Raw genomic sequence first — 55,772 nt, 5'->3', positions numbered from 1 at the left:
GCTGCCATGACGTCCTCGTCCTTGGCGGCTGCCAGATCACCGACGCTTGGCCAGCGCCGGGTGAATGCCTCAAAGTAGCTTTTGACGGCGGCAACCGTAGTTTGCTGCAACATGATTTCCGACATCCAGACACGATAAGGGTCAGGCCAGACGCCTTTTTGCCGATCAGACGGTGCGACCCGCCACGGCAATGTGCGGGCATGTCGGTCATACCATTCCAGCAAGTCGGCAGCTTTTGGCTGGGTCACGTCTGACATTTCCTTGATCTGGGCGTGATGCGTGCGAATCCGGGCTGACGCGGCGCGTCGCTGCCACTAGAATAGACCGATCGAGAGAGATTCAAGTGATGACCAAGCACCGCAAGACGTCGACTTACGGATTTGCCCGCACCGCGAAACTGGTGCAGGGCCAAATTCGCAATGCGTCGGAAAGCCGAGGGTTTTCTCAATCGCGGGTGCTGACTCATTGGGATGAGATCGCCGGTCCCGAGATTGCTGCGATTTCGCGCCCGGTCGAGGTCAGCTATGGACGCGGCGGCATGGGCGCTACCCTGACAGTGCTGACCACAGGCGCGAATGCGCCGCTTCTGGAAATGCGCAAGGACGTGTTGCGGGAACGGATCAACGGCATTTACGGCTACAACGCGATTGCGCGCTTGCGGATCACCCAGACCGCGGCCACCGGTTTTTCCGAGGGCCGGGTCGACTTCCAGCACCGCAAACCGAAAGCCGGGCCGCGCGAGCCCGCGCCCGAAGTCCGGCAGCAGGCCAAAGTGACCGCGCGGCGCGTTTCAGACGAAGGTTTGCGCACGGCGCTTGAACGTCTTGGTGCAAACGTCATATCCAAAGAACAAAACAGGCGCTGACGCGCAGGCACGAAACAAAAGGAAGTATCCATGAAAGCGATTGTTCCCGCGGGCGTTCTGGCGCTCGTTCTGGCCGGCGGCGGCTACTGGTACATGACCCAGCAGAATGCAGCACCCGAACCTGAACCTGTTGCGCAATCCGAAGATGCAGCGCCTGCCGATGACGCCGCTTCCGACTTTGCCGGCGTTGTCGAAATGGTTCAGGGGAACCCGGACGCGACCGTTGAAGTGATCGAATACGCCTCTTTCACCTGCCCACACTGTGCGAGCTTTCACAGCACAGCCTACAAACAGTTGCGCAGTGATTACATCGACACCGGCAAAATCAAATTCGTCTACCGTGAAGTCTACTTTGACAAATACGGCATGTGGGGATCGTTGATTGCACGCTGCGCAGGCCCTGAGAAGTTCTTTGGCATTGTTGATTTGATCTACAAAGGCCAGAACGAATGGGCCCGCGCTGGCTCGGATGCCGCAATCGCGGATGAGCTGCGCAAGATCGGCCGTCTGGCCGGCATGAGCACGGAGCAGATGGATGCCTGCCTGGCTGACGGTGCCAAACTGGAGCAGCTTGTTGGCTGGTACCAGCAAAACGCAGAACGCGACGATATCAACTCGACCCCATCGTTCGTAATCAATGGTCAGAAGTATTCGAACATGAATTTCTCTGATTTCTCTGCCATTCTGGATGAGCAATTGGGCGGATGACCGCGGCGCCGCGCGGGCCACTTGAGGGGCTGAAAGTCATAGAATTGGCACGCATTCTGGCCGGCCCCTGGGCCGGTCAAACGCTTGCGGATCTGGGCGCTGATGTTCTCAAGATCGAGGCCGAAAGCGGCGATGACACTCGGCAATGGGGCCCGCCCTTTATCGAACGGGACGACGATAAGACCGCCTCCTATTTTCATTCGTGCAACCGTGGCAAGCGGTCAGAAGTCGTGAACATCGCGACCGCCGAAGGACAGGCGCGCATGCGCGCGTTGGTGGCGGACGCCGACATTCTGATCGAGAATTTCAAGGTCGGCGGCCTTGCCAAATACGGGCTCGACTATGCGTCGCTTTCCGAGCTCAATCCCGGATTGATCTATTGCTCGATCACCGGGTTCGGGCAGGACGGCCCCTATGCCCATCGGGCAGGGTATGACTACATCATCCAAGGTATGTCCGGCTTCATGTCGATCACCGGTGATCCGGACGGCCAACCACAGCGCGCAGGCGTTGCGGTGACCGATCTGTTCACGGGGCTTTATTCCGTCAGCGGCATTCTTGCGGCTTTGCACCAAAGGGGCCGCACAGGACGCGGACAGCACATTGACATGAGCCTGCTGGATTGTGCGGTTTCGGCCATGGCCAACCAGACGCTGAACTATCTTTCGACGGGCACGCCGCCGGGGCGAACCGGAAACTATCACCCCAATCTGACGCCTTATCAGGTCTTTGATTGCAGCGATGGGCATATCATTATCGCAACTGGCAATGATGCTCAGTACCAGCGGCTTTGTGCCCTTCTGGGACTGGATGATATGGCGCAGGACGCAGCCTTTCTGACCAATTCTGACCGGGTTCAGAACCGCGAAGAGATGATCGACCGGCTGATGCAGGCCACGCGCCTGCGGACCAAGGCTGATTTGCTGGCGGCCTGCGAAGGTGCGGGCGTTCCGGCCGGGCCGATCAACGATATGGCCGATGTGTTTGCCGATCCGCAGGTGGTTGCGCGCGGCTTGCAGATTGCGCCCCAAGGGGTGCCGGGCGTGCGCGCACCGTTCCGGTTCTCAGATGCTGAACTGGTTCTGGACAGGCCCGCGCCCAAGCTGGGCGAAGGCTGATCCGCGATGGGGCCCGTGCATAGTTAGTAGGGCATTGGGTGCGCTTTGTGCACCGCGTCCAGCGCTTCCATCAACTCGGGGCTCAGTTCCACATCCGCACCGTCCAGAATATGGGCCAGCTGTTCGGTGGTGGTCGCGCCGAAGATCGAAGACGCCACGAACGGACGTCGCGCTGACCAGGCCAGAGCCATGTGGACCGGATCCATATCAAAATCACTGGCAACCTTCAGGTAGGCGGCGACGGCGGGCAGGGCGCGGTCGCTCATACGTCCACCCAGCCCGGGACTGACATCCTGTCGTGATCCGCTTGGGACAGCGCCGCCTTGATATTTACCAGTCAACAAACCGGCAGCCAGCGGGGAAAACGGCAAGAGTCCAACCTCTTCGTGGATCATGAGTTCTGCCAGATCGGTGTCTGCCAGCCGGCACATCAGCGAATATTCGTTCTGGATGCTTTGAACGCGCGGCCCGCCCGTACGTTCGGCGGCGGCCAGCCACTGAGCGGTGCCCCATGCGCTTTCGTTGGATAGTCCGAAATGCCGAATGGTGCCTCTTTTGACTTCGGTTTGAAGCGCGTCGAGACATTCCTCGATGTTTTCGATCACCGCGGCCCTGTCAAAGCCCGATCCGCTTGGATCGTAACTCCAGTTCTTGCGGAACATGTAACTGCCGCGATTGGGCCAGTGGAACTGGTAGAGATCGATGGTGTCGGTTTGCAGTCTTTTTAGGGACTGTTCGATCGTGCCGGGAATGGTTGCGGCGCTGATTGGTGCACCGTCGCGGACGTGCTGCATACCTTCACCAGAGTGCTTGGTCGCCAGAATCCAGTCGTTTCTGCGACCGGTCTTGGCAAACCAGTTCCCCAGAACCCGTTCGCTGTCGCCAACGGTTTCAGCTGAAATCGGGTTTACCGGATACATTTCGGCAGTGTCGATAAAATTGATGCCGCCATCCAGAGCCATATCCATCTGGGTATGTGCGTCCGCTTCAGAGGTTTGGGTCCCGTAGGTCATGGTTCCGAGGCAGAGTTCCGATACCATCAACCCGGTGGTGCCCAGTTTGCGTTGTCTCATGTGTCTGCCCTTTGCTTGCGTATCTTGGGGCGACAATAGCGTCGCGGTGCGTGATGCCAAGAGGCGTTGGGCAAAACATGGCTTGAGAACAAAATAAGAACATGTATTCTTGACACATGCCTGTACATCACCCTCTTCTTGGCCGCCGCAGCCATCAGGTCGGCCCTTGTGTGACCCTGTGGAAACAGGCGCAGCTGGCCTATGGGCGCGCCCATGAACTGTGTGGCCGCGCCCGGCGTACACTGGCGTTGCAAGTGGCTGCTCAGGTTGCGCAAGGGGGCGGTCCGGTGCTGTGGATTGCGCCTGACTGGTGCAGTGATCCCTTGCATGGGCCGGGTATGATTGGCCTGCTGGCGCCGCAAGATGTCATCTTTGTCAGTCCCAAACGCGCCGAAGATCTGCTTTGGGCAACAGAAGAAGCCCTGCGGAGTGGGGCAGTTTCGGTTGTCGTGGCCGATCTGCCCGAACCGCCGCCACTGACCCCGGTACGCCGGTTGCATCTTGCGGCTGAAACGGGGGGCACCCTTAGCGGGCGTGCACCGCTGGCCTTGCTGTTGACACCGGGGCAGGGCGGCGCGCCGGGTGTGGAAACACGCTGGTCCCTAGAGCCTGCCCACCAGCCGGGGCGCGATCGTTGGCATCTGACACGATTGCGGGCGCGGATGGCGCCTCCATGCGAATGGTGGCTTGAGGAAAATGACCTGCACCCAATGAAGGCAGATGCACTGGCTGCTGAATAAGCCCGGCACAAGCCAAATTGCGTCCGAAAACGACAGTCGGCGTCGACTATGACCGGGACATCGGAAGGCGTGCGTGCTTAAACCGCTTCATGCGTATGATGCTATCTTTTGCGGCCCTTTTCCTATCGGTGATTTTGCTTCAGCTTTCTTCGGGTGGGGTTGGACCGCTGGATGCGCTGTCGGGCTTTGTCCTGAATTTCACGACAGCCCAAATCGGCCTGCTGGGTTCGGCGCATTTCCTTGGGTTTTTTGCGGGTTGCTGGTGGGCGCCGCGCCTGATGGGATCGGTTGGCCATTCAAGGGCGTTTGCTGCGTTCACCTCGTTGGGAACAATCGGTATTCTGGGGCATATTCTGATTGAGAACCCCTATGCTTGGGCTGCGCTTCGGGTGGCGCAGGGCCTGTGTATTGCCGGATGCTACACGGTGGTCGAAGCATGGTTGCAGGCAAAGGTCACAAATGAAACCAGAGGCCGCGCCATGGGGGCGTACCGTGTCGCAGACATGGGCGCATCGCTTGTGGCGCAGCTTATGATCTCGGTACTGGAGCCTGCGCATTATGCGTCTTACACGCTCTTGGCGCTTTTGTGCGCAGCCGCACTGTTGCCAATCACCCTGACGCAGGCACGCCAGCCCGAAACGCCGGCTGCCCCGCGTTTGCAGCCAGCGCTGGCTTGGGCACGATCCCCTCTGGCGGTGGCGGGCGTGCTGGTTGCGGCGCTGTCTTCGGCCAGTTTCAGAATGGTCGGGCCAGTCTATGGTGCAGGTGTCGGATTGCAGGCAGGACAGATTGCCCTGTTCCTGTCTGCCTTTGTTGCTGGCGGTGCCTTGTCGCAAATTCCGGTCGGCTGGCTGGCTGACAAATACGACCGGCGCTGGGTTTTGATCTGGCTGTCGATCGCCGCCATTGTGAGTTCCGTATACACGGCAACCGCAGCGCAAACCGAAACGGCAGGCATTATGCTGACTGCTGCGGTCTTTGGTCTGACGACATTCCCGATTTATTCGGTCGCGGCTGCGCATGCCCACGATTTTGCTGACAGTTCGGAACGTGTGGCCCTGTCAGCGGCCTTGATGTTCTGGTACGCGACTGGCGCCATCGCGGCGCCTTGGGTTGCTTCGGTTCTGATCAACCTCTACGGCCCGCCTGCTCTGTTTGCGATGATCGCTGTCGGGCATGTGATCTTGGTCGTATTTGGCGTGGTGCGTATGCAGACCAGAGACAGCGCGGCAGAACGCACACCCTACGTCTGGGCGCCCCGTACGTCCTTTACCATTGGCCGGTTGATGGGCCGCTTCCGCGATCACGGTGATCCACGCACCCCGCGCAAGCCACCATCAGACTGAGGGGCCAGCGCTGCGGATGAAAGCGCGTCGCGCAAGACCAGCGTAACAGTAACAAAGCTGACATAGAGCAACAGATACCACGATCCCATTTTGGCAAAGCTGACCATATCGAATTCGGATTGGCCTGCATAAAGCCATGTTCCGGTGTTGGTGCCGACATTTTCGGCGATCCACAAAAAGATGGATGTCAGGAACGCGGCCAGCGGCAATGGCATCCAATAGCGGCGTTCACCAATGTGAAACCAAACCCGCGTTCGGAGGAACAAGACCAGCGTGGCGGCCATGAGGATGTATCTGGAATCCCAGATGAAATGATGCGCAAAGAAATTGATGTAGATCGCAACAGCCAAAACCACGGTGGCCCAGAATGGCGGGTAGGGGGCAAAACGCATGTCGAAAATGCGGATCACCCGCGCCATGTAACTTCCGACGGCAGCGTACATGAAACCTGAAAACAGCGGCACACCCCACAGCTTTAACAAGGCAGGTTCAGGATAGGCCCAACTTCCTGCATTGACCTTGAAGAGCTCCATTGCGGTACCGGTCAGATGGAAAAGCAGGATGACTTTGGCTTCCTGCAGGGTTTCGAGGCGAAAAAACAAAAATGCGGCCTGTAGTCCCACCGCCCAGATCACCAATCCGTCGTATCGGGCAAGCGGCCATTTGTCCTGCCAGATCTGATCGGACACGATCAGGCCGATCAGCATCAAGAAGCCGAACAGGCAGGCCCACCCCTGTTTGAGTGTGAACATCACAAGTTCAGCGGCCCAAAGCGGAAGCCGCGCGCGCATCGCGTCGCCCAAACGGCGCTCGATGCTCTGGGTGGTCGTCGTCTGTTTCATGGCATCATATGTCAGGCTCCCTGACAGGTAATCCAGTCAGGAAATCCGGGTTTATGCCTATTTCAGATGGTCCACGATCATAAGGCGCTGCGCCAAAGTCTGGATCTCGCTCATCCAGTTCTGGATCAGTTTTGGGTCAGACGGTGCCGCCGTCACCCCGGCGGGGACAGCCCGGTTCATCACGGATTCAATGGCCAGCGAAACAGGGATCGAAACAAGCCGCGCCATGGCCGTGCCCCGTTCATCACCCCAGGCATCCATCACATAGCTTTGATGCCAGACGGGCACGCCATCTCGCTCTGCCTTGAATGACACACACAGCACAACGCGATCCGGCTCGCCTTCGTCATAGGCGTTTTCCAGCAAAAGCTGGTCTGCGATTTCCTGAAGTCTTTCGTCGCTGGCGCTGCCCGCTTCGGCAAAAATGTCGGCCCATGCATCGGCCCAACCGTTCAAGCGCAGGGTGCCTCGGACGAAGTCCTTGACTGGCCAAGCCGGATCAAACCCGTATTCCTCCATGAAAGGCAGGCTGTCCCGGTTCGGATAGACTTCGAAGGTCTCTGGCGGGTCAAGCGGTGCATCATAGCGCCCCAGCGCATCCCATGGCCGGTTGACGTTCAGTTCTGAAAAATGACGGATCGAACGAGAAGGTGAGCGCAGCGCCTTGAGGACACCGACAGGTGCCCAGCTGAATTTATAGCGGAAGGCATTGGGGATCTTGGGAACGCCGCCGCAATACGACGTAAAGCTGATTGCATTGCCAGCGTCGTAAGAGCCGTCGTCGCGATAAGCGGCCACCAGATGATGCGCCATCAGATGGTCGATGCCGGGATCGAGGCCCACTTCGTTCACCAAGCGGACATCGGCATTTTTGGCTGCGGTGTCCAGCGCCCTCATCTCAGGGGCGATATAGCTGGAGGAAACGAAGTCTGCGCCGTTTTCGATGGCCATTTCGGCCAGTGGAACATGCCAGTCGCCGGGTAGCATTGATACCACGACATCGCCGGGCTTTGTCGCCTCGCGCAGCGTGTCCATGTCAAAGGTTCGAATGTCTGAGGTCAGATCGCCAACGGCCTCGCGGGCTTTTGCTTCGGTCCGGTTCCAGACCACAACGGGGTGCCCCGCCTCGATTAGCCTGCGCAGGCCGGGGATCGAAGACAAACCTGTTCCGCACCAGTGAATAGCCATCAGTTCGCTCCTGCATTCAATTGAGAGACATGGGTTTCGAATATCTGGTGCGCACGGCCCCAAACGCCGGATTGAAGAGAACCCAGTGTCTTTAGATGGGGCAACAGTTGCCCCGCGAAATCTTCTGAGCTTTCAAGCGGCAACAATGACGGCAGGTTGTCGATTGCCATCACATCCAAGGGTGGCTGCTCATGGACCCGAATGACCGGTTCGGCCCATGTGGTCGCACGGTCATAAACCGGAACAGGGTTGTAGGCACTGTCCGGATCACAGGCGATGTCGCCGATCACTCGGAGGTTTCGGTGCGCTGATTCTGATCCTTTGGGGACAAACACGGGGCATCCCGGCTGGGCCAGAATGCAGTTAAAAAACAGTTCGTGCTGCAGGATTTCAGGAAAGGGGCCACCATGCGCCGTTTCCTGCATGTCCCAACCCGTCACAGAAACACCCATCTGGCGGCACAAATCGGCTGCGCCTGTACCAACGCGGCCCAGAGCCCCGATAACCAGAGCCGTGGGTGCGGCCTGTCCGGTTTTTTGCATCTCGTTCGATAACTGGGTGCACATGGCCTTGGCGTCGGGCCAGGTGCTCATTGCCGGACAGGTTTGGCCTTGCGTCTGCGCAGCCCAACCAAACAGCGAAACCGCAGCCCCCGCATAACCTGCCCAATACCCAAAAGCGGCGACGCGGCGCCCGCTTTCATCAACGAGATATTCCAGGTCATAGAGCGTTCCGCCGCCCTCACGAAAACGCGCCAACAACTTTTGGCCCGCCGATTGGCCTTTGTAGGCGTGGCCAAACATTATGTGCCGATGTCTGAGGGGCGATCCGTCGTCGGGCAGTTCCTTAAGGCCAAAGACTATCGCGTCCAAAGGCGCATCACGCCATGAACCTTCGGCTGCGATCTCAGCGCCCGCCGCTTTGAACCCGTCAATGCCAATGATGCGCGACGGGCTTTCTTCGACTGTCACCTGCAGGCCAGCATCGATCAACTGCGCGACACCCTGCGGTGTCACGCCGACCCGTTGTTCGTTGTCGCGGCACTCTGCGCGCACCCAAAGATGTGTCGTCGGCATCGTCATTGTGGCTCCCTCATCTCGCGCGAGGCTAGCGCGGGTTTGCCGGCAGTTAAAGATGGCTTCTTGCGTGCTGCCTTTCGGGGGTGTCCAGATGGGGCAGCGCGTTGAATTGCGTCAGGGCAAGGCCGGTGCTGAGCGGCTGAATGCGGTGCATCGAGGTGTTCTCGATGGCAAGGCACGCATGCGCCATGGCGCGAATATCCAGCCCCATCACAATGCGCATGGCCATTCCGATGAAACCGCCCGAAGTCACCACGAGCGCGCGTCCCTGACCGGCGGCGATCTCTTCAACAACCGCCCGCGTCCGCGCCTCAAAGGCGTCGAATGTCTCGGGTGTTCCTTCGATCCGTCCGTCCTTCCAATACCCGAACAGCGTCGGCAGATGTTCCACAAAACCTTCGCGGTCTGTCGGAACTGCGATGCCATGCTGCTGATGCATCAGGCTGGCCAATGTGAAGTATTCCAATTCGTTCAGTCGGGCATCGCGAACCGGGTCTGCGGCGCATTTGGCGTTTATGCCTTCGGCTGTTTCCACATGTCGCCGCAGCGTGCCGGAGTAAACGCGCGCAAAGACTTCGCCGCTATGATCAAGCCAGCCCCCGAGCCAACGGGCCTGTTGCCAGCCCAAATCGCTTAGCCGGTCATAGCTGTCTTCATCACGGGCAGATGAATTGGCCTGACCATGCCTGACGAAAGTGACGAATGACATACGCGATCCTCCTGCCCACGCTCATATACGGGACAAACGAGGATGAAAACGAGGCGCTTCGGAAAACGCCCCGATTGCTGTCAGCCTGCGTTCATACGCTCAACGTAGCTGCGCATTTCTTCGGCTTCCTGACGGGCTTCGCGCAGGCCTTCCATCGCGGCAGAGAGTTCCGCTTCGGTCTGGGCAAGCTGGTTTGTCAGTTCGGCTTCGCGTTGCTGCAGATAGGTGATCGCCTGATCGCGAGTTTCCTCGGCTTCGTGCAGTTCCTGACTCATACGTTCGAGCTGATCGACATCAGCCTGACTGATGCGCCGAAAACGATGAACCAACCAATGCGCGAACCAGCCCAGGCAGAACGCCACAAACAAGATGATTGCCGTGGCAAAGATGAATTCCGTTCTATTCATTGCCTGTCCCTTCTGCCGCGGCGTCTTCATCGGCGCCGGTTTGTTGTTCAACCTGTTCGAGGGTTGTTGTGACTTCTTCGATCGGATCGGGTTTCAGAAGCTTGAATTCGATCCGGCGGTTGGCCTCACGACCTTCTTCGCTGTCGTTGTCTGCAATTGGCTCTGCCTCGCCGAAACCGACGGCTGTGTATGCCTTTACCGGAACGAGCCGGCCGCGCAGTGCGTCCAAGACCGACTGGGCGCGCTGCTGGCTGAGCTGCTGGTTCATGCTTTCGCGGCCCTGACTGTCAGTGTGCCCGGCGATCTGAAGAGGGATGTCGCCGCACTTCTTGAGAAGCTCGGCCAGTTCGTCCAGAATATCCTTGGCCGATGCGTCCAGCGTTGCGGAACCGGGTTCAAAGGTGATCTTGCGGTCCCCGATGACTTCGGTGATCTGCGCTTCGCATTCTTCCGGCGTTGGCAGGCCCAGCGTTTCATCAAGCTTCTTCTCATAGGCAACGTTGATATCGAAGGTTGCCTCGTCTCCCAGTTTTTCACTGAGCAAGGCTGCGATCTCGGCAGGTGCCTCCTGCCGTCCGGATTTTCCCGAAATGGTGATCGTTTCTGCGGTTACGGTCACCGCGCCGTTGCCCAGCATCGACAAGGCCTCCAGCCCCGCCAGCGCCCGGACAGACCAGTCGCTTGGCAGGTCTTCATCAACACGCGCAGCAGTGTAGACATTGCCAGAGCCAAATGCGGCACGGGCAAAACTGTCAGCGGTCTGGCGCGACACTTCGCTGCCCAGTTTGCCGCGGATTTGCACGGCGCCTTCGGGTGAACGGGTGGCCGTGAATTCCGCAGGGCCATCTTCGCTGACTTCGGGCGGCTTGGGCAAAACGGCGTTCAGCGCGAAAACCTCGGGAAGCCCTGCTTCCAGCTCGCCAATGACCCGGTCAAAGATCGCTGGTGACGTGCCCTCAAGCGCGACCAGCTGAATGTCCGCGTTGTTGAAGGTCAAATCACCGCCGCCAAGTTCGGCCAGCTTGGAAATCGACAGTTCGGCCGCATCCGCCCATCTGCGCGATGGCACGCCCAGACCCAGCATACAGGTTGCCTTGCCTTCGAGGCCTGCCTGTGACGCGGCACGCAGAATACGGTCGCGGGTCTGTTCGGTGTCAGCGCTACAGCTGTCAAAGCGCGCGCCGCTTTCATCAATCACGAACCGAAGAGTATAGGGCGTGATGACCGGACGCGGGGCGGACACTTCAACCGCCAACACAAGATTGTCGGGCGCACGGCGCGCCAGAGATGTTTCGAGCCGCTGTTTTGCTTCCGGGCTGTCAGTCATAGCCTTGATTGCGACCCTGCCGGCCTCAACCGAAATTTTGGAACGGGGCAAATCGCTCAAGGCGGACGACGCATAGCTGAGCGCGCGTTCCCACCCTTCGGGCGCAGGGAAGTCCGCTGCCTCGAGCAGGTCGGATACTTCGCCGTCTCCTGCGAGATCATTGAAACGTTCAACCAGAGCTTCGCGATCAGAAGAGCTTGGGATCAGGCCGATCACGGAAATCCGGCTCTCGTTGCGCAGGATTTCCAAAGAAAACCGAGGTGGAGCAAGCCCTTCGCTTTCTTCGATAAGCATTTGATCGATCACACGGGCTGCATCGACAACACGACCAGCTGTGCTGAGTGCCTGAAACCGACGTGCTTCGTCTGGCGCGGTCCCGATCAGAAACACCTGAAGACCATTGGTATCGACCTCGGCCCATGTCAGACCTTCCCGGTCCAGCTCGTTTAGCACCTCGGACTCAGAGGCCGACTCGATCATCTGCACGGAAAAATACGCGGTAACCAGGCTGATGAGCCCTCCGCAAACAAAGGCTCCGGCTACAATAAAAAGTGCAGATAGGCGCATACAGCGGCTCTCTCATGGTTATGATGCCTGCCGACATAGTCGGGCTTTGACGTGGGTGCAATCAAGCGAAAAGCGCTGCGGCGAAAAACAGCACAGGAATCAGGCCTGCGTCGCGGTTGGATCGGAACAGTGAAAGCAGCCTGTCGGTGTCATCAAGTTTAAGGCGGCGCAGTTGCCAGAGCATATGCCAGCCCATGGCCCAAGGCCCGCACAACAAAACCACCATCTGCAAGATTTCGCCGTCTGGCGCGGCAGCAACGATAGCGATTCCCATGATGGCCACAGTCGCGACCAGGAACCGGGCCAACCACTTCGGAGTGTCTTTGTCGCCAAACAGGCGCGCGGTGCTTTTGACGCCGATCAGGGCGTCGTCCTCTTTGTCCTGATGGGCGTAGATCGTGTCGTAGAAGAGCGTCCAAGCCATGCCTGCCAGATAGAGGACCACCGCAGGCGCTTCGAGCCGCCCCGAATGTGCGGTCCACGCCAGCAGCGCACCCCAGTTGAAGGCGATCCCCAAGAAGGCCTGCGGCCACCATGTGAACCGTTTGGCAAAGGGATAGATCGCAACAGGAACCAAAGCGATTACACCGAGCGCAATCGCCATCGGCGGGAACGTGATCAGAATACAAAGCGAGATCAGGCATTGGATGGCGGCCCAGACCAGGGCCTGTTTGACAGTGACCTGACCGGAAGGAATGGGGCGCGACGCAGTGCGCGCAACGGATCCATCAAACTCGCGGTCGGTGATATCATTCCAGGTACACCCTGCGCCGCGCATCAAAAAAGCGCCAATGCCGCAGCCGACAAAAATCCACGCGTCAAACCAGCCGACCTGTCCGTTGTTGACCATGGACAGCAGCAAGCCCCACCAGCACGGGAGCAACAGCAGCCATGTCCCGATCGGACGGTCTGCGCGGCTCAGTCGAAGATAAGGTCGCGTCCATTCCGGGGCGAGCGTGTCGACCCAGTTGCCTTTGACGGCATCTGCCACCATTCCGGCCTCTTGCTCTGGCGTGTCATCGCGCTCGGTCATATGTAGGTATCCATGAAAGCAAAGGTCCGCCTCTATGTAGATCACCCTTTGGGTGAGGGACAACCGGTCCCGCTGACGCGGGAGCAGGCCCATTATCTTTTTGGCGTCATGCGTCTTGCCGTCGGGGATGCCGTTGCCTTGATCAATGGACGCGATGGTGAATGGCAGGCTGATATTGCCGAGGCCGCCAAAAAGGGCGGAGTGTTGCTATGCACGTTTCAAAGCGCAGCTTTGCAAATGCCGCCCGATATCTGGCTGTGTTTTGCGCCGATCAAAAAGGCGCGCACAGACTTTGTCATTGAAAAAGCGGTGGAACTGGGCGCGCGGCGCATCTTGCCTGTGCAAACGCAGTACACAAATGCAGGGCAGGGACGCCGTGATCGAATGCAAGCCCATGCGACCGAAGCGGCTGAACAGTGCGGCGCAACCTATGTGCCCACCGTTGATCCGATTGTACCGCTTGCACAACTCCTGTCCGGATGGAACCCGGATCGCACACTGATCTTTTGTGACGAGGCTGAGGCCGGATCTGTTGATGCCAGCCGTCTTTACCCACCGGCCCCGGCTGCTCTGCTCATTGGTCCGGAAGGCGGGTTTTCCCCCAGCGAACGCGATCAGTTGCGGTCTTGCCCGTTCACAAAAACCATTGGGCTTGGGCCGCGGATCTTGAGGGCTGACACTGCTGCGGTATCGGCATTGACCCTTTGGCAGGCCGCGCAAGGGGATTGGATATGATCCGAAAAGCCACCGACGCTGACATTCCTGCGCTGAGCGCGTTCTTTGACGCGCACATCGAAAGTTCGATGTTTTTGCAGAGCAATCTTATGGCGCATGGGATCGGCAATACGGATCACCAACACGGAACCACCTATTTTCTGCGTGAAAACGGCGACGGCATCGCGGCGGTTCTGGGCGCAACAAATGGCGGGATGCTGATGTGCCAAATGCCTGGATTGACCAAGATTGAGGCAGAGGCCTGGGCCTATGCCCTTCAGGGTTTCACCTTGAACGGCATGACCGGCGACGCCGATCAGGTTGCACTGTTTCTTGACGCCTTGCCGCTTGACGGCGCGGATTGGCAAATAAACGCCGACCAGCCGCTGTTTTCATGTGAAATCGCCGCGTTGGATGCCTGTGACGCCCGAATTCGCGCTGTGACCGAGCAAGATGCTGCGTTGCTGAGCGAATGGATTCCCCAGTATTTGACTGACAGCGGTCTGGCTGTGGACCCGGTCGACCCCTCCGTCGTCACCGCGCATGTGAACGGGATCCTGTCCAAAGGAACATCCGTTGTCCTGCTCGATGGTCCTGACCCCGTGGCGCTGTCCGGCCTGAATGCGATGGCCGGGCGGGCTGTTCAGGTCGGCGGTGTCTTTGTGCCTCGTGAACGCAGAGGGCAGGGGTTTGCGGGCGCAGTCGTGGCCGGGCATTTGGCAAGTCTCGCCAGCCAGGGCTACGAAATGGCGATCCTGTTTGCGGCCTCAGATGTAGCTGCCAGCGCTTATAAAAGGATCGGGTTTCAGCCGATTGGTGCCTACCGGGTTGCGCTATTGTCCCAGCCTGTAACCTTGGGGGTTCCCGCATGATCCGACCCGAAGCACAGGCCCAGCTCGCGCGCTGGCGCGAGGCAATCATTGGCGCCGGTCTTATTCTGCTGGGCGCTTATTGGGCGTTTTTCACCGGTGGTGGATTGCTGCATTGGATTGGCTACGGGCTGATCGGTATTGGCGGCATTCTGGTCGTTGCCGGATTTCAAAGGGCGAGGTTTCGGTCCGGTCAGGCGGGGCCGGGCATGGTGCAGGTCGTCGAAGGGCGCATCACCTATTTTGGCCCGCTTACCGGCGGCGTCGCGGACATCAAGAGTCTGTCGGCGCTTACGCTGGATCCAACCGCGGAACCGCCCCATTGGCTTTTGCAACAACCGGGCCAGCCCGCTTTGGCCATACCGCTGGGCGCTGCCGGGGGCGATGCGTTGTTCGATGCTTTCGCGAGCCTTCCCGGGATCCGCACCGAATACATGCTGCGCCAGATGAGCCAACTGCCTGCTGGTCCCGTTGTGATTTGGCGCGCATCGGATGTGCACCAAAGCATAGGCAAGCCAACCCGGCTGCATTGACACCTGCGCCATTTGTCACCATGCCTTGGGCCAGTGGCACGACGCCTCAATCCTGTGACCTGACGGAGCAGCCCCATGTCCATACCTCAATCCGGCGGCGGGCCGATCGAACGGCACGAACAACTGGCTGAATACTTGGCTGAAGGCTGCAAACCGCGCCAAGACTGGCGCATTGGCACCGAGCACGAGAAATTCGGCTATTGCAAGGACACTCGGAAACCGCTGCCCTATGAGGGCGGGCGTTCGATTCTGGCCGTTCTGGAAGGCCTGCGTGATCGTCACGGCTGGGCGCCTGTCGAAGAGGCGGGCAAGCTGATCGGCCTTGAAAAGGACGGTGCCAATGTCAGTCTGGAACCCGGTGGCCAGCTGGAATTGTCCGGCGCGCCTCTCGAGACGATCCATCAGACCTGCGACGAAGTGAATGCGCATCTGGCGGATGTCAAAACCATCTCGGATGAAATCGGCGTTGGATGGATCGGGTTGGGGGCGGCTCCGATCTGGTCACACGAAGACATGCCGTTGATGCCCAAGGGCCGGTACAAGCTGATGGACGGCTACATGCAGAAAGTCGGCACGTCCGGCACCACCATGATGCGCCGCACCTGCACAGTTCAGGTCAACCTCGATTTTTCATCCGAGGCAGACATGGTTCAAAAGATGCGCGTGGCACTGGCCCTGCAGCCGGTGGCAACCGCTCTCTTTGCGAATTCACCCTTCTTTGAAGGCAAACCCAATGGCCACAAAAGCTGGCGCAGCCGGGTTTGGCGCCACCTTGATGATGCGCGCACCGGCATGTTGCCATTTGTATTTGACGAAGGGTTCGGTTTCGAGGCCTGGGTGCAATACGCGCTCGATGTTCCGATGTATTTTGTCTACCGTGATGGCCAGTACATCAACGCGCTGGGCATGTCTTTCCGTGATTTCCTCAAGGGCGAATTGCCCGCCTTGCCGGGCGAAACGCCCACCTTGTCAGACTGGGCCGATCATCTCACTACGGTCTTCCCGGAAGCACGGGTGAAAAAGTTCATCGAAATGCGTGGTGCCGACGGGGGGCCTTGGCGGCGGCTTTGTGCTTTGCCTGCATTTTGGGTTGGCCTGACTTATGACCAGTCCGCTCTGGATGCGGCTTGGGATCTGGTCCGGAACTGGGATGCCGAAACCCGCGAGGCGCTGCGGGTTGCAGCCTCGGTCGATGGCCTGCAGGCCGAGGTCAACGGCGTCCGGATGCATGACATTGCCCGCGAGGCGGTGGCGATAGCGGAATCCGGGCTCAAGGCGCGCGCCTGTCCGGGGGCCGGGGGGCTGGTTCCCGATGAAACGCATTTCCTGAACGCGCTCAAGGAAAGCCTTGAGACAGGTATGGTGCCGGCAGATGAATTGCTGGAGCAGTATCACGGCGATTGGGATGGAAACCTCGATCGCATCTACGCGGACTTCAGCTATTGATCGACTGGTTCGGAACCTGCGTCATTGGTTTCTTTGTGCCCGAAATATCCCGGGGTGTTTGAGGGGCAGAGCCCCTCAACCGTTCGTGCCGGTGTCCGCGGTTTGAAAAATCTGACCTAGGTCGTGAAAAAATGCTTTGATTTTTCACCGCGCCGTGGCAGCGTGAAATTCTAGCGAAAATTTTCACGAATCCATGACTGATCAAAGCCAGACATCCAAAACACTTGGGGCAGACCTTCGCGCTTTGCGACGCGCAAGAGGGCTGACGCTTCAGTATCTGGCCGATCAGCTTGGGCGATCGGTTGGCTGGCTCAGTCAGATCGAACGAGATTTGTCAGAGCCATCGATCAATGATCTGCGTGAAATTGCGATGCTGCTCGAAGTTCCGGTCTCGGCCCTGTTCGCGCATGCACCGGCACCCGCGTCCGAAGATGGCTACGTGGTTCGGGCGGGCGCGCATCGTGCCATCGGCTCAGGATCTGCGGGACTGGTCGAGGCGCTTTTGTCCCCGGACCTGACTGATGATTTCGAAATGGTGCATTCCACCTTCGCCCCAAATTCAAGGCTGGGCAAACTGGTGACGCGTCCGACTCAAGAGGTCGCTTTTCTGATTTCGGGCCAGCTCGACATGATCATCGGCGCACGGCGGTTCACGATTGGACCGGGTGACAGTTTTCGAATTCGCGGGGAGCCCTTTGAGTGGATCAACCCTTATGACACTCCTGCCGTGGCCATCTGGGTCATTGCGCCACCAGTATATTAAGGGCCGCACATGAGTTTTGAAGCTTGGATCATTTTTGCGACTTTCTGGGCCGTCTTTGTCACAACGCCCGGGCCTAACGCTGTGAACTGCATCCAGAATGGCATGGCTTTTGGCTTTGTGCGCAGTCTGGCCGGTGTCGCTGCAATCCTGACACAGGCAGCGCTGTTTCTGGCCCTTTCGGCGCTGGGCGTGACGGCCTTGATCGCCGCATCGCCCACGGCCTTTCTTGTGGCCAAACTGATCGGTGCGGGCGTGCTGATCTATCTCGGTGTTCGGGGCTGGATACGGGCAAAGCTGCCGATCAAGGCGGATGCTCAACCTTCGGCGCAGATCTATGCGCGCGCCTTTGCCATCGCCACGATCAATCCCAAGTCGGTTGCGGGCTATCTGGCGGCCTTTTCCCAGTTCGTTCAACCCGATGTGCCAATTGGCGAACAAATGTGGGCTATCGTGCCGACGGCGCTGGCTTTGACCGCGATCAGTTACTGCGGCTACACCGCGCTGGGTACGGTTTTGGGCCGTGCTGCGTTGTCCGCCATTGCCAACACCGTCATCAGACGGGTGCTGGCTGTCTGCTTCATTCTTTATGGATTGGCGCTGGGTGCCACCGCCTTGCCACAAGGGGATGCGTCGTGAAGGGAAGCTGTCTTTGCGGCGCGGTTACCTACCGCGTTCTGGGCTCCGCGGGTGCCCCGGCTGCCTGCCATTGTACGCAATGCCGCAAGCAATCGGGACACGTCTGGGCGTCGTCCTATACGGCGGATGGCAGTTTGGAGATCACCGGTGAGGTGCGTTGGTACCAGTCATCTGCCAAAGCCCGTCGCGGCTTTTGCCCGACATGCGGGTCGGCGCTGTTCTGGGATCACACAGATGATCCGTTCATCTGTTTTTCGACCGGCTCCATCGATGGGCCCACCGGGCTGAGCCTGCGCGGACACATCCATACGCAGACCAAGGGTGACTACTACGACATCAATCCCAATGACCCACAGCGTGAAACCTGAGCCATGATCGACACGCTGTTGCATATGGATCCCGTCCTGATTGGTGCATTCCTGAGTGCCGGTCTGCTGTTGAACCTGACCCCGGGCGCTGATGTTGCCTTTGCGGTGGCGTCGGGCGCGCAGGGTGGGGCACCGGCCGGGGTTGCCGCTGCGGCCGGAATTACGCTGGGAAGTCTGTGCCATACGTGCCTTGCGGCGTTTGGTCTGGCGGCCGTGCTGGCCGCGCAACCTGCTGCCTATGACGTGATACGCTGGGCGGGGGCGGTCTATCTGCTCTGGCTGGCGTGGCGCGCGTGGCAATCAGCGCAAATGCAGACTGGTGCGACCGATGTGAAAACGGCGGTCAGTTGGTCACTGCGCGGCGCCTTTCTGCGCGGGACTTTGACCAATCTGCTCAATCCAAAGGTTGCGCTGTTTCAACTCGCCTTTCTGCCCCAGTTTGCTGACCCGATGTCAGGGCCGATCTGGCAGCAGATGGTTCTGCTCGGCCTGCTGTTTGCCTTGACCGGGTTCTTTGTCACTGCCGCTTATGGCGCATTGGCTGGCCGTTTTGCGGCGGCCCTGCGCCAAAGGGGTGCCGCCCTCAACCGCCTATGCGCGATCGTCTTTGCCGGGCTTGCCGCCCGTCTCGCTCTTTCTTGAAAGGAAACGCCATGTCCGATTCTGCAACGTTCCCGACAACGGCCCGTGTGGTCATCATTGGCGGCGGTGCCGTCGGCGCCTCATGCGCCTACCATATCGCCAAAGCGGGCTGGGACGTGGTGCTGTTGGAAAAAAACGAACTGACAGCCGGCTCCACCTGGCACGCGGCTGGCAACTGCCCGTCGTTCAGCACCTCTTGGGCCGTGATGAACATGCAGCGCTATTCGCTGGAACTGTACCGGACCTTGGCCGATGAGGTCGACTACCCGATGAACTACCATGTCACCGGGTCGATCCGTCTGGCGCATTCCAAAGAACGCATGATGGAGTTTGAGCGGGCCTGTTCGATGGGCAATTATCAGGGGCTGACCCTGAACATGATGACCAACGATGAGATGAAGGCGATGTATCCCTTCCTCGAAACCCATGATCTGGAGGGCGGCATGTACGATCCAGATGATGGTGACATCGACCCGGCACAGCTGACACAGGCCTTGGCCAAAGGGGCTCGCATGGCCGGCGCCAAGATTGAGCGTTTTTGCCCGGCGACTGGCGTCAGTCGCGAAAACGGTGAATGGATCGTGCACACGCCCAAGGGTGACATCCGCTGTGAAAAGGTCGTCAACGCAGCGGGATACTATGCGCAGCGCGTCGGTGAGTGGTTCAAACCCTACGGCGGTCGCACCGTGCCAATGGCCACTATGTCCCACCAGTATTTCCTGACCGAAGAAATCCCGGCGATCAAGGAATGGTGTGAGAGCACAGGCAATCGCAAACTGCCGCTTCTGCGGGACGTAGACAGCTCCTACTACCTGCGGCAGGAAAAATACGGTCTGAACCTCGGCCCCTATGAGCGCAACTGCAAAGGACATTGGATGACTCCGGATGATCCCATGCCCGAGGATTTCAGCTTTCAGCTTTATCCGGACGATCTGGACCGGCTCGAATGGTACATCGAGGACGCCATGGCGCGCGTGCCGCTCTTGGGTGAAGGCGGTGTCGGCCGCAATATCAACGGCCCCATCCCCTATGCGCCCGATGGCCTGCCATTGATCGGGCCCATGCCCGGCGTGCCGAATGCCTACGAGGCTTGCGTGTTCACCTTTGGCATCACGCAGGGCGGCGGCGCTGGTAAGGTTCTGGCCGAATGGGTGACAGAAGGTCAGACTGAATGGGACATGTGGGCCGTCGATCCACGCCGTTACACCGACTACACCGATCAGGATTACTGCGACAAGAAAGCCATGGAGGTCTACGGCCACGAATACGCCATGCATTTCCCTTGGCACGAATGGCCCGCAGCCCGCGACAAGAAGCTGTCCCCGGCCCATGATCGCGTCAAAGAGCTGGGCGGTGTCATGGGCGCCTACAATGGCTGGGAACGGGCCAACTGGTTTGCTCAAGAGGGTGACGATACCTCCGAAGAGAGCACGCACACCTGGGACCGGTCCGGTCCATGGGAGCCGCGTATTCGCGAAGAATGCGAAGCCGTGCGCGACGCGGCGGGCATCCTCGATCTGCCGGGTTTCTCGCGCTACCGTCTGCAGGGAGAGGGCGCGGCCGAATTCCTGCGTGGTCTGTGTACAGGCGGGATCCCCAAGGTGGGCCGCATCGGTCTGCTCTACTTTGCCGACGATCGCGGTCGGATCGTGACCGAGATGTCAGCCATGCGGCTGGACGAAGATTTCTTCTTCCTGATCACGGCCGCCACCGCCCAATGGCACGATCTGGAGTGGCTGCAAAAGCATATGCCATCCGATGCAGGCTTTACGCTTACCGATGTGACCCGCGAATTTTCCTGCCAGATCCTCGCAGGGCCCAAGTCGCGGGACATTCTGGCCGGTTTGACTGAGGCTGATCTTTCGCAGCCTTGGCTGACCCATCAATCCGCGCAACTGGGCGACACTTGGGTCCAGCTTGTCCGCGTGTCCTTTGCGGGTGAATTGGGTTGGGAAGTGCATTCCAAAATTGAGGACACTGCCGCTGTCTATGACATGCTGTTGGAGGCGGGTCAGCCCCATGGTCTGAAACCCTTTGGCATGTATGCCCTCAACAGCCTGCGGATCGAGAAAGGCTATCGCGCCTGGAAAGGGGACCTTTCTACCGATTACACCTTGTTCGAGGGCGGTCTGGATCGGTTTGTCAAACTCGACAAACCACAGGATTTCCCGGGCAAGGCAGCGCTTCTGTCCGAAAAACAAAAGGGCAGTGCAAAGCGGTTTGTCACCTTGCTGGTCGAGGCGGGTGACTGCGATGCGCCCTATATGTCGACGCTTTGGCATGGCGATGATGTTGTCGGCGAGACAACCTCGGGTGCTTGGGGCTACCGTATTGGCGCCTCGGTGGCGCTTGGCATGGTGCGGTCCGATCTGGCCGAGCCGGGAACCGAATTGCAGGTGAACATCTACGGCCAGATGTGCCGCGCCGTTGTTCAGGAAGACCGCCCGCTTTGGGATCCGGAAAACGAGCGGTTGCGTGCATGAGATCGGGCGACGTGACAAGCCTTGCGCGATTTGACATCAGCGGCACCGGGCGCAGCAGTATGCGCCCGGTTGCAGGAGATATTAGATGACCGAGATAACCCTTCTTGACGGCGGCATGGGTCAGGAACTGATCCGCCGTTCCGGCAAACCCGCGGCACCGCTTTGGTCCACGCAGGTCATGATCGACATGCCCGGTTTGGTGGCCGAGGTGCACGGTGACTACGCCGATGCTGGTGCGACGGTCGCGACCACCAACAGCTATGCCATTCACCGAGACCGGCTGCGCGGCGGCGACAGCAATCACTACGCGTCCGAAGGTCAGCAGATGCCGGATCGCGAACATCAATTCGAGGCGCTGCACGGCGCGGCACTGGCCGAAGCCCAGTCTGTGAAAAACCGCTCGCGCGTTGCAGGCTCAGTTGGGCCGCTTGGCGCCAGCTACCGATCCGACATTCACCCCGGTTTTAATGCTGCAAAGCCGCTCTACGCCGAAGTTGCAAAAATTCTGGCGCCGCAGGTGGATCTCTTGCTCTTTGAAACCATCGCATCGCTTGATGCCGCACGCGCCTGCCTCGAAGCCGGTCGCCAGACCGATCGTCCGGTTTGGCTGGCTTTCACGGTGGATGACGAGGATGGCAGCTTTTTGCGATCAGGTGAGCCGGTTTCGGAGGCTGCAATAATCGCGGCAGATGCGGACGCTGTTCTGGCAAACTGCTCTGCGCCCGAAGCGATGCCCGCCGCGCTGGATGCCCTTTCAAAAACCGGACGTCCCATTGGCGCTTACGGCAATGCCTTCACGATGATCACGAAAAACTTTCTTGAAGGCGGCACAACCGCGGCTGATCTGCAGGCGCGCGAGGATATGACCCCGCAAACCTATGCGGACCATGCCATGAACTGGGTTGAAATGGGGGCAACCATTGTTGGCGGCTGTTGCGAAACAGGGCCGGCCCATATCGCTGAAATCGCATCCCGGCTGCGCGCATCCGGGTACGCCATCGTCTGAACCATGTTTCTTTGTGCCTGAAATATCCCGGGGTGTTTGAGGGGCAGAGCCCCTCAACCGGTCGGATTGCAAAGCAATCCGAAACAGCTCGCTCTTGAAGGAGACCGCGAATGACCAATCTGCCGACCAAAGCCCGCGCCGTTATCATTGGAGGTGGCGTCATTGGCTGTTCTGTTGCGTATCATCTGACCAAATTGGGTTGGAAGGATGTCGTTCTTCTGGAACGCAAACAGCTGACGTCCGGAACGACATGGCATGCGGCAGGGCTGATCGCACAACTGCGGGCTACGGCCAACATGACCAAGCTCGCGAAATACAGCCAGGAGCTCTATGGCCAGCTCGAAGAAGAAACGGGAATGGCCACAGGGTTCAAGCGGGTCGGCTCGATCACCGTTGCCCTGACCGAAGAGAGAGATGAAGAGTTGCGGCGCTCGGCGGCGATGGCGCGTGCTTTCGGGGTCGAGATCGATGAGATTGGCCGTGATGAGATCAGCGCGAAGTACCCGCACTTGAACATCGACGATGTAATCGGCGGTGTTTACTTACCAAAGGATGGTCAGGGCGATCCGGGCAATATTGCGCGGGCTCTGGCCAAAGGCGCGCGCCAGAAAGGCGCGGTGGTGGCGGAATACACCGCCGTGACAGGTGTCCAGCGCACAGGGCGGCGCATCACTGCGGTGAACTACCAATCGGCCAACGGCGAGCAAGGCAGCATAGCCTGCGAGGCCGTGATAAATTGCGCCGGAATGTGGGGCCGGGATGTGGGAGCAATGCTCGGCACGTCAGTGCCGCTTCAGGCCTGTGAGCATTTCTACATTGTCTCCGAGCCGATTGCAGGGCTGGAACAATTGCCGGTCCTGCGCGTGCCGGATGAATGCGCCTACTACAAGGAAGATGCAGGCAAGATCATGCTTGGCGCTTTCGAGCCGGTCTCGAAACCCTGGGGGCCTATTCCGGGTGACTTCGAGTTTGATCAGTTGCCCGAGGACTTTGATCATTTTGAGCCAATACTCGAGGCCGCCGTAAACCGGATGCCGATGTTGGCAGAGGCGGGTATTCATACGTTCTTCAATGGTCCTGAAAGCTTTACGCCGGACGATGCCTACCATTTGGGCCAGTGCCCTGAGATGGATAACGTCTGGGTCGCGGCCGGGTTCAATTCGGTTGGTATCCAATCCGCAGGTGGTGCGGGTATGGCGCTGGCGCAGTGGATGGAAGATGGCGCGCGCCCGTTTGATCTGGGTGATGTGGATATCGCGCGCATGCAGCCTTTCCAGTCCAACAAGTCCTACCTGATGGACCGCAGTACCGAAACACTGGGGCTGCTCTACGCGGATCACTTCCCGTATCGGCAAAAGGCCACGGCGCGCGGGGTCCGGCGTACGCCGTTCCATACACATCTGGCGCAAAATGGCGCGGTCTTTGGTGAACTCGCAGGCTGGGAGCGGGCAAACTGGTTTGCGAACGCAGGTCAGGATGCGGAATACCAATACAGCTGGCAGCGGCAGAACTTCTTTGAAAATGTCGCGCAGGAGCACCACGCGATCCGAAATGACGTGGGCATGTACGACATGTCTTCGTTTGGGAAACTCCGGGTCGAAGGCCCCGATGCCGAGGCGTTTTTGAACCATATTTGCGGGGCGGATCTGTCAGTTCCGGTCGGTAAGATCGTATACACGCAGTTCCTGAATACATCGGGCGGCATCGAGGCGGATGTCACCGTGACGCGCTTGTCAGAGCTGGCCTATCTGGTCGTCACGCCGGCCGCCACGCGACTGGCCGATGAAACCTGGATGCGCCGCCATCTTGGCGACCGGATGGTTATCATCACGGATGTAACGGCGTCCGAAGGCGTCCTGGCTGTCATGGGGCCGCGCGCACGGGATGTGTTGCAGGCGGTCTCGCCTGCCGATTTCTCCAACGCCGCCAATCCCTTTGGCACGGCGCAGGTCGTCGAAATCGGCATGGCGCAAGCACGTGTGCACCGGGTGTCCTATGTTGGAGAGCTGGGTTGGGAAATCTATGTCAGTGCCGACATGGCCGCGCATGTCTTCGAGGTGCTGCACGAGGCGGGCGCCAGCTTTGGGCTGAAGCTTTGCGGAATGCACATGATGGACACATGCCGGATCGAAAAGGGCTTTCGGCATTTCGGTCATGATATCACTTGCGAAGACCATGTTCTCGAGGCCGGACTTGGCTTTGCGGTCAAAACGGCCAAACCGGATTTCATTGGCCGCGATGCGGTCTTGAAGAAGCGGGAAACCGGTTTGCAGACCCGTATGGTGCAATTCCTGCTGAATGACCCCGAGCCGCTGCTCTATCACAATGAGCCGATCCTGCGGGACGGTGAGATTGTCGGGTATCTTAGCTCGGGTGCTTACGGGCACCATTTGGGCGGGGCCGTGGGGCTGGGCTATGTGCCCTGCGCAGGCGAAAGTGTTGAACAGGTTCTGGCCTCTGCCTATGAAATCGACGTCGCCGGCACAAAGGTTTCTGCCGAGGCTTCGTTGAAGCCGCTGTACGACCCCAAGTCGGATCGCGTGAAGGTCTGATCTATGGGGCCTGTCATGGCTGGGGGGGTGCCCTCCAGCCAACCAAGAGACATTCGGACCATCGCAGGCAGACAGGCTTTGGGGCGCGGGTTGCTTTTTGCACGGGCAAGTGACAAAGCAACCGGATGAGCGATGCCTACAATCCGCCCAAAGGCGACATCCCCGTTTTGCACGAAGACAGTGACCTGTTGGTGGTCGATAAGCCCGCCGGGTTGTTGTCGGTTCCCGGCAAAGGCGAGGATCTGGCGGATTGCCTTTTGACGCGCCTTGAGCAGGCTTTCCCGACGGCCCGGCTGGTCCACCGGTTGGACCGGGACACATCTGGGGTCATGATCTTTGCACTAACCGCGCATGCGCAAAAGCAGTTGGGACAACAGTTCGAGGCGCGCAAGGTCAAGAAAACCTATCTGGCGCGCGTGGCCGGACGGCTGGAGCCAAAGACCGGCACGGTAGACCTGCCACTGATCGTAGACTGGCCAAACCGCCCACGCCAGATGGTGTGCCATGAGACAGGCAAGCCTTCGATCACCGATTGGAAGGTTGTCCGCAGCTCGGACGAAGAAACGCGGGTCCGGCTGTTTCCACAGACTGGCCGCAGTCATCAGTTGCGGGTGCATATGCTGGCGCTGGGCCACCCGATCCTCGGAGATCCGTTCTATGCGCCTGAAACAGCCGCGCATTACCCACGCATGATGCTGCACGCTGAAGAGCTGCGTGTGAACCACCCGGAAAACGGGCGCGGCATGCGTTTTCGCGCCAAGCCGCCGTTCTGATCTTCAGGCGATCTGTTTTGCCACGAGCCAAGACGCCGGAAAGCTGATCACAAACCCCAGTGCTGCCGCGATGATGATTGGGGCTAACGTATCATACCCGAGCGTCAGAGCCGCGATCACCGCAGAGCCGGCGATGGTCGATCCGACAAAGATATGAACGAGAAGAAAAAGCGGCAGCATGGATGCCTCCTGTTTGTATGAGTCGCGCAGACATTAGGAGGTTGGAATGTGTTAATCTTTGATCTGGAGCAAGGTTTTGTGGTGCTTTTCCAACAGAGTGCTGAAATCAATGGGTCCTTACCCTAGAGGAATTTGGCTATAACGCCGAGTGGTTCCGAGAAGATTTGAAAGGCAAAAGGAAACGCGCATGCATCCTTGATCGAAAGCTGCGCAAAAAGCCTGCGAAACACGACAAGCGCCGAAATTGACGACGCAATCGCACTGAGATCATGTTCGGCAAGCTCAAGGATTGGCGGTTCTTGGCTACCCTGATACGAAAGCTCTTCCTGGTAGCTATCAAACTCTTAGCAACGGTCGCCTTTTGGCCATGGGCCCTGACCTCATGTCAGCCGGGCAAACCGCTTCGTTCATTTCTTGAAATTTCCTTCGCCAATAAGATTTCCGTTAGAATCGTAGGTTTGGTAGGATAAATTGTCCTGAAAATACAATACTGTAGCCATCAAAAGAAAGGCGCCAAAAAATATAGGAACCAACAGCAACCAGAATTTGAGAAAGCGCCTTTGAACTCCGACAACAAAACGCAAATACTGTAAAATTCCTTCAAACACTTCCGCACCTTCGCATTTATCACGTTGCACGGGACTATACGGCGTCGGGTATCACCGCACAAACGGAGGTGTGAGAATACACCGGTATTCCCCGGCCCAGCTGCCCTGAGTTGATTTTTACGTTTCTACCCTCCGAATCTAGGACAGCGACCCATAGATTTCGGCATAGCAGTTTGGTTCACAACCCGAATGAACCCGCGGAACCTGTTTCGTAGAATCCGCTTACGGGGCTTCCAATTGAAAAGCTTTCAGCTGTCCATCTTCAGCGCTGAAATAAACGCCTCTTGCGGGATGTCGACTTTCCCGAACTGGCGCATTTTCTTCTTACCGGCTTTCTGCTTTTCCAGAAGCTTCTTCTTTCGTGTCGCGTCGCCGCCGTAGCACTTGGCCGTTACGTCCTTGCGCAAAGCCGAAAGGGTCTCGCGTGCGATCACCTTGCCGCCGATGGCGGCCTGAATCGGGATCTTGAACATGTGGCGTGGGATCAGGTCCTTGAGTTTTTCGCACATCGCCCGTCCGCGCTGTTCTGCACGGTCGCGGTGGACCATCATCGACAGCGCATCAACCGGCTCGTCGTTGACCAACACTTGCATCTTGACGAGATTGTCTTCGCGGTAGCCTTCCATCTGGTAGTCAAAGGAGGCGTATCCCTTGGTCACCGATTTCAGACGGTCGTAGAAGTCAAAAACGACTTCGTTCAAGGGCAGATCATAAACCACCATGGCCCGCGGACCTGCATAGGTCAGGTCAAGCTGGATGCCGCGGCGGTCCTGGCAAAGTTTCAGCACATCGCCGAGGTATTCGTCGGGAACAAGGATGGTTGCCTTGATCCGTGGTTCTTCGATGTGATCGACCTTGGATGGGTCCGGCATATCGGCGGGGTTGTGCAACTCGATCAATTCCAGATCGGCGCCATCCTTGGCTTTCATGTAGACATGATACACCACCGACGGCGCGGTTGTGATCAGCTCAATACCGTATTCACGTTCGATCCGATCGCGGATCACCTCAAGATGCAGCAGACCAAGGAATCCGCAGCGGAAGCCAAATCCAAGCGCGGCCGAGGTTTCCATCTCATAGCTGAAGGACGCATCGTTCAGGGCCAGCTTTTCAATCGCATCGCGCAGGTCTTCGAATTCCGAGCTGTCGACGGGGAACAGACCACAGAACACGACCGGCACCGAAGGTTTGAAGCCCGGAAGCGGGTCTTCACAGCCTTTCTTTTCGGTGGTGATGGTGTCGCCGACCTTGGTGTCGCGAACCTGTTTGATCGAACCGGTGAAAAAGCCGATCTCGCCGGGGCCGAGTGATTTGACGTCTTCCATGGCCGGGCGGAACACACCCAGTTTGTCGACGCCATATTTGGCACCCGTTTGCATCATCTTGATCTGGTCGCCCTTGCGGATGGTGCCATCCATCACGCGGATCAGAACAACGACGCCGAGATAGGGGTCGTACCAGCTGTCCACAAGCATCGCCTTGAGCGGCGCATCGGGATCACCGCCCTCGGGAGAGGGCAGGCGGGTGACAATGGCTTCGAGCACATCTGGGATACCGAGGCCTGTTTTGGCGCTGATCTCAATGGCGTCGTGCGCCTCGATGCCAATCACATCTTCGATCTGTTCCTTGACCCGATCCGGTTCTGCTGCCGGCAGGTCGATCTTGTTTAGGACGGGTACGATTTCGTGGTCCGCGTCGATGGCCGTATAGACATTGGCAAGGGTCTGCGCTTCTACGCCCTGCGTCGCGTCCACAACCAGCAAAGATCCTTCGACCGCACGCATGGAGCGGGAGACCTCATAGGCAAAGTCCACGTGCCCGGGTGTGTCGATCAGGTTCAGCACATAGTGCAGTCCATCCTTGGCGGTGTAGTCGATACGGACTGTGTTCGCCTTGATGGTGATACCGCGTTCGCGTTCGATATCCATCGCGTCCAGCAACTGCGCCTTCATATCCCGTTCGGCAACGGTATTGGTCAGCTGGATCAGCCGGTCAGCGAGGGTGGATTTCCCGTGGTCGATATGCGCGACGATCGAGAAATTGCGGATCTGCGAAAGAGGTGTGCTCATGAGGTTGGGATATGCGGCGGAAACCGGGTTTGGTCAAGGTGTCAAAGCGCGACCAAACCGTGCCGTGTTCCCCAAGGCGCGGGCGCCTTGGGGTTATGCTTGCTGTGTCAGCAGTCGGGCGCTCAGGAAACCCCGGCAAAGCGAATGCCGCTGAGATCGGCGAGTTCGCGTTTCCATGTGGTGATGTCGCGCTGCGTCATGCCTGACAGGCTGTCATGGCCGCAGGCGCGCGCCAGCACCTGCATCAGCTCCACGCTTGCCCCAAAGTAACGTGCCAGTTTCTCAGCGCCGACTTGGACATCCAGACGTTTGCGCAGCTCTGGTTTTTGCGTGGCCACCCCGACAGGGCAATTGTTGGAGTTGCACATCCGTGCTGCGATACAGCCCACTGCCTGCATGGCCGAATTGCTGACCGCCACGGCATCGGCGCCCAGAGCCATGGCCTTGGCGAAATCTTCGGCAACACGCAGGCCGCCAGTGATTACCAATGTCACTTCGCGCCCGGTTTTGGCGTCGAGGTGTTTGCGTGCCCGCGCCAGGGCCGGGATCGTAGGCACCGAGATGTGATCGCGGAAAATCAAGGGTGCGGCCCCGGTGCCGCCGCCGCGACCATCCAGGATGATGTAATCGGCGCTGGCTTCGAGCGCGAAATCGATATCGTCTTCGATATGGTTGGCCGAAAGCTTGAAGCCGATCGGGATTCCGCCGGACCGTTCGCGCACCGCATCGGCAATCCTTTTGAAGTCGGCCGGTGTGTGCAGTTCAGGGAACGTGGCAGGGGATATCGCCGACTCGCCCGGGTTCAATCCGCGTACCTCGGCGATCTTGCCTTGTACTTTGTCACCGGGCAGGTGGCCGCCGGTGCCGGTCTTTGCGCCTTGGCCACCTTTGAAGTGAAAGGCCTGAACCTTGGTTACGTGATCCAGATCCCAGCCAAATTGCGCTGAGGCAAGCTCATAGAAATAGCGGTTATTCTCGGCCTGTTCCTCGGGGAGCATACCACCTTCACCTGAGCAGATCCCCGTGCCCGCCATCTGCGCGCCGCGGGCCAGTGCTGTCTTGGCTTCTTCCGAAAGGGCGCCATAGCTCATGTCAGTTACAAAAAGCGGGATATCGAGTTGCAGTGGCTTGGCTGCCCGTGGCCCGATCGTGACGGAGGTCGCAACCGCGGCATCGTCGAGCAGGGGTTTGCGCGCCATTTGCGCTGGCAAAACCTGGATGTCGTCCCAATGGGGCAGATCTTTACGAGGGACGCCCATGGCCCCCATCTCGCCGTGGTGGCCCAGCTTGCTGAGCCCATCCTTGGCAAGCGCGTGGATGCGGGCAACTGTTGGTTCTTCGGGGGTGGGGGTTGCAGTCGGCACATCCGATTTCGCTGCGGGGGCTTCATCGCCGACCTCAAGTGTTCCCAAACGGGCGTGTGAGCCATCACAAAACGGACCGTTGGCTGTCGATTTGCACTGGCAAAGCGCGGCATCACCGTCTTTTTCAGCCGTGAATTTGAGTGGCTCAATGCCTGTTCCGGCATGGCTGCCATCGCAAAAAGGCTGATTTTTGGAACGTCCGCAGCGACACCAGAAATAGTCTTTGCCTTCTTCCAGTGTGACTTTGGCCGGGGCTTTGGCGGCAATGATAGGGACAGAGTTTGTCATGGTGACTGGCTCACTTGCTATGGACGTTTGGTTTGGCACACCCGGCGGTTGCCGGGCGGTGAATTGTGACAAGTTGGGCTGAGCGCCGCGCTACTCGTCTCGCCACGCCCTTGCGGAAACTTTGGATATCGATCGGAAATAGTGCAAAGTGTATCGCTATGCAACAAGTTGTACCGCAAGAGTGCAATCCGTTTCATTTCCGTGGTTCGTGATGTAAACAAAACCTATGGATAAACCCGCTGACCCCCGTTTGGACGCCACGCGCAGACGCGCTTTGGATGCCGCGCTGCATTTGCTGGAAACACAAGGTGTGCTGGCGGTGACGCACGCGGGGATATGTCGGGAAACGGGGATTTCCCGCAGTACCTTGTACAGGCACTGGCCCAAACTGGACGCGCTGCGAAATACGGCCTTTGCCCGGGCCACGCGCGGTGGGCGAAAGAAATCGATCAAGCCTGCGGATGGAACGCTTCGCGACGATCTGCTCTGGATATTGGGCACTTTGGTGTCGTCCTTGAACGAAACACCATGGGGCAAGATCGCGCCGCAAGTCATAGGCACGGCAGCCGTTGACGAGCAGGCGAAAGACCTGCTTGAAAAATGGGTTCGGGATCGAAGCGTGAATGTGCGCTCTATCTTTGACAGTGCGATCGCACGCGGAGAGATCGCTGCGGATGCCCCCGTGGAGCAAATGATCGAATTCGCAATTTCCGTTCCTTACTTCAGGAAATGCATGTCTGGTAAAGCGCTGGATGCGATGTGGCTGGAGACACATGTTGACCTGATCTGCGCAATGGCAGGTGTTACTCCCCAAAATCCCTGAACCGTGTAGACTGATCCTTGATCGAACGTGGCGCGCCAAGGGCGGGGCCTGTCCATGTGTTTTGGGGGCGCGGTGCCATATGTTGGCAAAAGGGGGAAACATGACAGAACGATCGACCGATGATCGCAAAGCGCCTGAGGCGATGCGGCTGCCCGGCCTTGCGGGAAAAATTGTCGCGATCACCGCCGGAGCGAGCGGGATCGGCTATAGCATCGCGAGGGTGTTTCACGGGCAGGGCGCGAAAATCGCGATTTGTGATGTGGATGCCAGAGCATTGGATGCCGCCCGCGAGACATTGACCGGCTGTCTCGCTGTTAAGGCGGATGTTTCGGACGATCTGGCCGTGGATGCGTTTTTCAATGCGATCAATCAGGCTTTTGGCAGGCTCGATGCGCTGGTGAACAACGCCGGAATAGCGGGCCCAACCGGAAATCTGGAGGATCTGGCACCCGAGGACTGGCGGCGCTGCATCGATATTTGCCTGACTGGGCAGTTTCTATGCGCACGTCGGGCCATCCCGATGATCAAGGCGGCCGGTGGAGGCGCTCTGGTCAATATGGCATCTGCGGCAGGAAAACACGGGTATGCCTATCGCACCCCTTATTCAGCAGCCAAGTTCGGAGTCATCGGTTTAACCCAAAGTCTGGCCAAGGAACTCGGCCCCGACAATATTCGTGTCAATGCCGTCCTGCCCGGGATCGTAGAAGGCCCCAGAATGGACAAGGTGATCCGGGATCGCGCCAGCGCCACGGGCGTCAGTTATGATGCCATGAAGGATGACTATCTGAAGAATATCTCAATGCGCCGCATGGTGACCCCGGACGACGTGGCTGCAACGGTCGCATTCCTGATTTCAGACGCGGGCGGAAACCTTTCGGGCCAATCGCTGGCCGTCGATGGCAATGTCGAAACACTATAACCTCGAATGGACGGTGTAATATGAGCAAGGACAAGAGGCAGGCAGGCAAGGTGATCATCACATGCGCGGTGACGGGTGCCATTCATACGCCATCGATGTCGCCGCATTTGCCCGTGACACCTGACGAAATCATAGCGGATTCGTTGGCGGCGGCCGAGGCGGGGGCCGCAATCCTGCACCTTCACGCCCGGCATGGGGATGGACGCCCCGACCAAAGCCCAGAAGGCTTTGCCGCCTTTTTGCCCCGGATCAAGCAAGGCACAGACGCGGTGGTCAATATCACCACCGGTGGCAGTCCATACATGACCGTCGCGGAACGCGCAGCGCCTGCTGCGCGTTTTCAGCCCGAGTTGGCATCGCTCAACATGGGTTCCATGAATTTCGGTCTTTATCCGATGTTGAATCGCTACAGAGACTTTCAGCACGATTGGGAACGAGAACACCTTGAGGGGTCGAGAGACCTCGTCTTTCGCAACTCGTTTGCCGATATCGAATATGTGCTGGAGACCTGCTACGGCAATGGAACGCGGTTTGAGTTTGAATGTTACGACACATCCCATCTCTACAATCTCGCGCATTTCGCGGATCGTGGTTTGGTCAAGGCGCCGTTTTTTGTCCAGTCGGTTTTTGGCCTTCTGGGTGGCATCGGTGGGCACCATGAAGACGTCCTGCACATGAAGCGAACCGCAGACCGTCTTTTTGGGGATGACTACCGTTGGTCGGTTCTGGGTGCTGGGGCGAACCAATTCAGGATCGCGACGCAGGCCGCAACGCTGGGCGGAAATGTCCGGGTGGGCCTCGAAGACAGCCTGTGGGCGGGCCGCGGAGAATTGGCGAAATCCAATGCGGTTCAAGTTCGAAAAATCCGCGCCATTGTCGAAGGATTGGGACTGGACATTGCGACACCTGACGAAGCCCGCGAAATTCTAGGCCTCAAAGGTGGGGACCACGTGGCATTTTGAATTCGCCTCTGGGCGACGGAAGGCGCTTTGATTGTAATTGCCGTGCGTCGGGACATGCCAAATGTCTGGCCGTATTGCGAACCCAGTGGAAGATCAAGCTGCGAGATTGTGGCTGGGGTGGTAGGATTCGAACCTACGATACACGGTACCAAAAACCGCTGCCTTACCACTTGGCTACACCCCAACGTGAAGCGCTACTTACGACGCGGTTTTTCCGGGATCAAGACCCAACTTTGCGAAAAATGCTACTCACCGGCGATGGCGCTGGTCTGTTGGCTCAGAGTGGCCTTTTGCGTGTCGTCAAAAAAGGTAAATCGGGCTCTTCCAGCGCGTTTTGAAGCATAGAGCGCGATGTCTGCTTGTTCCGAAAGGGTTTCCAGCTCAACAGGTTTGCCCATCGTGCGGGCAATTCCGATGCTTGCGGAAACATGGCAGGCTTTGCCGTCGTGCAGGATCGGGGCCTCGATTCGTTGGATGAGTTGACTGCACAGAGCCTGCAGACGTTCGCGTTCCATTGCGTTTGGCAAAACGATCACAAATTCATCGCCGCCGACCCGGGCAACGGTGTCATCCTTGCGCGTCAGTTCCACCATGGTGCGCGCGACACACTGTAAAACCCGATCACCGGCTGCATGGCCATCGGTGTCGTTGACCTGTTTGAAAAAATCGAGATCGAGATGAATGACCGTGAAATCAGAACCAGTGCGTTTGAGGCGTTCCAGAATATGGTCAAGCGCGCGGCGGTTCTTCAATCCGGTCAAGGTATCGGTGAAGGCCTGTTCTTCTGCCGCCAAGCGGGCCCCTTGCAGGCGGGTATTCAGGCGGCGGGACGAATCCATGGCGGCTGACTTTGCTTCGACAAGGTAAAGCATTTCTATCGCCAGATCGGTGATCGCAAAATCATTACCGGTCAGGGAAAAATCGCGCACTGCGTCAACCACGGCGATCCCGAAGGATAGGTTGATCAAAGCGCCGCCGTTTGCCGCTGGAAACAGAACACCCTTGAGAGAGGTGCGTTTTCCTAGCCTGATCCGCAGATGCAGTTTGCGTCCTTCGGTTTGCAGCAGTCCGGCCATCGCCGTGACGGCGCGTGGGCGATAAACCTCGAAGAGATCGAGGAATCGTTCACCTTGCACGGGGCTGTCGAAGAGTTTGATCAAGGTTGGTCCGGCCTGAACAATCCTTCCATGGCGGTCAAGCAAGGCGTGAAGCGGGCACAGCGTGTGCAGAGTATCACGTGAAATCGTCATCCCGGCACCTTGGCGGATAGATCGAATTCCCTGCCTTCTGCGTATGAGGTGTCGACGACTGTTATGTGGATCATTTCCTCCCCTTGTGCGAGGCGGGAGTGGTCCAGCAATGCCAATGAGCCGTAGTCGTCAGCAATGGCACGCAATACGCCAAGCATCACGGCGCCAAATCCGGGCAAGCTCGCCCCGATCCGCAAATCGAAACTGCCGTTGTCATGATCCAAAAGTTCCAGATCCGGAAGGACGAGATCGGCCACTGCCAATCTGGCGCGGTCCGGCAGATCGTCGAGCGAATGCAGGAATTCGATAAAGTCTGTGCCGCCGAAACGCAGCAACCGGCGCAATGCCTGACTGTTGGGATGTGTCACGAGGTAGGTGCCCACATCTTCCAGCAATGCATCCCCGGGTTTTGCAAGAACGGCATATGCGGCGGATAACAATCGTTCCGGTATGTCGGGAGGGTATTGCAACATCGCCTCGATGTCTGCGCTGTCCAGTTCCGCCAGCGCAGCCGTGTCTTTCCAGGCCTGCGGCCCGTAAGTGTCCGTTATAAAAACCTGGATCGTTCGCAACACCAAACCATGCATACCGAAACCCCGTGATGGATGGCCTGACCATCCGGCAAATGGGTTAAGAATGGTGAAACGTACTCAATTGTTCGGAAAGATTTCATGCTCTCCCAGTCTCAGCACTTTCCAGTCCGGGGTCACCATTTTCGCTGCGCCATCGTGAAGGGCCTGCAAGTCAGCTTCCGTGATGTTGCGCGCTCCAAACCCTCCGCGGGTGACGACGTCTCCTGCGAAAACCAGTTTGCCGTCGCGTAGCCGCAAGGCGCGGGTCGAGAAATTTCCACTACCGGAGCGAATGAACAGCAACGCTTGTTCCGCCTCGCCGCTGTCTGTGAAGGCGGCCAGATACAGGGCGCATCCGGGATCCCCGCTGAGAAGAGCGTTTTCGCATGAGGCGATCCACTGGGTCACGACAAATGCACTCAAGTCGGAAAAGCTTGCGGGAGGCAGAGGGTCGCCTAGCGGATAAATGGGTATCGCTGCGGCTATTGTCGCAAGATCGGATTGTGTGACGGTTGCTTGGTCGTTGTTTCGTTCCGCGGCTCTATCAATAGCCGCGACCATTTCGGGTTTTGCCTGTTTCAGCTGCGCCAATGCGGCTTTGCCCGCTGTGCCCCAATCATGCGCGAGCTGCGCGATCGGCAGCTGATCGATATCTGCACCAGCCAGACCTCGGTCCAGTTGTGACCGGGCAGAGAGTGTCTCGGCCTTTAGCAAGGGACTGATCCAGACAAGGCAGGTCGCGGCGCACAGCAGTGCAAGCCAGATATTCGCGTCGCGGATGCGTGACATCCATCCCGCGCGCAACAGCACCGCAAGCCCGAATGCCAGACCATACGCCAGAACCACGCCTGCAATCGTCAGTGCCATCAGCCGGGTCGGGGTCAGGCCATATTGCACAACCCGCAACCAGATTGCCCAGAGGGCCAGCCCCCCCAGGATTGGGACGAGCAGCGCCATCCCCTGAACGCACCCGCGCATAAAGGGTGCGCGAACCGCGTCCTGTTGGTCGCGCTCTACGGTGATCGTCACCAGAACGATTGCAGCGATGGCAAATGCGGTCAGCGTTGCAGCAGGGGACAGCCCACCAAGCAATCCATCCCATCCGCGGATCGCCAGCATAATTGTGAAGATCAGGCTGACCGCAAAAACCAAAGGAAGAAACAGGCGCAGTAACCGCAGGATCAGATAAGGCGAAATGTAGTCGGAAAGCTCGAACACCACGGCCAATGCCAAGCCGAATACGGCCCCGGTCAAAGCCCAGACAACCGCGTCGAATCTGGTAACGAAATCCAACAGCTCCAAGCCGACAATGCTGAGCAATGCGTCCGACAGTGACAGCAGTCCCCAGAACAAGGCCGTGAAAATCAGGGCTGCTACAAACCGAACGATAATTTGCCAACTGGTTCCAAACAGGGCGGGATAGTCCCGCCAACCGCCGGCCCGTTGTAACCCGGCAGACAGAAACGGTGTGAGAATGAGCAAGGCCATCCCATAGCCCACCCCCGGATAGACCATGGACAGATAGTCATCGATGCTCTCATGCCGAAAAGACGCGTTCCAGAGCAACCCGGCTAACATTACGGCCAGGCAGGCAGCCGGGATTAGCGTGCGCAAGACATTGATTGGTCCTGTCAGGGCGGCGACACAGAAAAAGAAAGCAAAACAAAAAGCGCTGGCAGCCAGAACTGTGCGTTCTTGCAGCCCCGCATCCATGGATTGGTCGATCAGCCACCAACCGGACACACCGGCCAAAGCGCCAATGGCCATCAGGATGGCCCACAAAGAGCCGGTTGAAGTTGCCTTGTCCACCTTAGTCAACCTTTCACATCGCGTTACAGCACCAGCTTTGCGCGCGGGGGCATGCTCTGCAAGGTCAGGAACTATTGCAAGGTGCGAACCAGCGGACCTGCGCCTGATTTTTGCGTCAGATCAAAAGTCAGTGGGCGCACCACCTTCACGCTTGCGCCGTTCTACAAAGCTGGCCAGTTCTTCGCGGATTGCATCGTCCATGGCGGGTGGTTCGTATTCGGCGATGATGCGTTTGTAGATGTGATGCGCGCGCTCTGCAGTCCAAACGCCGCCGGCGGCTTCCCATGCTTCGTAGTTTTTCCAATCGGAAACAAAGGGTTGGTGGAATGCGGTGGTGTAGCGGTCTTGTGTATGCTGGCAACCAAAGAAGTGGCCATAAGGCCCGACCTCTTCAATCGTATCGAGCGCCAGAGATGTGTCCGAGGTGTCCCAGATTTCGGGATCCATATAGCGCTGCATCTGACCAAGGACTTCGCAATCCATCACGAATTTTTCCGGGCTCGCAATCAGGCCGCCTTCGAGCCAGCCCGCGGCATGGTAGACCATATTGGTGCCCGACTGGATCGACGCCCAAAGGCTGTGCTCGGTTTCCCACATGGCTTGTCCGTCAGGCACGTTGGCTGCGCAGACACCCGAGGATCGCATCGGCAAACCATAATAGCGTGCCATCTGGCCAGTCATCTGGGTTGCGCGCATGTATTCCGGCGTACCAAAGGCTGGTGCGCCGGATTTCATGTCTACGTTCGATGTAAAGGTGCCGATCACACATGGCACGCCTGGCCGGATGATCTGCGCCAGCACAATCGCAGCAAGCCCTTCGGCAAGAGATTGCGCGACGGCACCCGCCATTGTCACTGGAGCCATGGCACCGGCGAGCGTGAAGGGCGTTACCACGAGCGCCTGACCACGCCGCGCCAGTCTCATCCAGCCATCCATCATCGGATGGTCGTGTTTGAGCGGTGAGGTGGAATTGATGTTGGTGTACATTCGCGGCGTTGCCTCGAATTCCTCGTGGCTCAGCCCGCCCGCGATGCGAACCATTTCCATTACATCGTCGACTCGCTCGGCGCCCAGTGAATAGGCGTGCATGGCCTTGTCGGTCAGTGTCAGCTTGTCATAGAGCACATCAAGGTGACGGACGCTGGCGTGCACATCTACGGGTTCGACCGGGTATCCGCCCGCGAAGTGGATGCAGTTGAAATACTGGGTCAGCTTCAAAAGATTCTGGCATTGCTCGCGCGTGCCGGACACCTTTTTACCGATTTCGAGATCCCAATAGTTGGGGGGCGACGAGACGTTGCCAAAAGCAATGTGCCCGCCGCCAATCGTGATTTCACGATCAGGGTTGCGCGGTGTGATGGTGAACTGTTTCGGGGCCTTGGCAACATATTCCATCACCATCTCGCGCCCCATCCGGACGTTTTCGCCGTTCACCGTGCAGCCGGCCTTTCGCAGGATGTCCGCGGCTTCTTCGTTGAGGAATTCAATGCCGATTTCTTCGAGGATGTGCATGGCGGCATTGTGCATCCGCTCTACACCTTCTGGGGGCATGGGCTCTGTCGGGCGATCCCGATTGACGATTTGCCGCCAAGGCATTTGCTCAATAGCGGCACCGCCGCGACGTTCCGCATTGCCGGCCCGGCCGCCGCTGCGGCGCTTGCGTTCTTTTCTTGCGGGTGGGGATGCAGGCGTTTGCGTCATACCGGGTGCTCCTTGTCTTGCAAATAGCAGACACTTGGGATGCGGCACTTGCCTGTTCGAAAACGACAAAGATCGTCGTTTTCTTTGGTTGTGCGGGTTTGCTTTTCAGACCGTGATGGACAGCCAGTCCAGCAAATGCCCGATGTCCGGAAGCACGGCATCGGCAAACGGGTCAAGATCGGCTCTGCTGGCCAGACCGGTCAGGACACCAACGGCACTCATCCTTGCGGCGCGCGCCGCGATCAAATCATGGCTGCTGTCCCCGACCATCAGAACCTGACTGGGTTTGAGGCCACAGTGAGTGGCGAATGCCAGCAGAGGGTCCGGGTCCGGTTTGGCGCCATAGCCGCTGTCGAAACCGGCTACAAAGTCGAAAAGGTCGGTAATCCCGGCCTTGTTCAAATGGGCCCGCGCAGCACGTTCGGTATCGTTGGTCATCACACCGAGGCGCAGATCAGCGGCTCGAAGCCGGTTCAAGAGGGGGGGCAACGGTACGGCTGGCACAAGATCGGCATTGGCGGCTTCGTCCGCGAGACGGGTCTCTAGCTCTTCCAGCGTGAACTGGGGCAGAATATCGGTGAAACACTGCGCTGCTTCTCGATTGGTGCCTGCGATCACCGGGCTGTCCGGGAAAAAGGATTTGGTTTCCAGATTATAGCGGCACGCCTGCGCCAATTGTTGGGCCAGTTCCGCATCGCCATCCGACATTTTGGATATCAGCCGCCCAGCCCATCCGTTCCACGTGGCTCCAAAGTCGAACAGAGTGCCGTCCTTGTCGAAAAGGACCGCCCGGATCGAGGAACGGTTCATGTCCAATGCACCTGACCGCCGCCCGGCAAAGCATGGCGCGCCATCATGAGTTGGTCATAGGCCAAGCCATTTTCGTCGCAAAAGGCGACGACCCAAGCATCGTCCATCATCAGAAAATCCAGAACGGACCCTTGGAAATCCGGGTCTTCCAATCCGGCCCGGAAATTATCTTCCGTGGCTCCGGTCGAGCCCATGAAAACGGGCAAAAGTTCATCATTGCTGGCCAGCCATGCAACCGCCTTGAGGCCGATCATTTCGGCAGATTCCTGCGATAGGGACATTTTTCAGTGCTTCCGAAACGGTTTCTTAACCTAAATTCACCAATTCTCGATCTTAGTAAAGACGGGCATGCGGTCTTGCAGCGCTCGCAATAGTCAGTGAGGTAAGCATGTCAGGGCGCATCCTGATCATTGATCCGATCCCGACGAACCGCATCGTGATGCGGGTCAAACTGGCCTCTGCGTTCTACGAGGTTTTGCAAGCGTCCTCTGGAAAGGCTGCTCTTGGCAGTTTGGCAACCACACGCCCGGACGTGATCGTCTGTGCTTGCGATCCCGGTGACATGGATGGTCAGACCTTTTGCCAATCGCTGCGAAATCACCCTCTTGGAAAATCGATTCCCGTTATCGTGGTTGGTGCTGGTGCAAAACCGGAAGACAGGCTGGCCGTGGTTTCCGCGGGCGCAGACGATGTTTTACCCCGTCCAATTGATGATATGATTTTGCTGGCACGTTTGCGGTCGTTGCTGCGTGCCCGCGATGCTGAGACCGAGTTGCAATTGCGCGACGACACGAGGCGGGCATTGGGGATGGCGGAAACGGCTGAACCCTTTGCATCACCGGGCCGGGTATTTCTGGTGGCCGCGACAGAGCGCCGGAAATCCTTGCGGAAAATTTGTGAAGCATTGGCACAGCGATTGCCGCATCATGTCTCGGTCCGGTCCGCTGACGACTTTCTGCGCAATGGAGAGGACAAACCGGACGTTGTGGTGCTTTTCGAGTCCAAGGACAGCGGCGGTGCCGGCCTGACCCTGCTGCCACAACTGCGCGCCAACAGCGGTACGCGAAATGCGGCGATGATTTACGTGGCGCAGCCGGATCAGCGGCGCGAGGCAGCCAGTGCGCTGGACATGGGGGCAAATGATCTGTTGCTAACCGGGCCTGAACCTTTGGAACTGGCGTTGCGCATAGACCGGCAAATCATGCGCAAACGCGTGAGCGACCGGTTGCGGTCTGATATGCAGGACGGTCTGCGTGCAGCTGTCATTGACCCGCTGACCGGGCTTTACAACCGCCGCTATGCGATGCCGCATCTGAAACGTCTTTCTGAAAACGCACATTCAAAGCGCCGCTCCTTTGCGGTCATGTTGGCCGACGTGGATCATTTCAAGCGGGTCAACGATCACTATGGCCATGCCTGCGGGGATGAAGTGCTGAAGGAACTGGCCATGCGCCTGCACGCAAACCTGCGCGCGCCTGACATGCTGGCACGTTATGGGGGTGAAGAATTTCTGATCGTGTTGCCGGATACGGACCGGCGCGCTGCGCGCGCTGCGGCAGAGCGTATGTGCCGGTCGATCAGCGAACGGACGGTCACGGTTCAGGATGGGCGATCATTGCAAGTAACGCTGAGCATTGGGGTCGCGCTGGGGTCACCAAACGATGCATTGGATCCGGACGGTTTGATCGAATACGCCGATCGCGCATTGTATCGCGCCAAGGCGCAGGGGCGGAATGGAGTTGTGGTTTCGGATCTTGGTCGACCGGTCCTGCTGCCCTCCGAAGGGACGAGGCCTCAATCCAAACTTGTTCGCAATTCGATCATAGCGACCAAAACCGCCGGGCTTTGACCGTCAGTCGCGCTTTTTGCGCCCCTTGAAGCGTTTGATCTGTTCTTCGAGCCTGTCGGCAAGCGCCTGACGCTCGGCAGCATCCATCTGAGCGATAAACTCGATCATGACGCCCTGAGCGATCAGGCGACGTTCTTCGCCAGAGCGTGCCTGTTCGGTCAGGATCTCTTCGAGTGGCTTGGGGTCGAACGGGTCGGCACGCAGCACGGCGATGCCCTGCTGATAACCGGCCATGATCGCCGGACGCCCATCACGACCGGCCTTGAAGCCGTCGCGCAGGTTCTTGCGCAGCGTTCGTCTCTGATCGTCGGAAAAGGCACGCATATAAGGGCCGGCCGCATCGCGGTATCCGGCATCGCGCTTGCCCGGAGGGCCGCCGTTTATCACCGCGCCCGCCACGAGGCCCACCACCAGAAGGTTCAAGGCAAGCGAGGCGAACAGCAAACCCTTGACCCAAGGCCGCGTTCCACGTTTCGGTGTGTCGGTTTCAGTTGGGGCCATGACGTCAGCCTTCCATCATTGCAAAGTCGAAGCTGCTGAGCGGATCGACGTTCAGCGTTTCGCCGCCCATCGCCTCGATTATGAGTGTTTCGATGCCTGAGGGCGGGCTGATGCCCAACCAGAGCCCTGCGGCACAGGCTGTGGCAAGTCCGCCGATACCCTTCCAGCCCCCAATTACCTCGGAAATCTGCTGCCACAAACTTTGCCGGACCCGCAGGGCAGGCGCGGGCATTTGCGCCAGCGCGTCCGCTTCGAGCCGGGCAAGGAATCCCTGGTCGGGCATGGCCGGGGTCTGTTTCGCCGCGGCAAACAAATCGTCCAGTTCGGCATCGAACTCAGCGCTCGGCTGAGCGGTCAAGGATGTGTCAGGTGGCGTCTTCATCTTCAAACCCCAATTCATCGCGGCGGCCTGCCAGCAGGTCCTGCAGTGCCTTTTTCCCCCGCGCGGTCAGACTTTCGACTGCGCGCGGGCCAATGTCCATGATCTGTGCAATTTCCTGATTGCCCAAACCTTCGATATGTCTCAGCACAACCGCCTGACGCTGCCGGTCCGGCAATTGCATGAGCGCATCCTGCAGCGCGTCGTTTCGCGCCTTCGTTTGCATTCTCGCGTTCACCGACGGTGTGCCGTCTTCCGGCTCGGGTATGGCGTCCAGCGCGGGCCCATCCTTGCGCTTCCGCAACCGGTCAATGCAGAGGTTTGCAGTCACACGATACAGCCAGGTGCTGACCTTGGCTTCTCCTTTGCGCCAGCTGGGCGCTGCACGCCACAGCCGCAGCAACGCATCCTGTGTGACGTCTTCCGCTTCGGATCGGTCACCGCCCAGCATTCTGACGGCGTGCGCATAGACTGGCCCGGCCAGCCTTTGCGTCAACACGCGCGCCGCAGCGGCGTCACCTGTGGCATAGAGCGCCAACAGGTCCTCGTCATCGCGATCACTCATGGCGTCAAAGGGCATCCGCTGCATTCCCAAGCGCTAGCCTTTCAGGCGAAGTTGCGCAATGGGCTGCCCGTTGGCTGGCGCCTCGGGCAGCCCAGACGCATTAGTTGTCGCCGCGCTTTTTCCAGCCTTTGCCGCGCTTATCACGCATGTCCATGCGGGCTTCGCGCAGTTCCTCGAGCGTTACGGCGCCGTCGCCATCTTTGTCCGCTTTTTCGATCAGGTTACCCGGACCACGGGCGTCCAGTTCTTCTGCAGACAGTTTGCCGTCTTCGTTGGCATCAAGGCGTTCGATCATACGCGTGGCGCGTTTGGCCCGGCGCTCGTCATTTTTCTTTTCGCCCTGTGCGGCCATTTCTTCGGGGCTCAGAAATCCGTCGCCATCCGCGTCCGCTTCTGAAAAGCGCTTGGCCTTGTAAGCGTCAATTTCGGCTTGGGTCAGTTTGCCGTCGCCGTTTGTGTCCATTGCCTCGAACATCGCTGCGCCGCGCATTTGACCCCGTTCGCCACCGCGTTCCTTGCCGCCGTGCGCCATCGCCAAGCTGGCTGCGCCCATTGCTACGATCAGAGTGCCTGTCATCAAATATGCTTTTTTCATCTCGCGATCTCCTGTGTTTCGCGTTTCCGAATGCCCTGTTCTGGGCGTCGATACAGGTTTCACGCGGCTGATCAGGGTTCCCGTCGAAAAAAATGAAAAAAGATTTTTGGGCTGTCTTGCGCGACATCCAGACGCAAGGACAATCTGAACACTTACACAAACCGCGCTGGCCCCTCATCTTGCTGCCACAAACGTTGAGGACGTGATGAGCGATTCAGTCAATACCATAGAGCAGCGCGAAACCTGGCCAGCAGTCTGGAAGGGGTGGCGTCGCAAGTGCCCGAACTGCGGCACGGGTCCGATGATGCGGGGCTACCTCAAGGTGCGTGATGCCTGCCCGGTGTGCCGCCAAGAGTTGCATCATCACCGGGCCGATGACGGTCCGGCTTATCTGACGATCCTGATTGTCGGCCACCTGATGGCGCCGGGCTTGCACATTGCCTTCACCACATGGCGTCCGGAGCCACTGATCCTGTTCACGATCTTTGCCGTGCTCTGTGTGGGCTTGTCGCTTTATTTGTTGCCAAGACTGAAAGGGGCGATGATTGCCTTTCAGTGGGCGCGCGGTTTGCACGGGTTTTCCCAAACGTCATAGCGTGCCATTGTGACGCCGAAGACCGCGCCGGGATTGCTCCGTGCGCGGCGTCAAACAACAGGGGCACGGAACAGGCATGACACAGCCGATGATCGACAAGACGGCCATTCGCAATGCTGCGACCGTGATCGTTTTGCGCGACCGAACACGTCAACCCAAGGTCTTGATGGGGCAGCGCGGCGCAAAGGCGGCGTTTATGCCGAACAAATTCGTCTTTCCGGGCGGTGCGGTGGATGCGGATGATGCAAAAGTCCCGTTGGCCCGGCCGTTGCCGCCACTGTGTTCTGACCGGCTCGCCCAGGATGCAGAACCGGGCATTGCACGCGCATTGGGTGTGGCGGCAGTTCGGGAACTATTCGAAGAAACCGGTCAGGTTTTGGGTCAGCCCGGGCCATGGCCGGGCAAGGTTCCTACCGATTGGTTGGATTTTGCTGGCACAGGCCATCGCCCGGCGGCTGACATGCTGCAATTCGTGTTTCGGGCAATCACACCTCCGGGCCGTCCGCGCCGGTTTGATGCCCGCTTTTTCCTCGTGGATGCAGATGATCTTGCAACAGACCCCGATGATTTTTCGGCAGCGTCGGACGAGCTGAGCCATCTGCAGTGGGTTGAACTGGATCAGGTTCGCCGAATTGACATGCCGTTTATCACCGAAGTGGTGTTGGCTGAGATCGCGGCCCGTGTCACAGACATGTCCCCGCCGGATTCCGTGCCGTTCTTCCGTAACGATGACGAAGAGAGCCTGTTCCTGAGGCTGCGCGGCAAGAGAGACCCGGGCTAGCCGGAAATCAGATAATGCCGCGCCAGACCAGCACGGCACCGACCATGGCCATTGCAATGGCAAGGTTCGTCATCAGGCCAGCAACAACTCCGATCCGCCATCTGCTGCGTTTGGCCGTCACGTCTGGACCATACAGATGCGCCACAGCGCGTCTATAGGCCGCGTCGACCCGCGTTCCATCAATCTGAGGTGCAATCCTAGGGTTGCCTGACAGGCGTGCGGCCTCGGCAACGGTCAGCAAATCACGCTTGACCGCCTTGGGCAAAAGCCCACGAGCGCGCGCTGTCCGCGTCGCCAGATCGCCGCGCGACAATCCCAATCGTTTATGCAACATACGCTCCAAACGGGCGTTCCGTTTGGACACACTATTATTCAGCCCCATGGTTGCATCTTATGGCCATTTACAGGCGTAAGACAGCGCTGGCTTGCGGCCAGAGTGTTTCCAGAAACGAAACAATTGATCTTTTACGGGGCCTTGCGGGACTGGAACCTCGTCGGCATTGGCCGTATCACTCGACACATGTTGAATGTCTTGACGCAAGGAACCGAAAGCGCGCGCCCGCCGCTTTTGATCGTTCACGGGCTCTATGGTTCGGGTCGGAATTGGGGTGTGATCGCCAAACGGTTGGGTGGCGACAGGCTGGTTCTGACACCGGACATGCGCAATCACGGCGACAGTTTTTGGTCTGATACGCATGACTATCCTTCCATGGCCGATGATCTGGCCGAAGTGATCGACGCACACGGCGGTAAGGCAGATGTTGTCGGGCATTCAATGGGCGGCAAGGCGGCCATGGTGATGGCTCTGAAACGGCCAGAGTTGATCCAGCGGTTGATCGTGGCCGACATTGCCCCTGTTGCCTACAGCCACGACCAGTCACAGTTCATCGCGGCGATGAAATCTGTGGATCTGTCGCAGGTTGAGCGGCGCTCGGATGCGACGGATCAGCTCGCGCAGAGCGTGGACGACAAGACCCTACAGTCATTTTTCACGCAGTCTCTGGATATCAAGAACAAGCGCTGGCGATTGAACCTCGATGCGTTGGCTGAACAGATGCCAAATATTTTGGGCTTTCCAGAGGTCAGCGGCCATTTTGATGGGCCCACCTTGTTTTTGTCGGGGGCTGAGTCTGACTATGTAAAGCGAGACTACCGCCCCAAAATCCGCGAATTGTTCCCAAAAGCACGGTTTGCCCGCATGGCGAATGCCGGACACTGGCTCCATGCAGAAAGACCGCGCGCTTTCGAAGAGTCGGTCCGCGCCTTTCTCGACATGACGCTCTGAGCACAAACGTGGCCGAACGATCGGTTTTTTGATACACTGAGCTGAGTTCATAGCGTTTCGGCCATGGCTGGGATGCTAACGAGAATTGGAAAACCGATCATGGATCCATTCGCCTTGATTTTTTATGCGGCGGTTTGCGGCTTGCTGGGATTGGCTGGTCCTCGTTTGGGATCTGCGCCAGTCAGGTTGATTGTCGGTGCAATCGTCGGTGTCGTTGCGGTGACACTTTTGCCCGTTCTGCGCGGGATCATCGGCTAACCGGGCTGTTGCCAAACGGGCGGTCGGGCCGCTTCTGCTAGCATTAAGGCCGCCGACCGACCGGTTCACATCGTGTTAAGCGGGCATGCCCAGCCTTTTCTCCATCGCGTCCAGCATGGAGAAGGCCAGTGATCCGCTACATCTACGGAAAAGAACTGCACAAATTTCCAGACCTTTCACGCAGCATGTTTGAAGACCGGGCTGACCAGTTTCACACCCGATTGGGGTGGCAAGTTGATCTGGACGAACAGGGCCGGGAGGTCGACGCCTACGACGCCCTGAACCCGCTTTATGTGATCTGGGAACAGCCCGATGGTCGCCACGGGGGCTCGATGCGGCTGTTGCCGACTACGGGCCGGACCATGGTGAACGATCATTTTTTGCATCTGACAGAGGGTGTGCGCATCCAAAGCCCGCTGATCTGGGAGTGCACGCGGTTTTGTCTGGCGCGTGGCGTGGCGCCGGGCGTTGCGGCTGCCCTGATGCTGGCGGGCGGAGAAGTCATGCGCCACTTTGGCATAGAGCATTTCGTCGGTGTTTTCGATGCGCGCATGGTTCGGATCTACCGCCGTATCGGGGCCAGCCCCGATGTGGTCGGCGCGCAGGGTATGGGGCGTGAAAAGATCAGTGTCGGCCTGTGGGGCTTTTCGCCCCAAGCGCAGGCGCGCGTTTCGAAAAGTGCCGACATTTCACCTGAATTGTCGCGCCGGTGGTTCGAATTGTCCTTTGGCAGGAAACGGAAAATAGCGCGCGCTGTGGCCTGATATTCAGCCGCAGGTGGATCGCGCCGATGCATGACGGCGCAGCGAAGCACCCGGGGTAACACGAGCATGAATTCAGGGCGCGTTTTCGGCTGGTGGCCGCCGGGTGGCGCAGATACTGTCGCGCGCATGACCGTTCCTGCGTTGACATTTTCCGACGATCAGGCCGCTGCATTCGATGCGGTGGCCGATCTTTTGCGTGATGCCGGTGTCAATCTGGAGGATGGTTTGTGCCTTCCTGCCCAAGAGGGGCGGGGCAAGGTCATGGCACTTATGGGCAAAGCCGGTAGCGGCAAAACCCTCCTGCTGGCCGAATTGGTCAAAGCGCTGGAGGCGGCGGGTGTTGAAACCGTTTCGGGCGACTGGGAAGGCCGAAAACGCAAGGATCGCCGGACGCTGGCGATTTTGGCACCCACCAACAAGGCGGCCTTTGTTCTGCGTATGCGCGGCGTGCCAGCGACCACCATTCACCGCATACTTTACACGCCGGTCTACGATCCCGAATACGAACGGATTGCGGAATGGTTGATGGGGCAGGCCGAAAAACCCGAGATCGAAGGTCTGACCGACGAGCTGTTGGAACGTGCGCGCCTGTCTTACGAAGGGCACAAGTCGATTCCGGCCGCTCTGGCGGCAGCGGGGTTGCGCGGAAGTGATTTCATTACCGGTTGGAAGCGGCGCGAAGACCCATTGGATATTGGGCTGGTCGACGAAGCATCCATGTTGGACGAGCGCCAGTTCGAAGACCTTCAGGAGATTTTCCCAAACCTCGTCATCTTTGGTGACCCGGCCCAGTTGGCGCCGGTCAACCAGTCTGGGAAAATGGTTTTCGATACGCTGAAAACCACGCAGAAACTGGAGCTGCACCGCATTCACCGCCAGGAGGCGGACAATCCAATTCTTGATTTGGCACATGCCTTGGCAGACCCGGCGCTGCAGTTTGATGATTTCGAACGCATGATCGAAGAACGTGCCGCGCAGGATGACAGGGTCCGCTATGCGCAACGGGTAGAAGTGGACCTGATGGCGCGTAGTCCGGTGCTGGTTTGGCGCAACGCAACGCGTATCCGGCTGATCAATGCGTTTCGGGCAGTGCATTCTGCGCCTGAAACAGAACTGTTGCCCGGAGAGCCGCTGATCTGTGACGGAATAGAGCTGCCCTTGAAACATCGGAAGAAGCGGCTGGATCTTGAAGCACGCGGACTGATCAAGGGCGCGCAGGTCGTCTATCTAGGCCCCGGACGCAAAACAGGGTTTTCCCGATTGCATGTCATTGGCGCAGAAGAGCCGCAGGTCTCTGCTGCCTCGATTGTCAAAATCGAAAAGCCGGACGAAGAAGAGCCGTTTATTCCCTTTGCTGCCCGTATGGGTGCAACGTTCCTGCATGGCGCAGCGGTGACCATTCACAAGGCGCAGGGCAGCCAGTGGGAAGACGTGCAGGTTTTTGCGCCAGATTTGTATGCCGCGGCGCGTATGGGGCGCAGCGAAGCTGGCCAGCCTTTGTGGAAACGGCTTGCCTATGTCGCGATCACGCGCGCGCAGGAACGTCTGCATTGGGTGGTGCGCAATCGTCTTGCGCGACCCACGGGAATGCTGCGTGTGGATGATCTGAGTGGAACCCCTGCGCCCTTGGCGCTTGAAGCCGAGCAGCCAGAGGGCTGATCAGGGCTCTCAGAGCCCCTTACAGATGCGTTCAGAGCGGGCAACGAAAGCCTTGTACCGTTTCCAGAACGCTTCATGCGTTCCGCGATCCGACTGGCGAATAACCTGTGCCTGATGTGGTTCCGCAAAGAACCGGGCAGCCATGCGTTGATCGGCACCAGACAGATCCCGGTTTGCCGCACTTTGAATGCAGCCACAAAGACGCCTGTTGGCGGCTTTTCGGTTCGCGCGCAAACAGGCCGATGAAATCGGACCTGAAGAAAACTGTGCTGCCGCACCGCCATAGCTGCGTTCGACGCGATTGCCACCGCCGCCACCACAGGCCGCCAGCGCGAACGCGCTGAGAATGAGAAAACCAAAAACTTTCATGTCACCTGTCTTTCAAACGCCGTCGCGGGTTTTCCCGTCTGATCGGCTGTCTGCCCTCAAGGTGCATCTTGCAGCAAAGAGGGCGTGCGATCAATCATCGATCGCGTTCGCCGCCCAAAAACCCGCAGATTCAAGCGGACGGGATCACTCGTGGATGCCGTCCGAGCAGAAGGTGCCGCCTTGGTACAGTGCTCTTGGGTCGTTCTTGTCAGGCCGTTCCATGGCCGCGTCCAGTTTTGCACGGAAACCTTCCGAGCTGTCCTGAGGGGTCCAGCCTATGTACTGCACAGCAGTGTTGTCCCACCAAGTCCCGACATTGTTCGATGCACCATAGATGATGGGGCAGCCCAAACGCGGCACGATAAAAATGCGCTCGATCAACCGGATAAAGTCGTCAAAGCTGAGCCATGTGGCCAGCATGCGGTGATCGATTGGCTCTGGAAAGCATGATCCGATGCGAATGCTTGCGGTCTCGATACCGAATTTGTCGTGATAGAGACTGGCCATGGCTTCGCCAAAAACCTTCGAGACACCATAGAGCGAATCCGGACGGGTTGTGGCGTGGGCGTCCAGATTTTCATCCTGCTTGTAGAACCCGATGGCATGATTGGAGCTCGCAAATATGATCCTTGGCGGCGCGCTGGATTTGCGGGCCGCCTCATAGAGATTGGCAACGCCTTCGATGTTGGCATGCCGAACCGCGTCCCAAGTTCCTTCGGTCGACTGTCCGCCCAAATGGATGATGCCATCGCACCCCTCCACCAGTGCCTCGACCCCGGCTTTGTCGCCCAGATCGCAGGCAACCAACTCTTCATGAGGTGCGGCGTCACCCAAATCGCCCAAATCACTGATGCGCAGTGTTTCCGCAAATGGGTGCATCCGCTCTCGGCACAGGCGGCCCAGAGTTCCGTTTGCGCCGGTGATCAACAGTTTTTTCAGCATGATCGCTTCTCCATTTTGGGTGCCGTGGATCTAACCGGCAAATCGCGTTTGCGGCACGCCGCGTGTGCCATGCCCGGTGACTGCGAACAGCCCGCCAGCAAATGGTTGATTTGATCCTTTGGTCAGTCCTATCCCGATTGAGGTGACGTACAGCACGTCAAGATTGGCCCCACCGAACATGGGTTTGGTCGGCTTTTCAACGGGCATATCGATCGTGGCCAAAACCTCTCCCTCAGGTGACAGGCGGTACAATTGCCAGCCACTCACACCGGCCTGCCAGTAGCAGCCGTCTTCGTCCACAGTTCCGCCATCCGGTCGCCCGTTTACAGCACGGGTGTCGAAAAACGTCTGTTCCACGCCCGGCTCTCCGGTTTGCTGATCATAATCAAAGGACCAGATTTGGCGCACCTCGGGATAGCTGTCTGACAGATACATCCGCGATCCATCCGGCGAAAACGCCATGCCATTGGGTGTGAACATCCCTGTGCGCCACGGTTTGACCGTCAGGTCCGTGTCCAGACAGTATACCGTGCCTTGGCGCTTTTGGGGCGTGCCGTCGTCCTGCATGGACCCGGCCCAAAACCGGCCCTGAGCGTCGGTTGTGCCATCGTTGAATCGATTGCCGGGCAGATCCGGCTCAGGATCTGTTATGTGCTGGCGCTCACCGCTTTCAGGATCAAACAACCAAAAGCCTGTCTTGGTGGCCAAAACCAAACCGCCGTTTTCACGCAGGGCAAGACACCCCACCGGCTCGCCCCATTCCCATGTCTGGTTTTGCGACGTGTCCGGATCAAATCGATGAATGAACCCAGCGGGAATATCGACCCACCACAAAGATTGCGTGCGCACGTCCCAAACGGCGCCTTCGCCGATGCCGCTTTTGGTGTCGGCAACGCATTCGATTTTGATGCTCATTCAGTGGCTCCTGCAATCATGTCGAGGGCAGCACGTGCGATGCTGTCTTTGGATGGCATCGTGGCGGCATATGCCGGACCCGTGGCAATAAAACTGTCATCGGCGGTCAATCGATGCAGCCGGGCAGGCGATGTCTCGGAAAAATGAGCCATCAGAGCTTCGGCGACACCACCGGAATGCCGGGTTTCATCGACAATCAGGATATTCTGACAGCCACTTGTGGCTTTGGTCAGGGCGTCCTTGGGCAAGGGTGACAGCCAACGCAGATCGATAACGCGGGCCCGAATGCCTTGTTCTTCAAGGTCGGGAAGGGCCTGATGCGTCAGGTAGGTTCCATTGCCAAAGGTTACGATGGCCAGATCTGTGCCGTCGCCGTGCTGTCCGACGGTCCCCAAGCTGATATTCTCACTCGGGTCGGGGTAGCTGTGCATCCAAAGGCCATCTCCGGAGGAATGCAGATCCCGCATTGGATAGAGCGCGATCGGCTCCAGAAATGCCACGACGCGCTGTTCTTCTCTGGCCAGCCGAACCGCTTCGCGCAGCATCATGACTGCGTCAGCTCCGTTTGACGGGACGGCAAGGATCAGTCCGGGAATATCGCGAAGAACGGCCACTGAATTGTCGTTGTGAAAATGCCCGCCAAATCCTTTTTGATAACCCAGCCCGGCAATACGCAGCACCATGGGGTTCGTGTATTGACCGTTACTGAAAAATGGTAGGGTGGCGGCTTCGCCGCGCAATTGGTCTTCGGCATTGTGCAGATAGGCCAGAAACTGAATTTCGGGCATGGGCACGAACCCGTTGTGCGCCATGCCGATGGCCAGTCCGAGGATGGATTGCTCGTCCAGAAGGGTGTCGATGACCCGGTCCTGACCGAAACGCGCCTGCAGCTTTTGTGTAACGCCATACACGCCGCCCTTTTTGCCGACATCCTCGCCCATCAACACGATTTCACCGTGTTGCAGCATCAGATCGGTCATGGCCCAGTTGATAAGGCGCGACATGATCTGGGGTTGCTGCTGTGCGTCCAGATCCTTGCCAAACAGGCGGGCCCGGTCTGCCGGGGTCGGGCCATTGGTGGGCGCGCAGTCCCGTTTAGGCGGGATCAGGCTGGCCATGACATCGGTCGCGGTTCGCAGTTTTGGCTGGTCCGCGATTGATTGCGCGATTTTTGCGGTTTGCGCTTCGGCCTCCTGGTAAAGCGTTCGGGCGACGTCTGGTTTGAGAACTCCTGCAGCGTCTAGCAAACGGGCCGAGTGCAGCAGCGGGTCGTTCGCCTCTTCTGCTTCGACCTCTGTGAGCGGCAGATAGCTGGTGGCCACATCCGCGCCCGCATGTCCGTAAAGACGAATGGTTCGGACGTGCAAAAACGCGGGTTTTCGGTGCTGGCGCACATAGTCTGACGCGGCTTTAGCCGTTGCGTACGTGTCGTAGATGTCCAAGCCGTTGCAGGCAAAATACCTGAGCCCGGGGCGGTGTTCGAAACTGGCCCGTATCCAGCCTTCGGGTGTTTTGGTCGAGATGCCAATGCCATTGTCTTCGCAGCAAAAAAGCAGTGGCAAGGGTGCGGCCTGAACAGAGGTCCAACTGGCTGTGTTGAAAGCACCCTGCGCTGTGGAATGGTTCGCCGATGCGTCGCCAAAGCTGCAAAAGACAATACAGTCGTCTGGAAGACTTGCATGTTCCGGGCGATGACGCCGCGCTGCGCCAATGGCATAGGCGGCGCCGACGGCTTTGGGCAGATGGCTGGCAATGGTCGACGTCTGAGGTGGAATATTCAGGGACTTCGATCCCAGAACTTTATGCCGCCCGCCCGAAATCGGATCGTCGGACGAACAGGCAAAGGACAAGAGCATATCGCGAACCATGTCCTGATCCGCGACCTGACGGGCGCGCTGTAGCTGAAACGCACCGTCCCGGTAATGCAAAAAGGCCATGTCCGTTGGCCTGAGCGCTGCGGCCACGGCGGCCATGCCTTCGTGTCCCGAAGAGCCAATGGTGTAAAACCCCTGACCGGCTGCCTGCATCTTTCGGCTTTGCCGGTCCAGCGCGCGGCACTCGATGCCGGACTGAAAGATCTCCAGCGCCAATTCCGGTGGCAACGGGCCCGATGGCGCCGGACCGTCTGGCAAATTGCCCGAGGCAGTACGGGAAAGAAAATTGTCGTGAACAATCTGTACGCGGTCCATGAATGTCCTCTGGCAGGCACGCGGCGGTGGTTTGTTTAACGCCAGTAGATCACGCGTGACGCGACAAGGCCATGGGCATGTGAAGGTCCCGGCAGGGCCTTAGGTTCCGCGCCGTTTGGCCCGTAGTGTCGGGTCGGCTTGACGTGGATCCTCTGGCCAGGGGTGTTTGGGATATCGCGCACGCATATCTTTGCGCACGTCGGAATAAGAACCATCCCAAAACCCCGGCAAATCCATAGTTGTCTGCACAGGGCGTTGTGCGGGCGAAAGAAGCGTAACTTTCAGCGGTTGCCCGGCGACAGAGGGGTGGCTTGTCTGTCCGAACATTTCCTGAAGACGAATGGAAATTTCCGGATGATCGCCGGAATAGTCGATGGGCACCTTTCGGTCCAATGGCGTCGTGAAATGAGCGGGAACCATCGTATCCAAAGCCTGCTGCTGGGACCAATCCAGCCGTGCGCGCAATGCGGGCAGCACGTCGAATTTGCGTAGGGCGTCGGCTGTTTTGATCCCTTCCAGATAGGGCAATACCCAATCATCGAGCGTATCCATTAGGCTGTCGATGGACATATTCGGCAAGTCCAGGCCGCCGTTTCGGCCAATGGTGACCCGGGCAATGAACCGGTGGGCGGCGTCACTGATGGGCAAACCGATATCCCGAACGCCGTCCAGCATGGCTTTGGCCACGGCCTCGGTTGGGGCATCCTTCCAAATCCGGTCATCAAGCGCGATCTGCCCCAACATTTCCTGACGCCGTGCGACTACGCGGCGTTCGCGCTTTGACCATTCGCAGTGTTCCGACCAATGCAGTTGATCTTTGAACAGATCACGCAGTTCGGCTTCTGAAATTGCGATGGCTTGTCTGACCCGGGCTTCGCGTGGATCGCCGTCGGTATCGGTGACGACAATCAAACGGGTGGCTGCCAATGGATCGGATTCGTCGAGAACGGCGCCTTTGCCCCTGGACAGTTGAAACCGGGGGGCGTTACCCTTGCGGTGCAATCCGATCCTGTCGGGATAGGCGAGTGCGGCGGCCTCTGCCGGGCTGAGCGGAGCGGATGCCTTAGGGGCATTTGCCAGTTTGCGCAGCCGTGCCGTTTCACCCCGAATACGTTCCAAGGCGGCCCGATTGATCTGATAGGGACGATTGCGGGCAAAAGCCTTGGGGTCCCTCAGCGCTTCTAGCCTGAGGGAAATATCAACCGGTGCTGCCTGAAGCGGATCACGGTCGGACAAAAGGGCCGCCAGTGGCGCGGCCTCTGGTCCAGCGGTCGCCAGCATATGCGCCAACCTTGGATGCAGCGGCAGTTTGGCAAGCACGCGTCCATGATCGGTGATGCGTTTATGCGGGTCCAGAGCGCCGAGCATCTGCAAAAGGCTCTGAGCTTCGGAAAATGCGCCTTGGTTTGGCTGGGTCAGAAAAGGCAGTTGTTCAGGGCCGGCACCCCACACAGCCAATTCGAGGGCCAATGCCGAAAGGTCGGCGGATTCGATCTCGGCCGGAGGAAAAGGCAACAGACGACCTTCCTCGCCCTTGGTCCAAAGATGATAGGCCACGCCCGGTGCAACCCGGCCCGCGCGGCCGGCGCGCTGAGTGGCCTCGGCGCGGGTGACCCTTTCGGTTACAAGGCGCGACATGCCAGAGCCGGGATCAAAACGCGCGCGCCGCGCCCTGCCGCCATCGACGACAACGCAGATATCTTCAATCGTCAGCGATGTTTCTGCAATTGACGTGGCCAGAACGAGTTTGCGTCCGTCCTTGGCTGGCCGGATCGCAGCGCGCTGGGCATCAAAGGGCATGGCCCCGAACAGAGGGTGAATTGTTATTTCCGGTGCGAGACGGTTCTTGAGCGCGGCTTCAACCCTGCGGATTTCACCTTCGCCGGGCAAAAAGGCGAGGATGCCGCCTTGAGTTTCAGAAGCGGCCCGGACGATCAGATCAACCATGGTATTCTCGAACCGTTGCGTTTTGGGCACGGGCACCGAAAGCCACCGGTTTTCAACCGCAAAACTGCGTCCTTCTGAGGTCACGACCGGGGCTTGCATCAGATCAGCGACGGGCTGTGCATCCAGTGTTGCCGACATGGCCAAAAGGATCAGATCATCCCGCAACGCGCCCGCGATCTCAAGGCACAGCGCTAGTCCGAGATCGGCATTCAAAGAGCGTTCGTGAAATTCATCAAAAAGAACAGCGCCAACACCAGTCAGTTCCGGGTCGGATTGGATCATGCGTGTCAGAATGCCTTCGGTGACCACTTCGATCCGGGTTCCGGACGAAACCTTTGCTTCACCACGAATGCGATAGCCGACAGTTTCGCCCGGGTTTTCACCCAGGGTTTGCGCCATGCGTGTCGCTGCGGCGCGGGCCGCCAGCCGTCGCGGCTCCAGCATCAGAATACGCCCATCGGTCAACTGGGCCTCAAGCATGGCAAGCGGAACGCGTGTCGTCTTGCCCGCACCGGGCGGGGCCTGCAAAACGGCACGCCCGGCCGAGCGCAGATGGGCGATCAGAGCAGGTAGGGCAGCTTCGATTGGCAGGCGGTTCATGACGGCTTTATGGGCGTCTGGTCTGCTCGCGGCAAGCAATCAGCGTGATGCTCCGGGGCGTTTTGTGTCGCTGCTGGGGGGCTCGCCCCCCAGACCCCCGAGGATATTTGGGGCACAAAGAAACAGGCAATATCGTTCTTTTGAGGCGCGATGGCGCGCATCGGAAACCGGGCAGGGCGCAAATGCGCGCCTTGGCGTCGGGATTGGTCTACGCGGATCGAAGGCATCATGGTTTAGTCTGGTCCAAGCAAATGGGAGACGCAGATGTCGGAACGAATCCGTTTTGAGCTGGATGGCGAAATGGTCGAGGCTGAAGCCGGTCAGACGCTTTGGGATGTTTGTGCTGGTCGTGGTTTTCGTCTTCCGCATTTGTGTCACAAGCCTGAGGGTGGTTATCGCGCGGACGGGAACTGTCGTGCTTGTATGGTTGAGATTGA

The 55,772-nt window shown here is 58.6% G+C and carries 57 protein-coding genes, 1 tRNA gene and 1 pseudogene (1 of these 59 running past the window's edge); 29 read left to right on the top strand and 30 right to left on the bottom strand.

The annotated features are described in order from the left end of the window. On the bottom strand, positions 1-257 hold the beginning of the coding sequence (gene mutY, locus PFY00_RS16955; protein ID WP_271433782.1) for an A/G-specific adenine glycosylase. The gene continues 805 nt to the left of window position 1, outside the view; 257 of the gene's 1,062 nt are visible here — the first part of the coding sequence; the start codon lies at positions 255-257; its stop codon lies beyond the left edge, outside the window. Positions 258-346: 89 nt separating this feature from the next. Here mutY and PFY00_RS16950 point away from each other — a divergent pair, with 89 nt between their 5' ends. The 3 genes from PFY00_RS16950 to PFY00_RS16940 are packed head-to-tail and all read left to right on the top strand — an operon-like array spanning position 347 to position 2,691. Then, positions 347-865, top strand: a complete 519-nt coding sequence (locus PFY00_RS16950; protein ID WP_271433781.1) for a DUF721 domain-containing protein — start codon at positions 347-349, stop codon at positions 863-865. A gap of 30 nt (positions 866-895) precedes the next feature. After that, positions 896-1,573 carry a DsbA family protein gene (locus tag PFY00_RS16945; protein WP_271433780.1) on the top strand — a complete coding sequence of 226 codons (678 nt, stop codon included), beginning with the start codon at positions 896-898 and terminating at the stop codon, positions 1,571-1,573. Next, positions 1,570-2,691: a CaiB/BaiF CoA transferase family protein gene (locus tag PFY00_RS16940; RefSeq protein ID WP_271433779.1), complete on the top strand. Its 1,122-nt coding sequence runs from the start codon at positions 1,570-1,572 to the stop codon at positions 2,689-2,691. Before PFY00_RS16945 ends, PFY00_RS16940 begins: the two co-directional genes overlap by 4 nt. Positions 2,692-2,714: 23 nt before the next feature. On the opposite strand, the gene PFY00_RS16935 is transcribed toward PFY00_RS16940, so the two are convergent. Continuing rightward, a complete protein-coding gene (locus PFY00_RS16935) occupies positions 2,715-3,764 on the bottom strand; it encodes an aldo/keto reductase (RefSeq protein WP_271433778.1) in 1,050 nt (349 codons plus the stop codon). A 116-nt stretch (positions 3,765-3,880) separates the two neighbouring features. On the opposite strand from PFY00_RS16935, the gene PFY00_RS16930 reads away from it, so the two are divergent. Continuing rightward, positions 3,881-4,504 (top strand): ImuA family protein, encoded by a 624-nt coding sequence (locus PFY00_RS16930; RefSeq protein WP_271433777.1) that lies wholly within the window; start codon positions 3,881-3,883, stop codon positions 4,502-4,504. Positions 4,505-4,593: 89 nt separating this feature from the next. Beyond that, on the top strand, positions 4,594-5,850 hold the full coding sequence (locus PFY00_RS16925) for an MFS transporter (protein ID WP_271433776.1): 1,257 nt from the start codon (positions 4,594-4,596) through the stop codon (positions 5,848-5,850). On the opposite strand, the gene PFY00_RS16920 is transcribed toward PFY00_RS16925, so the two are convergent. The 7 genes from PFY00_RS16920 to ubiA form a co-directional block, all read right to left on the bottom strand. Beyond that, complete coding sequence (locus tag PFY00_RS16920) at positions 5,808-6,692, bottom strand: DUF817 domain-containing protein (protein ID WP_271433775.1); 885 nt, start codon at positions 6,690-6,692, stop codon at positions 5,808-5,810. The two genes, PFY00_RS16925 and PFY00_RS16920, sit on opposite strands and share 43 nt — an antisense overlap. Positions 6,693-6,749: 57 nt before the next feature. Further along, positions 6,750-7,880, bottom strand: a complete 1,131-nt coding sequence (locus tag PFY00_RS16915; RefSeq protein WP_271433774.1) for a saccharopine dehydrogenase family protein — start codon at positions 7,878-7,880, stop codon at positions 6,750-6,752. After that, the gene (locus PFY00_RS16910) at positions 7,880-8,956 is read right to left on the bottom strand and encodes a saccharopine dehydrogenase (RefSeq protein WP_408648477.1); all 1,077 of its coding nucleotides are present in this window, start codon (positions 8,954-8,956) and stop codon (positions 7,880-7,882) included. The genes PFY00_RS16915 and PFY00_RS16910 overlap by 1 nt, the downstream gene beginning before the upstream one ends. 52 nt (positions 8,957-9,008) lie before the next feature. Next, a complete protein-coding gene (locus PFY00_RS16905) occupies positions 9,009-9,668 on the bottom strand; it encodes a histidine phosphatase family protein (protein ID WP_271433772.1) in 660 nt (219 codons plus the stop codon). An 80-nt stretch (positions 9,669-9,748) separates the two neighbouring features. Then, positions 9,749-10,075 carry a hypothetical protein gene (locus tag PFY00_RS16900; RefSeq protein ID WP_271433771.1) on the bottom strand — a complete coding sequence of 109 codons (327 nt, stop codon included), beginning with the start codon at positions 10,073-10,075 and terminating at the stop codon, positions 9,749-9,751. Further along, positions 10,068-11,969 (bottom strand): OmpA family protein, encoded by a 1,902-nt coding sequence (locus PFY00_RS16895; RefSeq protein ID WP_271433770.1) that lies wholly within the window; start codon positions 11,967-11,969, stop codon positions 10,068-10,070. The genes PFY00_RS16900 and PFY00_RS16895 overlap by 8 nt, the downstream gene beginning before the upstream one ends. 61 nt (positions 11,970-12,030) lie before the next feature. Further along, positions 12,031-13,002, bottom strand: a complete 972-nt coding sequence (gene ubiA, locus PFY00_RS16890; protein ID WP_271433769.1) for a 4-hydroxybenzoate octaprenyltransferase — start codon at positions 13,000-13,002, stop codon at positions 12,031-12,033. A gap of 12 nt (positions 13,003-13,014) precedes the next feature. Between ubiA and PFY00_RS16885 the strand changes: the two genes are divergently transcribed. The 12 genes from PFY00_RS16885 (at position 13,015) to PFY00_RS16830 (ending at position 25,787) form a co-directional block, all read left to right on the top strand. Further along, the gene (locus tag PFY00_RS16885) at positions 13,015-13,737 is read left to right on the top strand and encodes a 16S rRNA (uracil(1498)-N(3))-methyltransferase (RefSeq protein WP_271433768.1); all 723 of its coding nucleotides are present in this window, start codon (positions 13,015-13,017) and stop codon (positions 13,735-13,737) included. Beyond that, positions 13,734-14,588 carry a GNAT family N-acetyltransferase gene (locus tag PFY00_RS16880; RefSeq protein WP_271433767.1) on the top strand — a complete coding sequence of 285 codons (855 nt, stop codon included), beginning with the start codon at positions 13,734-13,736 and terminating at the stop codon, positions 14,586-14,588. Before PFY00_RS16885 ends, PFY00_RS16880 begins: the two co-directional genes overlap by 4 nt. Beyond that, on the top strand, positions 14,585-15,118 hold the full coding sequence (locus tag PFY00_RS16875; protein WP_271433766.1) for a hypothetical protein: 534 nt from the start codon (positions 14,585-14,587) through the stop codon (positions 15,116-15,118). Before PFY00_RS16880 ends, PFY00_RS16875 begins: the two co-directional genes overlap by 4 nt. A gap of 75 nt (positions 15,119-15,193) precedes the next feature. Continuing rightward, on the top strand, positions 15,194-16,564 hold the full coding sequence (locus PFY00_RS16870; RefSeq protein ID WP_271433765.1) for a glutamate--cysteine ligase: 1,371 nt from the start codon (positions 15,194-15,196) through the stop codon (positions 16,562-16,564). A 193-nt stretch (positions 16,565-16,757) separates the two neighbouring features. Beyond that, on the top strand, positions 16,758-17,327 hold the full coding sequence (locus PFY00_RS16865) for a helix-turn-helix domain-containing protein (RefSeq protein ID WP_271433764.1): 570 nt from the start codon (positions 16,758-16,760) through the stop codon (positions 17,325-17,327). A gap of 9 nt (positions 17,328-17,336) precedes the next feature. Then, entirely contained in the window at positions 17,337-17,963 is a 627-nt protein-coding gene (locus PFY00_RS16860; RefSeq protein WP_271433763.1) for a LysE family translocator, read from the top strand. Continuing rightward, entirely contained in the window at positions 17,960-18,331 is a 372-nt protein-coding gene (locus tag PFY00_RS16855; protein WP_271433762.1) for a GFA family protein, read from the top strand. Before PFY00_RS16860 ends, PFY00_RS16855 begins: the two co-directional genes overlap by 4 nt. Before the next feature lie 3 nt (positions 18,332-18,334). Beyond that, positions 18,335-18,973 carry a LysE family translocator gene (locus PFY00_RS16850; protein ID WP_271433761.1) on the top strand — a complete coding sequence of 213 codons (639 nt, stop codon included), beginning with the start codon at positions 18,335-18,337 and terminating at the stop codon, positions 18,971-18,973. Between the two features lie 11 nt (positions 18,974-18,984). Further along, positions 18,985-21,456 carry a GcvT family protein gene (locus PFY00_RS16845; protein WP_271433760.1) on the top strand — a complete coding sequence of 824 codons (2,472 nt, stop codon included), beginning with the start codon at positions 18,985-18,987 and terminating at the stop codon, positions 21,454-21,456. An 85-nt stretch (positions 21,457-21,541) separates the two neighbouring features. Further along, positions 21,542-22,462 (top strand): homocysteine S-methyltransferase family protein, encoded by a 921-nt coding sequence (locus PFY00_RS16840; protein WP_271433759.1) that lies wholly within the window; start codon positions 21,542-21,544, stop codon positions 22,460-22,462. 110 nt (positions 22,463-22,572) lie between these two features. Next, the gene (locus PFY00_RS16835; RefSeq protein WP_271433758.1) at positions 22,573-25,014 is read left to right on the top strand and encodes a GcvT family protein; all 2,442 of its coding nucleotides are present in this window, start codon (positions 22,573-22,575) and stop codon (positions 25,012-25,014) included. Positions 25,015-25,139: 125 nt separating this feature from the next. Next, positions 25,140-25,787 (top strand): RluA family pseudouridine synthase, encoded by a 648-nt coding sequence (locus PFY00_RS16830; protein ID WP_271433757.1) that lies wholly within the window; start codon positions 25,140-25,142, stop codon positions 25,785-25,787. Between the two features lie 3 nt (positions 25,788-25,790). Here the strand turns inward: PFY00_RS16830 and PFY00_RS16825 are convergent, their stop codons facing one another. After that, complete coding sequence (locus PFY00_RS16825; RefSeq protein ID WP_271433756.1) at positions 25,791-25,967, bottom strand: CTP synthetase; 177 nt, start codon at positions 25,965-25,967, stop codon at positions 25,791-25,793. 122 nt (positions 25,968-26,089) lie between these two features. On the opposite strand from PFY00_RS16825, the pseudogene PFY00_RS16820 reads away from it, so the two are divergent. Next, positions 26,090-26,332 (top strand): annotated as a pseudogene (locus tag PFY00_RS16820) (IS5/IS1182 family transposase); the annotation flags it as partial. 42 nt (positions 26,333-26,374) lie between these two features. On the opposite strand, the gene PFY00_RS16815 reads toward PFY00_RS16820, so the two are convergent. From PFY00_RS16815 to PFY00_RS16805, 3 genes are all read right to left on the bottom strand, one after another. After that, positions 26,375-26,605, bottom strand: a complete 231-nt coding sequence (locus PFY00_RS16815; protein ID WP_271433755.1) for a hypothetical protein — start codon at positions 26,603-26,605, stop codon at positions 26,375-26,377. A 218-nt stretch (positions 26,606-26,823) separates the two neighbouring features. Then, positions 26,824-28,644 carry a translation elongation factor 4 gene (lepA, locus tag PFY00_RS16810; protein WP_271433754.1) on the bottom strand — a complete coding sequence of 607 codons (1,821 nt, stop codon included), beginning with the start codon at positions 28,642-28,644 and terminating at the stop codon, positions 26,824-26,826. Positions 28,645-28,766: 122 nt separating this feature from the next. Continuing rightward, complete coding sequence (locus PFY00_RS16805) at positions 28,767-30,296, bottom strand: glutamate synthase-related protein (protein ID WP_271433753.1); 1,530 nt, start codon at positions 30,294-30,296, stop codon at positions 28,767-28,769. A gap of 226 nt (positions 30,297-30,522) precedes the next feature. Between PFY00_RS16805 and PFY00_RS16800 the strand changes: the two genes are divergently transcribed. From PFY00_RS16800 to PFY00_RS16790, 3 genes are all read left to right on the top strand, one after another. Then, positions 30,523-31,119 carry a TetR/AcrR family transcriptional regulator gene (locus tag PFY00_RS16800; protein WP_271433752.1) on the top strand — a complete coding sequence of 199 codons (597 nt, stop codon included), beginning with the start codon at positions 30,523-30,525 and terminating at the stop codon, positions 31,117-31,119. A gap of 100 nt (positions 31,120-31,219) precedes the next feature. Beyond that, positions 31,220-32,038: an SDR family oxidoreductase gene (locus tag PFY00_RS16795; protein ID WP_271433751.1), complete on the top strand. Its 819-nt coding sequence runs from the start codon at positions 31,220-31,222 to the stop codon at positions 32,036-32,038. 20 nt (positions 32,039-32,058) lie between these two features. Continuing rightward, the gene (locus PFY00_RS16790; RefSeq protein ID WP_271433750.1) at positions 32,059-33,000 is read left to right on the top strand and encodes a BKACE family enzyme; all 942 of its coding nucleotides are present in this window, start codon (positions 32,059-32,061) and stop codon (positions 32,998-33,000) included. A gap of 109 nt (positions 33,001-33,109) precedes the next feature. Here the strand turns inward: PFY00_RS16790 and PFY00_RS16785 are convergent. The 7 genes from PFY00_RS16785 to PFY00_RS16755 all read right to left on the bottom strand — a co-directional run bounded on the left by PFY00_RS16785 (position 33,110) and on the right by PFY00_RS16755 (position 39,423). Next, a tRNA-Gln gene (locus tag PFY00_RS16785) sits at positions 33,110-33,184 on the bottom strand. A gap of 61 nt (positions 33,185-33,245) precedes the next feature. Further along, positions 33,246-34,250 carry a diguanylate cyclase domain-containing protein gene (locus tag PFY00_RS16780; protein WP_271433749.1) on the bottom strand — a complete coding sequence of 335 codons (1,005 nt, stop codon included), beginning with the start codon at positions 34,248-34,250 and terminating at the stop codon, positions 33,246-33,248. After that, positions 34,247-34,837, bottom strand: a complete 591-nt coding sequence (locus tag PFY00_RS16775) for a heme NO-binding domain-containing protein (RefSeq protein WP_271433748.1) — start codon at positions 34,835-34,837, stop codon at positions 34,247-34,249. Before PFY00_RS16775 ends, PFY00_RS16780 begins: the two co-directional genes overlap by 4 nt. A 63-nt stretch (positions 34,838-34,900) precedes the next feature. Continuing rightward, on the bottom strand, positions 34,901-36,631 hold the full coding sequence (locus PFY00_RS16770) for a DUF4153 domain-containing protein (RefSeq protein ID WP_271433747.1): 1,731 nt from the start codon (positions 36,629-36,631) through the stop codon (positions 34,901-34,903). Positions 36,632-36,751: 120 nt separating this feature from the next. Further along, entirely contained in the window at positions 36,752-38,332 is a 1,581-nt protein-coding gene (locus PFY00_RS16765) for a trimethylamine methyltransferase family protein (protein ID WP_271433746.1), read from the bottom strand. A gap of 105 nt (positions 38,333-38,437) precedes the next feature. After that, complete coding sequence (locus tag PFY00_RS16760) at positions 38,438-39,142, bottom strand: HAD family hydrolase (protein ID WP_271433745.1); 705 nt, start codon at positions 39,140-39,142, stop codon at positions 38,438-38,440. After that, a complete protein-coding gene (locus PFY00_RS16755) occupies positions 39,139-39,423 on the bottom strand; it encodes a DUF3572 domain-containing protein (RefSeq protein WP_271433744.1) in 285 nt (94 codons plus the stop codon). The genes PFY00_RS16760 and PFY00_RS16755 overlap by 4 nt, the downstream gene beginning before the upstream one ends. Positions 39,424-39,530: 107 nt before the next feature. Here PFY00_RS16755 and PFY00_RS16750 point away from each other — a divergent pair, with 107 nt between their 5' ends. Beyond that, the gene (locus PFY00_RS16750) at positions 39,531-40,991 is read left to right on the top strand and encodes a diguanylate cyclase (protein WP_271433743.1); all 1,461 of its coding nucleotides are present in this window, start codon (positions 39,531-39,533) and stop codon (positions 40,989-40,991) included. Positions 40,992-40,994: 3 nt separating this feature from the next. Here the strand turns inward: PFY00_RS16750 and PFY00_RS16745 are convergent, their stop codons facing one another. From PFY00_RS16745 to PFY00_RS16730, 4 genes are all read right to left on the bottom strand, one after another. Then, positions 40,995-41,492, bottom strand: coding sequence for a periplasmic heavy metal sensor (locus PFY00_RS16745; RefSeq protein ID WP_271433742.1), 498 nt, complete (start codon positions 41,490-41,492; stop codon positions 40,995-40,997). A 4-nt stretch (positions 41,493-41,496) separates the two neighbouring features. Next, the gene (locus tag PFY00_RS16740) at positions 41,497-41,874 is read right to left on the bottom strand and encodes a hypothetical protein (RefSeq protein ID WP_271433741.1); all 378 of its coding nucleotides are present in this window, start codon (positions 41,872-41,874) and stop codon (positions 41,497-41,499) included. Next, complete coding sequence (locus tag PFY00_RS16735) at positions 41,858-42,460, bottom strand: RNA polymerase sigma factor (protein ID WP_271433740.1); 603 nt, start codon at positions 42,458-42,460, stop codon at positions 41,858-41,860. Before PFY00_RS16735 ends, PFY00_RS16740 begins: the two co-directional genes overlap by 17 nt. Positions 42,461-42,536: 76 nt before the next feature. Continuing rightward, positions 42,537-43,031 carry an EF-hand domain-containing protein gene (locus tag PFY00_RS16730; protein WP_271433739.1) on the bottom strand — a complete coding sequence of 165 codons (495 nt, stop codon included), beginning with the start codon at positions 43,029-43,031 and terminating at the stop codon, positions 42,537-42,539. A 205-nt stretch (positions 43,032-43,236) separates the two neighbouring features. On the opposite strand from PFY00_RS16730, the gene PFY00_RS16725 reads away from it, so the two are divergent. Further along, positions 43,237-43,626 carry a DUF983 domain-containing protein gene (locus PFY00_RS16725; protein ID WP_271433738.1) on the top strand — a complete coding sequence of 130 codons (390 nt, stop codon included), beginning with the start codon at positions 43,237-43,239 and terminating at the stop codon, positions 43,624-43,626. A gap of 76 nt (positions 43,627-43,702) precedes the next feature. After that, entirely contained in the window at positions 43,703-44,407 is a 705-nt protein-coding gene (locus tag PFY00_RS16720; protein ID WP_271433737.1) for an NUDIX hydrolase, read from the top strand. A gap of 7 nt (positions 44,408-44,414) precedes the next feature. Here the strand turns inward: PFY00_RS16720 and PFY00_RS16715 are convergent, their stop codons facing one another. After that, on the bottom strand, positions 44,415-44,771 hold the full coding sequence (locus PFY00_RS16715) for a hypothetical protein (RefSeq protein ID WP_271433736.1): 357 nt from the start codon (positions 44,769-44,771) through the stop codon (positions 44,415-44,417). 156 nt (positions 44,772-44,927) lie between these two features. Here PFY00_RS16715 and PFY00_RS16710 point away from each other — a divergent pair, with 156 nt between their 5' ends. From PFY00_RS16710 to PFY00_RS16695, 4 genes are all read left to right on the top strand, one after another. Beyond that, positions 44,928-45,692, top strand: a complete 765-nt coding sequence (locus tag PFY00_RS16710) for an alpha/beta fold hydrolase (protein ID WP_271433880.1) — start codon at positions 44,928-44,930, stop codon at positions 45,690-45,692. 63 nt (positions 45,693-45,755) lie between these two features. Then, a complete protein-coding gene (locus tag PFY00_RS16705) occupies positions 45,756-45,950 on the top strand; it encodes a hypothetical protein (RefSeq protein WP_271433735.1) in 195 nt (64 codons plus the stop codon). A 128-nt stretch (positions 45,951-46,078) separates the two neighbouring features. Continuing rightward, on the top strand, positions 46,079-46,714 hold the full coding sequence (locus PFY00_RS16700; protein ID WP_271433734.1) for an acyl-homoserine-lactone synthase: 636 nt from the start codon (positions 46,079-46,081) through the stop codon (positions 46,712-46,714). Positions 46,715-46,840: 126 nt separating this feature from the next. Further along, complete coding sequence (locus PFY00_RS16695) at positions 46,841-48,373, top strand: ATP-dependent DNA helicase (protein ID WP_271433879.1); 1,533 nt, start codon at positions 46,841-46,843, stop codon at positions 48,371-48,373. A gap of 9 nt (positions 48,374-48,382) precedes the next feature. On the opposite strand, the gene PFY00_RS16690 is transcribed toward PFY00_RS16695, so the two are convergent. The 5 genes from PFY00_RS16690 to hrpB form a co-directional block, all read right to left on the bottom strand. Beyond that, a complete protein-coding gene (locus tag PFY00_RS16690; protein WP_271433733.1) occupies positions 48,383-48,742 on the bottom strand; it encodes a hypothetical protein in 360 nt (119 codons plus the stop codon). A gap of 144 nt (positions 48,743-48,886) precedes the next feature. Further along, entirely contained in the window at positions 48,887-49,684 is a 798-nt protein-coding gene (locus PFY00_RS16685; RefSeq protein ID WP_271433732.1) for an NAD-dependent epimerase/dehydratase family protein, read from the bottom strand. A gap of 30 nt (positions 49,685-49,714) precedes the next feature. Next, positions 49,715-50,599, bottom strand: a complete 885-nt coding sequence (locus tag PFY00_RS16680) for an SMP-30/gluconolactonase/LRE family protein (protein ID WP_271433731.1) — start codon at positions 50,597-50,599, stop codon at positions 49,715-49,717. Further along, positions 50,596-52,788: a thiamine pyrophosphate-dependent enzyme gene (locus PFY00_RS16675; RefSeq protein WP_271433730.1), complete on the bottom strand. Its 2,193-nt coding sequence runs from the start codon at positions 52,786-52,788 to the stop codon at positions 50,596-50,598. The genes PFY00_RS16680 and PFY00_RS16675 overlap by 4 nt, the downstream gene beginning before the upstream one ends. 99 nt (positions 52,789-52,887) lie before the next feature. Beyond that, positions 52,888-55,335 carry an ATP-dependent helicase HrpB gene (hrpB, locus tag PFY00_RS16670; protein ID WP_271433729.1) on the bottom strand — a complete coding sequence of 816 codons (2,448 nt, stop codon included), beginning with the start codon at positions 55,333-55,335 and terminating at the stop codon, positions 52,888-52,890. A gap of 264 nt (positions 55,336-55,599) precedes the next feature. Here hrpB and PFY00_RS16665 point away from each other — a divergent pair. Beyond that, the coding region (locus tag PFY00_RS16665) for a 2Fe-2S iron-sulfur cluster-binding protein (RefSeq protein ID WP_271433878.1) at positions 55,600-55,772 on the top strand (173 nt) is incomplete at its 3' end.

Origin of the sequence: Thalassococcus lentus (assembly GCF_028023555.1) — a bacterium.
GTDB classification, from domain to species: Bacteria; Pseudomonadota; Alphaproteobacteria; order Rhodobacterales; family Rhodobacteraceae; genus Thalassococcus_A; species Thalassococcus_A lentus.
The sequence above is the reverse complement of the archived record's forward strand: the minus strand, read 5'-3'. Positions and strand labels throughout refer to the sequence as shown.

What these genes read in the sequence shown, in the direction of transcription:
- PFY00_RS16755 (WP_271433744.1), bottom strand. Translation starts at nt 39,423, where the DNA reads ATGTCCCTATCGCAGGAATCTGCCGAAATGATCGGCCTCAAGGCGGTT.
- PFY00_RS16945 (WP_271433780.1), top strand. Translation starts at nt 896, where the DNA reads ATGAAAGCGATTGTTCCCGCGGGCGTTCTGGCGCTCGTTCTGGCCGGC.
- PFY00_RS16910 (WP_408648477.1), bottom strand. Translation starts at nt 8,956, where the DNA reads ATGCCGACGACACATCTTTGGGTGCGCGCAGAGTGCCGCGACAACGAA.
- PFY00_RS16925 (WP_271433776.1), top strand. Translation starts at nt 4,594, where the DNA reads ATGCGTATGATGCTATCTTTTGCGGCCCTTTTCCTATCGGTGATTTTG.
- PFY00_RS16825 (WP_271433756.1), bottom strand. Translation starts at nt 25,967, where the DNA reads ATGCTGCCGCTTTTTCTTCTCGTTCATATCTTTGTCGGATCGACCATC.
- PFY00_RS16705 (WP_271433735.1), top strand. Translation starts at nt 45,756, where the DNA reads ATGGCTGGGATGCTAACGAGAATTGGAAAACCGATCATGGATCCATTC.
- PFY00_RS16800 (WP_271433752.1), top strand. Translation starts at nt 30,523, where the DNA reads ATGGATAAACCCGCTGACCCCCGTTTGGACGCCACGCGCAGACGCGCT.
- PFY00_RS16880 (WP_271433767.1), top strand. Translation starts at nt 13,734, where the DNA reads ATGATCCGAAAAGCCACCGACGCTGACATTCCTGCGCTGAGCGCGTTC.
- PFY00_RS16790 (WP_271433750.1), top strand. Translation starts at nt 32,059, where the DNA reads ATGAGCAAGGACAAGAGGCAGGCAGGCAAGGTGATCATCACATGCGCG.
- PFY00_RS16765 (WP_271433746.1), bottom strand. Translation starts at nt 38,332, where the DNA reads ATGACGCAAACGCCTGCATCCCCACCCGCAAGAAAAGAACGCAAGCGC.
- PFY00_RS16950 (WP_271433781.1), top strand. Translation starts at nt 347, where the DNA reads ATGACCAAGCACCGCAAGACGTCGACTTACGGATTTGCCCGCACCGCG.
- PFY00_RS16865 (WP_271433764.1), top strand. Translation starts at nt 16,758, where the DNA reads ATGACTGATCAAAGCCAGACATCCAAAACACTTGGGGCAGACCTTCGC.
- PFY00_RS16920 (WP_271433775.1), bottom strand. Translation starts at nt 6,692, where the DNA reads ATGAAACAGACGACGACCACCCAGAGCATCGAGCGCCGTTTGGGCGAC.
- PFY00_RS16750 (WP_271433743.1), top strand. Translation starts at nt 39,531, where the DNA reads ATGTCAGGGCGCATCCTGATCATTGATCCGATCCCGACGAACCGCATC.
- PFY00_RS16840 (WP_271433759.1), top strand. Translation starts at nt 21,542, where the DNA reads ATGACCGAGATAACCCTTCTTGACGGCGGCATGGGTCAGGAACTGATC.
- PFY00_RS16695 (WP_271433879.1), top strand. Translation starts at nt 46,841, where the DNA reads ATGACCGTTCCTGCGTTGACATTTTCCGACGATCAGGCCGCTGCATTC.
- PFY00_RS16675 (WP_271433730.1), bottom strand. Translation starts at nt 52,788, where the DNA reads ATGGACCGCGTACAGATTGTTCACGACAATTTTCTTTCCCGTACTGCC.
- PFY00_RS16795 (WP_271433751.1), top strand. Translation starts at nt 31,220, where the DNA reads ATGACAGAACGATCGACCGATGATCGCAAAGCGCCTGAGGCGATGCGG.
- PFY00_RS16850 (WP_271433761.1), top strand. Translation starts at nt 18,335, where the DNA reads ATGATCGACACGCTGTTGCATATGGATCCCGTCCTGATTGGTGCATTC.
- PFY00_RS16860 (WP_271433763.1), top strand. Translation starts at nt 17,337, where the DNA reads ATGAGTTTTGAAGCTTGGATCATTTTTGCGACTTTCTGGGCCGTCTTT.
- PFY00_RS16930 (WP_271433777.1), top strand. Translation starts at nt 3,881, where the DNA reads ATGCCTGTACATCACCCTCTTCTTGGCCGCCGCAGCCATCAGGTCGGC.
- PFY00_RS16935 (WP_271433778.1), bottom strand. Translation starts at nt 3,764, where the DNA reads ATGAGACAACGCAAACTGGGCACCACCGGGTTGATGGTATCGGAACTC.
- lepA (WP_271433754.1), bottom strand. Translation starts at nt 28,644, where the DNA reads ATGAGCACACCTCTTTCGCAGATCCGCAATTTCTCGATCGTCGCGCAT.
- PFY00_RS16940 (WP_271433779.1), top strand. Translation starts at nt 1,570, where the DNA reads ATGACCGCGGCGCCGCGCGGGCCACTTGAGGGGCTGAAAGTCATAGAA.
- PFY00_RS16685 (WP_271433732.1), bottom strand. Translation starts at nt 49,684, where the DNA reads ATGCTGAAAAAACTGTTGATCACCGGCGCAAACGGAACTCTGGGCCGC.
- PFY00_RS16845 (WP_271433760.1), top strand. Translation starts at nt 18,985, where the DNA reads ATGTCCGATTCTGCAACGTTCCCGACAACGGCCCGTGTGGTCATCATT.
- PFY00_RS16835 (WP_271433758.1), top strand. Translation starts at nt 22,573, where the DNA reads ATGACCAATCTGCCGACCAAAGCCCGCGCCGTTATCATTGGAGGTGGC.
- PFY00_RS16710 (WP_271433880.1), top strand. Translation starts at nt 44,928, where the DNA reads ATGTTGAATGTCTTGACGCAAGGAACCGAAAGCGCGCGCCCGCCGCTT.
- hrpB (WP_271433729.1), bottom strand. Translation starts at nt 55,335, where the DNA reads ATGAACCGCCTGCCAATCGAAGCTGCCCTACCTGCTCTGATCGCCCAT.
- PFY00_RS16725 (WP_271433738.1), top strand. Translation starts at nt 43,237, where the DNA reads ATGAGCGATTCAGTCAATACCATAGAGCAGCGCGAAACCTGGCCAGCA.
- PFY00_RS16690 (WP_271433733.1), bottom strand. Translation starts at nt 48,742, where the DNA reads ATGAAAGTTTTTGGTTTTCTCATTCTCAGCGCGTTCGCGCTGGCGGCC.
- PFY00_RS16900 (WP_271433771.1), bottom strand. Translation starts at nt 10,075, where the DNA reads ATGAATAGAACGGAATTCATCTTTGCCACGGCAATCATCTTGTTTGTG.
- PFY00_RS16760 (WP_271433745.1), bottom strand. Translation starts at nt 39,142, where the DNA reads ATGAACCGTTCCTCGATCCGGGCGGTCCTTTTCGACAAGGACGGCACT.
- PFY00_RS16740 (WP_271433741.1), bottom strand. Translation starts at nt 41,874, where the DNA reads ATGAAGACGCCACCTGACACATCCTTGACCGCTCAGCCGAGCGCTGAG.
- PFY00_RS16875 (WP_271433766.1), top strand. Translation starts at nt 14,585, where the DNA reads ATGATCCGACCCGAAGCACAGGCCCAGCTCGCGCGCTGGCGCGAGGCA.
- PFY00_RS16775 (WP_271433748.1), bottom strand. Translation starts at nt 34,837, where the DNA reads ATGCATGGTTTGGTGTTGCGAACGATCCAGGTTTTTATAACGGACACT.
- PFY00_RS16905 (WP_271433772.1), bottom strand. Translation starts at nt 9,668, where the DNA reads ATGTCATTCGTCACTTTCGTCAGGCATGGTCAGGCCAATTCATCTGCC.
- PFY00_RS16870 (WP_271433765.1), top strand. Translation starts at nt 15,194, where the DNA reads ATGTCCATACCTCAATCCGGCGGCGGGCCGATCGAACGGCACGAACAA.
- PFY00_RS16885 (WP_271433768.1), top strand. Translation starts at nt 13,015, where the DNA reads ATGAAAGCAAAGGTCCGCCTCTATGTAGATCACCCTTTGGGTGAGGGA.
- PFY00_RS16735 (WP_271433740.1), bottom strand. Translation starts at nt 42,460, where the DNA reads ATGCAGCGGATGCCCTTTGACGCCATGAGTGATCGCGATGACGAGGAC.
- PFY00_RS16680 (WP_271433731.1), bottom strand. Translation starts at nt 50,599, where the DNA reads ATGAGCATCAAAATCGAATGCGTTGCCGACACCAAAAGCGGCATCGGC.
- ubiA (WP_271433769.1), bottom strand. Translation starts at nt 13,002, where the DNA reads ATGACCGAGCGCGATGACACGCCAGAGCAAGAGGCCGGAATGGTGGCA.
- PFY00_RS16745 (WP_271433742.1), bottom strand. Translation starts at nt 41,492, where the DNA reads ATGGCCCCAACTGAAACCGACACACCGAAACGTGGAACGCGGCCTTGG.
- PFY00_RS16895 (WP_271433770.1), bottom strand. Translation starts at nt 11,969, where the DNA reads ATGCGCCTATCTGCACTTTTTATTGTAGCCGGAGCCTTTGTTTGCGGA.
- PFY00_RS16730 (WP_271433739.1), bottom strand. Translation starts at nt 43,031, where the DNA reads ATGAAAAAAGCATATTTGATGACAGGCACTCTGATCGTAGCAATGGGC.
- PFY00_RS16830 (WP_271433757.1), top strand. Translation starts at nt 25,140, where the DNA reads ATGAGCGATGCCTACAATCCGCCCAAAGGCGACATCCCCGTTTTGCAC.
- PFY00_RS16915 (WP_271433774.1), bottom strand. Translation starts at nt 7,880, where the DNA reads ATGGCTATTCACTGGTGCGGAACAGGTTTGTCTTCGATCCCCGGCCTG.
- PFY00_RS16805 (WP_271433753.1), bottom strand. Translation starts at nt 30,296, where the DNA reads ATGACAAACTCTGTCCCTATCATTGCCGCCAAAGCCCCGGCCAAAGTC.
- PFY00_RS16780 (WP_271433749.1), bottom strand. Translation starts at nt 34,250, where the DNA reads ATGACGATTTCACGTGATACTCTGCACACGCTGTGCCCGCTTCACGCC.
- PFY00_RS16720 (WP_271433737.1), top strand. Translation starts at nt 43,703, where the DNA reads ATGACACAGCCGATGATCGACAAGACGGCCATTCGCAATGCTGCGACC.